Origin of the sequence: Cohnella yongneupensis, assembly GCF_042655785.1 — a bacterium.
Classification (GTDB): Bacteria; Bacillota; Bacilli; order Paenibacillales; family Paenibacillaceae; genus Cohnella; species Cohnella yongneupensis.
In genome coordinates this window covers 1-57671 of sequence record NZ_JBHSNC010000043.1, presented here as the reverse complement: position 1 = coordinate 57671, position 57671 = coordinate 1, and the positions used below count along the sequence as shown (strand labels likewise).

Genomic DNA, 57671 nt, shown 5'->3' with positions numbered 1-57671 from the left:
CGATCATATCGTCCATGATGCCGCGTATCGAGTCGAGACTAAGGTTTATATTTTGACTAATCTGATTCATAACTTGCTGGGAATAGAGCTCGGCCTTGGAATGGATCGCGCCTGACGCTTTCAGGTTGGACGTAATGCCGATCGCCGCGATGGCGCCTACGAGCAACAGGATGAAGATTAACGTTAACCTAGTCTGGATCTTGCCAACCCTGATGAATCGATGGTTTCCTATATCGTGCGCGTTCGTTAGCCATGACCTTCTTCTCATCCGCAAGTCCTCTCCCCGATTCGATTAGCCTGAGCTTACCTACAATAGTAGGGATAATCTTTCGTCCGAAGTAGAGAATTTCCTATTGAATTTCGTCGAAAAAATTACTGAATTATCGAATCCGCGCGAGCATTGCCGTCATTCTCCCACGATTATGAGCGATACGATCGTTCCTTGATCGAATGTATCCGTCAAGTCCGGATCGTTCTCCGCTATCGCTTCCGAGCTTCCGCCGTAGCTGTCCGCGGAATAAACAACGACCTTAATACCTTTCGGCACTTTGATCGAGGCAATGCTGCCGCCCGGAATGCCTGCCGCCTCGAGCTTCTCCTGTGTGTACCCGCCTGGCGACAACAAGGCGCTATCTCCCCCGTATTCCGGGTCGGTGTATACGGTAATCGAAGCCGTGCCCGCTTTGCCGAGCGTTCTAGTGATGGTGCCGCCGTTCGCCGGGAACGACTTCATGCGTTCGTTCGCGCTGCCGGTCAACTCCTTGAACGCATATCCCGCTAAAGGCTTCGCCGTACGCTCGATGACGTAAACTTCGCCTGCCGCCGTATCGAATGAGATACGCTCTCCGGACTCCGTCAGCACGATTTCCCCGTCCGACGACCTCCTAACTTGCGCCTGCTCGTTCGGCCACGGATTCGCTAGGGTAGCCCGGTGACCGTACAGGCTTTTCAACCCGACGTACTTGATCTCTTCCGCTTCCCGCTCGGAGCTGACAACGAATCCGCCGCTGGCGAGCAACGTGAACTTCGCCGTGAACGTCCCGTCGGACGGAAGCGCCGGAAAGACGCGAATAACCCCGTCATAGCTCTGCATAAGCGATTCGTTGATCGCCGTCATAAGCAACCCGTTCGACTCGAATATGCCGTTGCCGTCGTCGGACATCCCGTTCACGTGCGGCTGATTGCGCATTTGCATCTTTTTCATATAATCGAACGCCGAATCCCCGAGTCCGAGTCTCGCCGCGTTTACTGCCTCCTGCGACCAGATCGTGAGTCCGTTCTGCTTGGCGTTGAACGTATTGATCGCCGTCTGCTGATCGGGATACCCGATGCCGGTCAAGCCGTAATACACGTTTTCCAGCTCCGGATTCTCGATGTTATGACTGGTCACTCCCGCGCAATCGCAGGCTACGTACTTCTCTCCCGCTCCGTCCGCCGTCTTCGGCAACGGCGCCAATCGGTCGAGGATGTTCTGCCATTCTCCGCGCAGCGCGGCATCATCGCCCAATAATTCGCTAGCCTCGATCGCCATCGGGAACAGTGCTCTAACGGCGGCAAGGTCCGACAACGCGTTTTTCACGTTCCAGAAATTTTCGCGAGCGTTCGAGGAAACCATCACGTACTGCGTCCCGTCGAAAGTCAGCATCCCTTGGTAAAACTTCGCGACTTCCTTCATGAAGGGGTAAGCGACTTGAGCCAGAAAATCGCGGTCATTCGTATAACGATATCGCGCGTACATGCGGACCGCGACGTCCGCGCCGGCCGTATAAACCTTTTCCGTATAGTCCCCGCCCTTGTTGTTGCCGCTCCCGTCCCACTTCATCGTCTCCGGCACTTTGGCGCCATCGATGCCGTAATAGAGCTTCGTATCCAGCATGATCCGGTCAAGCGCGTTGCGATACATGTTAAAATACGGCTCCAGCAGCCCGACATGGTTCGACGCAAGCGCCGAGTCGTACACCGCGCGCGTATTGAAGTTCCAATAACCCCAGCCCCATTTGCTTTGATCCCCGTTATAACGGTACGCGCCGGACATGAACTGGTAAGGGAATTTCCCTTGGGAAGCTCCCGCGAGCAAATATTGCGACACGTAATACACGTTTTCTAAATAATCGGCGTCCTCCATCTTGTTCGAGTACTGCACGAACGAGCTTGACCAATAAGCGTGCCACCACGCTTTGCTCCGATCGAGAACCGACGCATAGCCGGACTTCTTCGCTTCGGCGATCAGTCCGGAAGCCGCGGCGGCGGAATCGTAGCTCTTAGCGTTTTGCCGTGCCGGATTGGCGATCCAGATCGTATAGCTGTGCGTCGGCTTTATATGGAGCCTCAGCTTGGAGGCGCTCACTTTCTCCGCCTCATACTCCGCGCCGTCGACGGACGCGGCCAGCGTGTAACCGAAATGGTCCGGGTCCGACTGCCCCCGACTGATGGCGATCATCTCCGGACTAACGATCGTGCTTGCTTTTTTCCAGCTGTCCACGTCGGGTAAATCCCGATTCCACCCATCGTTCGCAAGCTCGCTAGTATCCCAAATGCCGATCTCTAGCGCGATGCTCTCGACGTTCGTCCGCTCGTCTTCGACATGTATGCCGAGCAACTCGGAGCTCGCGTCTCCGAATACCGTAACGATCCGATCGCTTCCATATTGCGTAGTGACTATGCCGTCGTATAAGTTCAAGCGTTGCTGGAACGTCTCGTACTCCGAATCTAGCCCAGGCTCCGTGAATAACTGGACGGTGCCCGAGGACAATTGCGTATGTGGCGAACCGTCTACGTTCGTGACTTGCATTTTCAGTCCGCGTTCTTGCCAGATCATCGCGCCAACCTTGCCCGTTCCGACCGGCAGCCCTTCGCTCGGCTCTTGGTTCGGACTGTTGTATACGATGTCGTGCTTGGCCAAGTAGCCGGCGTAATCGACCGATATAACTCCTGTCCGTTCATCGAACGAATGAGACTCGGTCGCGACGACGGGAGGATCTACTACCTTCTTATCGCAACCGATCATGACGACGATTGCGGCGACGAAGATCGTTACGGCGATGAATCTCTTCATCATGAGGGTCTCTCCTTTGCTTTAGCTTCCTGTGCTTTGATATTTGTTAATGCCCCGCTTGAATATCAAGTACGCGACGGAAAACATCGCAAGGCCTAGCACGGGGGTAAGGAGAAGTTGCATCGCTTGAATTCCCTCCCCATCGGCTTCGACGGCGATATTCAGCGCGGGTACGTAATTGACGTAACCGTAGGGGACTACGAACAGCAAAATCGCCTTCACGAACTTACCGAAGATCGGAAGCGGATATTCCGTAATGCGACGCAGCTCGTGGACGAACAAGCCGTAGATCGAATCGGTTTTGACGAACCAGAACGAAAGGCTGCCGCAGACAAGCATGACCGATCCGTAGATCATCGCTCCCCCGAACACGATCGAAAGCAACAACGCGACGCTCCCTATCGTGATCGGCAAATCCAACCTATTCACGCTATAGACCATCATGCCTATCGAGAGAACTAAGCCGAACAGGTGGCCATGCGAGAATTGGCGCATAATCATGTGCGCGAGCGGGCTGATCGGCCGGGTCAAGTAAGCGTCGAAGCCGCCGCTTCGCACGAGATCCGGCAAATCCTTCGTCGGATTCCATATGATCATTGCGCAGATCATGTACGACAAATGGCTTAAATTGTATAGGAACAGGAGCTGGTCGAAGTTCCAGCCGCCTATCGTTTCGAACCGTTCCAACACGAGCCAGAGCATCGCCATATTGACGACCGGCCATATGGAATTGAGCACGAAGTCCATGAAAACGAAGAAATGATCGTACTCGACCTTCGTTTTCATATAAATGCCGACGAAGCGCATGTAGAGTCCGATACCGCGCATGTTATCCCCCCTGGATGACGAGCTTGCGTACGGCCTTCGCCCAAATCCACTTCAATAGCAATCCTAGCAGCACGATCCAAATCAGCTGAAGGCCGAAAATGCCGAGCTGCTCTTCGAACGCTCTTTTACCCAAAAATACCGAGATCGGCCCGTAATAGATGAGCTGGAACGGCAGCAGGCCGAATACTTTCGACACCGCTTCGGGGAAAAACCAAAGCGGCAGCAACGCTCCAGAGCAAAGGGACATGACGAGGCCGAAAATCGACTGCGTATGCCACGAGACGAAGTACCAGAAAGCAAACAAGCCGCAGATGAGGTTCATTAAATAGAAAAGAACGATGCTGTTGCACAAAATGAGCGCGAACATAGGCAGGTCGCCGGCTGCGGGCGGCAGTAAACCGAAGACGGCTATGCCGAACGCGACGATAGGAACGAGCTCGAATAAGAGGCGGAATAGCGTCGATCCCGCGGATTCCGCGGACAGGTACCGCCCAAGACGAATCGGCTTAATCAAGTCCATCGCGATTTCGCCGGAGCCGATCTTTTGGCTTAGCCTGCCGATAATGCCGTTGTTGACGACAATGGAGACGCACGAGCCTAGAATGGAATAAGTCAGCATCTCTTGCAGGCTGATGTTGCCGACGCTCGATGCCATCTCGTTGTTTCCCTGATACAGCGCCCGCCAGATCGTCGTCTGAATCAAAATCGAGAATAAGCTCGACAGCAGATGCATCAACGTGTCCATCCGATAAGTCGTATGGCTTTGGAAAGCGCGAAGCATAATCTCGCGGTACAGCCTCATTGCGCCTCCGCCTCCGACTCCCGTTCCGCGTTCTTGAACGTCCCGTACATGTTCCGGATCACTTCATCGATGTCCGTCTCGCGGATTTTCACGTCCAACACGCGGCTGTTGTGAATGAACCAAGCGATGCAATCCGCCGAGCTTTCCCGCTCTCTATCGACGCGAACGTGGCACAATCGGCCATCCAACGTAACGGCGGAGCCGAACCGTGCGCGTAGCATGCGCTCGGGCAACTCGCTCTCTATCTCGACGGTCACGATCTCGTGACTAGAGTAATTGCGCTTTAAATACGAAAGCTCGCCGTCGTACATCATGGAGCCTCGGTCGATAACCATGACGCGGGAACAAAGTTTATCGAGATCGGCCGTGTCGTGCGTCGTCAGGATGACGGTCGTCTCGCGGGTACGGTTGATTTCTTTGATGAACCCGCGCACGCGTTCCTTTACGTCCACGTCGAGGCCGATAGTCGGCTCGTCCAGGTAGACGATTTCCGGGTTATGAAGCAGAGCGGCGCACAGGTCCGCCCGCATCCGCTGTCCAAGGCTGAGCTGGCGAACCGGCGTGTTCACGAATTCGTCTATGCCGAGAATGTCCGCGAATTGGCGGATGTTCGTCTCGAATTGACGGTCTGGTATGTCGTAAATGTATTGCATCAGCTTAAACGTCTCGATGACGGGTATGTCCCACCATAGCTGCGTCCTCTGACCGAAGACGACGCCGATTTTACGAGAGTTCGCCAGCCGGTTCTCATAGGGCACGATGCCTCCAATCTCCACCGACCCGGAAGTCGGTACGAGAATGCCGACCATCATCTTGATCGTCGTCGATTTGCCGGCGCCGTTAGGTCCGATATAACCGACGATTTCTCCTTTGTCGATCGTGAAGCTGACGTCCTTAACCGCGTCCTTCAGCTCGTGCCTAGGCGCAATGAAATCCTTGAACGCGCTCATCGATCCCGTTCGTCTGATCTGACTCTTGAATTGCTTAGTTAACGAATCCACTTTGATATACGACAAAAGCACACCCCGCCATTATTCGTATCGAATGCATGTAACCGAGCCAATGACTGCAATCTGCCACTATCGTATACCACCTACTTCCAATCCAAAATGAGGCGTTATTGAACTTTGCAGTACATTCCTATCTTTCTGTACCCAAACGAAAGAGACGCCCCGTCAAGGGCGCCTCCTAGCTCTATGCGGCTTGCGGTCATGCCTGCCGGCATGCCGCCTTGCTTACGTAATCTTGAAGGAAGAAATCTGGTTGTCGTTGCCGGTATTCGCGAGATTCGCATTGTCGGACGAGAACGTCCACACCGTGCCATCGAAAGCTCCGTCTCTGTACGCGGTCACCGTGCGGCCAGCCGGAACGCGGATAGAAGATATCGCGTCGTTCGGAATGCCCGCCGCCTGCATTTGCGCGATCGTATAGGTGCCTACGCCCAGCGTGACTCCCGTGCCTCCGTAGTTAGGATCCGGGTAGAACGTTACGCCGGTGGCGCCGGATACCGTTACTTTGATCGACGAGATCGTGTTGTCGTTGCCGGTATTGGCAAGATTGGCGTTGTCCGACGTGAACGTCCACGACGGACCGTCGAACGCTCCGTCTCCGTAGGCGACAACCGTTACGCCCGCCGGAACGCGAATGGACGAGATGTTATCGTTGGCAATGCCCGCCGCCTGCATTTGCGAAATGCTGTAGTTACCCGGGGCGAGCGATACGCCCGTTCCGCCGTAGTTGGCGTTAGGGTAGAACGTCGGCTTAGGTCCGGTGTAAGGCTGAGCGCTTCCAAGCGTCCTCTCCACGCCGCTGATCGTGATCGTCTTCTTCGATTGGTTAGCCGTGCCGGTCAGCGTCTCGGCCGTGTAGCTGCTAAGCGTCTTCGCCGTGCGCTCCACGACGTACACCGTATTGGCGGCTGTGGCGAAGTTGAACTCGGCGCTTGAGGTCGTCAGGACGATCGAGTTGTCGGACGCTTTTCTGACTCTTACCTGCTGCGTACCCCATGGATTGACGACGGTCGCTTGCTTGCCGTACAAGCTTTTCACGCCGACGTACTTGATCTCTCCCGCTTCCTTCTCGGAGCTGACGAGGAAGCCTCCGCTGGCGAGCAGCGTAAACTTGGCGTTCATGCTCGCGTCGCTTGGCAACGCCGGGAAGACGCGGATCTTGTCGTTGTAGCTTTGCAGCAGCGACTCGTTCATCGCGATCAGATGTACGCCGATATACTCGAACTCGCCGTTCGTGTTCGTCGTCCGGCCGTTCGGGTAATCCTGGTAGCGTTGAATCATCTTCTTCATGCCCAAGTACGCTTCGTCGCCGAGACCGAGGCGCGCCGCTTGAATCGGACCCGGATCCCAGACGTTGTTATTGTCGTATTTGTACAGACGGTTATTGTAGTTGTTGACCAGCATTTGCTGATCGGATGCGCCGATGCCGGATACGTTATACGGCCAAACCAGATCGAGAATCGTGTTCTCGTTGTTCCGGTTCTGGGAAATCGGAGGCGTATGCGGCGCATATTGGTTAGGGTTGGCCGAATCGACCGGATACGCAACGAGGTTGTTCAAGATGTTCTGCCACTGGGTACGAAGGGTGGCGTCGACCCCGAGCGTCGTGCTCGTCTGGATTGCGACCGGGAACATCGCGCGGACGGCCGCCAAGTCGGTAATCGCGTTCTGAACGTCCCAATGCTGCTCGTGTACGTTGGAGGAAGCCATATAGTATTTGCCCGTCGTGCTGTTGAAGCTGAGCTTCGCCGCCAAAAATTTCGTAGCTTCACGGATAAACGGATACGCGGTATTGCTCAAGTATGCCGAATCGTTCGTGTATTTGTATTGCGCATACATGTTCATAGCCGCTTCCATGCCCGTGGTCATAATATCCTGCGTATAGTCGCTGCCGATCGTTCCCGCGGCGCTGGCGTTCCAGCCCATCGTCTCGGGCACCCAGATGCCGTCGATGCCGTATCGGGTCATCGTGTACGACTTGAGGGCGTTATAGTTGCGGCTGTATAAGTTGTTGAAAATGTTCACCATGTCCGCGTGGTTCGAAGCGAGGAACGAGTGATAGACGTCGCGTTGATTCCAATACCAGTAAGCGTTGCTCCATTTGCCGCTATCGTTGTCGTTCACGGCGCTGAACGCTCCGTTAATGAAGTGGTTCGGATAGTTGGCGAAGCCGCCTGCCGCGATCATGTACGTGCTGAGATAGTAGAAGCTTTCGAGGTAGTCGGCATCTCCCGAGCCGTTGCTGTATTGCACGAACGATTTGCCCCAGAAGTCGTGCCACCAGTTCTTATAGTTGTTCAATGTCGTGCTGTAACCGGTATTTTTGACGTTCGTCAGCAACGTCTTCGCTTGGTTTACCGAATTGTTGCTTGGCGCATTGAGGCGGCTCGCGGTAGCGATCCAGATCGTATAGCTGGACGACGGCGTAATGTTCAGCCTTACTTTGCGGCCGTCCACCGATTGCGTCGTAAAGCTTGCGCCTTCAACCGTCGCAGCCATCGTGTAGCCGAATTTGTTCGCGTCCGTCTGCCCTCTGCTAAAGCCGACGACGGTCGGATCGACGAACGTGGACACGGTGCGCCACGTGTTAATATCAGGCACGTCCCCTCCGCTGAACGTACTCACGTCCCAGATGCTAAGATCGAGGGTAACGTTGGACAACCCCGTCCGGCTATCGTCCACGTGGATGCCGATTACTTCCGAATTCGGCTGTCCCATGATCGTGATCGTGCGGTTGTTATCGTACTTCGTCGTCACTAGACCGTCGTACAACGATAGCCGCTGCTGATAGGTCGAGTACCCGCTATCGAAGCCTGGGTTCGAATACAGGTTGACGAGTCCTTGCGAAGCGAAGCCCTCCTCCGAAGCGTCGACGCCTTGCACCTGCATCGTCAGGCCGCCCGTTGTGTTCCATACCATGGCGCCTACGCGTCCGTTGCCTACCGTAAGTCCGCTCTTCGTATCGGTGACCGGCCCGTTGTACACGACGTCATGCTTGGACAAATAGTTGGCATAATCCACGTTCAATACACCTGTCGACGAGTTGAACGCCTGGGTGGTCGAGCTTGCCGACACCGTGTCTGTGCCCGTGGAGACGCCCGTCGCGACGAGCAGCGATGCAGCGACTAGCGCGGACAGTCTCTTCTTTCCTTTCCTAAGCAATTCCATTCTTTAATACCCTCCTTGGAATAAGATACCTGCACGCATAGAGCTAGCTTCATCATATATCCGGGATTCGGGCGTTTTAATGTAATAATTTACTTAAATCGTATATTAATTTACTTAGTGAATGATTTAATAGCGCGAGAGGGCATTTGAGTATGCTAAACCGTTCTAAGATGGCGATCAATGGGGCGAGGTACGAGCTGCTGTCATAAGGAAAAGCGAGTGTGCAAAACCGTTCTGGAACGGCGATCAACGGGGCGAGGTACGGGCTGTTGTCATAAGGAAAAGCGAGTGTTTATTGTAAAAGGTGCAACTAATTTCGCCTCAACCTGCTTGATACCGATCCTTTGTTGCATTTCATACAGCTAATCGTGCCATTTCGTCCATATGCTCGTTATTCGGCTGGATTAGTTGTACGCTCTGCAACTAACCCATAGGAATCCAAGATTTGCGCTAAATTAGATGTATGTTTTGCAACTACGCGGCTGGTGGTTATACTCCTCTTCACGCAGAAACGACAGCGACCGCCCGGGAGCATGCTAATCAACTGCCCGAACGGTCGCTATTGCGTCATGCTTTTTAAGGTTGGTGAGGCGTCGGATGCTCTTCCGTCAGCGGAATTTCATCGTGGAATAACCGGTTAATATCGCCCGTGAGCCGCAAGTAGAAGTCCGACGATACCGGTACTTCGTCCGCGTCGAGCGTCAGGAAGTATTGATCGCTCGGGATCATGGAGCTGTCCTCCGCGATTTTGGCGATCGCGGTTCCTTCGTCAAACTCGTCGAACATCGCGATATAACCGGTGTTGATGCCGACGGATTTCATGTTGTACGCCTGCCTCCACATGAAGTCGCCGTGCAGCCGAGGATTCTCGTTCTTCGGCCCGCCGGTCATATTGGACCATGCGGAGCCCGGGAACAGAACCGGCTGATAATCTATTCCGTTTTCCTGCGTAAATTTGAAGTCCGGAGCGTAATTGAACAGCTTCATGCGATCCGCGCCGAGCAGTTGCCCGAATCGACCGACGAACCAAGGCGAGATCATGTCCAGCGACTTGTACACGTCCATGAAGTCCGGCTTGGAATCTTTCGTCCCCGTGCGCCAGTAAGTCGGAACGCCGCCGATGACGTAGACGTTCTGATCGTGGAACCACTTGATCAAGGCGGCGGACTCCGCGGCCGTTCCCGGCCGGTCGCTTAGGCCGATGCCCCAAACGTTGATGACGAGCTTGCCGTCTTGCTTCGCGTACGCGCTCGACTCCGTGAGATGCATGGCGCCGACGACGTTCGTCGTCCAGTCGTGCTCGATCGCTTGTACCCAATTGTCTTTCTTCATGCCCGTAATATCATACATGACGTAGAATTTGCGCTCGAACTTCTCCGCGGCGCTCATTACTTTCACGGCTACGTCGTCTCTGTTCTTCTTCCAATTGTTCGGTGCGTCGCTCTCTTCCGCGCCGAAGCGCTGCAAGCCGACGCCGGTAATGTTGTACTGTTGCATCCATTGAAAATGCAAGTCTACCGTGCTTTGGTCGCGCGACGAGAACAACTGCGCTTCCTCGCCGTTTCCGAGATTCCCAAGTGACGTATAATACAAGTCCTTATACTCTCGCGTGTCCGGATACAACTCGAAGTTCACATCCGCGCCCGCCGAGAGCATGCTCCCTTTTTTGCTCCAGTGAACCCAGCCGTTGTTCGAGCCGTCGCCCGGCGCGTTGAACCAGCCTTGGTAGCCCGCGTATATTTCGCCGACGACGTCACCTTCCCGTTGCGGCGTAGGTGTAGGAGTAGGCTCGGGCGTAGATGGTGGGGTTACCGTGGCGGTAGGGGATGGACTCCCGTTCGAGTCGCCGTTATTCGATTGGCAGCCCGTGATTCCCAGCGCCGCTGAGAGCGCGACGGTCAGCAGCAGCTTTCTCATAGCTCCTCCTTATGCAGAGTAGGATGCGTCTCCGAGAGCGGAATTTCTCCGCGAAACAGCTTGCCGATGTCGCCGGAAAGCCGAAGATAGAAGTCTGAAGAGACAGCCACGCCGTCAGCGTCCAAAGCAAGAAAATAATGATCGGTCGGACACATGGATGCATCCTCCGCCGCCTTGGCGATAGCCGTAGCTTCATCGTATTCGTCGAACATGGCGATATATGCCGTGTCGACGCCGATGCTCTTTAGGTTATAAGCTTGCCGCCACATGAAATCCCCGTGCAGCCTCGGGATTTGATTGATAGGCCCGCCGTGCAAGTTTTTCCAAGCAAATCCCGGCCAGATGACCGGCATGTAGTCGATGCCGAGCGACTCTGTAGCTTCGAAGTCTTGCTTCCATTGCTTCTCCAAATACTCGTCCGCGCCGGATAACCCGCCGAATCTGCCGACGAACCAAGGAGAGATCATATCTAGCGATTGATAAACTTCAAGGAAGCCCGGCTTCGAGTCGATAACGCATTCGCGCCAATGCGTCGGAATGCCCCCGATTACGTAGAAGCCTTGCTCTTTGAACCATGCGATCAATCCGATGCACTCTTCCGCGGCACCCGGACGATCGTCGAAGCCCATGCCCCAGATGCAGACAACACGCTTGCCGTCTTGCTTCGCGTAAGCGCTGGAAGCGATCAAGTCCATCTTGCCGACGATATTAACCGTCCAGTCATGCTTGATCGCCTTGATCCAGTTGTCCGCCCTCATTCCGGATGTGTCGTACATGACGTAAAACTTGCGGCCGTAGGCCTCCGCCGCCTGTTTCACCTTGACCGCGACGCTATCGCGGCTGCCTCGCCATACGTTCGGCTCGTCGCTATCGCTCGCTCCGAATCGCTGCAAGCCCACCCCGTGAATGCCGTAATCCCGCATCCATTCAAAATGCTTATCGACCGTACTCCCGTCGTAGGAAGAGAACAGCCGCGCTTGCTCTCCGTTCCCTAGCTTGCCTAGCTGCGTATCGTACGTTATCGTATATTCCCGCATATCCGGGTACAAATCGAAAGTGAGCGCGTCGCTTCCCGCGGTCGGCACCATTCTGCGTCCGCTCCAATGCACCCAGCCGCTATCCGATCCGTCGCCTTCGGCGTTAAACCAGCCTTGATAACCCGCGAGTACGTGGCCGACGATGTCGCCCTCCCGGACGGACGACGCTTGCTTGTTGCTCATCTTCATAATTTCCCCCAATTAGTGGCCACCTCTTACTGCCGTCTCTGTACTTTCCGGCGTCGCGCTCGGCTCCGCCGCAGGTGACGTTTCACCCGAATCTATCGCAGGCGATGATGTGGATGCACCGCCGACTTCCGTCAATGTCTCGCTCTCGACTTCATCCTTCTTCGGCTGCTCCGTTGCTTCCGCTGGTTGTTCCGCTGGCTTTGGCTCCGGCGTCTCCGTGGCCCCTGTTGTGGCCGGTTGCTCCTCCGGCTTCGGCTCCGACGGCTTCTTCGTCGGTTTCTCCGCTCGTTTCTTCACCGGTTTCTTCTCAGACTTCTCCGCCTTCGCAACATTCTTCTTCGTCTCTTCTGTCGCGACCGGCTCTTCTAGCTCTACCTTAGGTTCGAGAGACAGCGTCTCATCGACGCTCTTCTCGCCGACCGCAGGTCGCCACAACCCGGTAACCGGATCGAATTCCAGGGGATGCTTCGTTTCGCGGATCAGCTTCGCATGCACGACGAACCGACCGTTCTTAAGGCCATGGTAGCAAGTCGACAACGTCAAAATCTGGTCCGAAGCCGATACCTCCACGTCGGATTTGTGAAGCGACATCGCTTTCACCGTATCTAGGTACTGCTGAAAATCCTCGTCCGATTTAAAATCCGTCCGAATATAGTCAAAGCTCGTATCCGTCTTATAGGCGGAGAAAATTTCCCATTTTTCGTCACCGTACAGCGTATCGAACTCGATTATTGGCTTGTTCTCGAAATTCCATCTACTCTCGTACCTTAGCACCGCGCCGAACATCGTTCCGTTCTTCATCGAATGGCTGTATAAAATCGTGTTGCGGTTGTATCCCTTGATGTTATTCCGGTAATCCATGAAAATACTGCCTGTAATGTTCTCTTCCTTCTTCACGTCGTGCGTCAAGTAATACTCGTTGTCGTCCGTCTGTGTCACGGGATAATCGACTTCCGTGTCCGCAATGCGCAACCAACCGACGATTTCATCGTTCACCTCGAGCAGCGGCTTGAACTTCGGACTGACGCTGAACGCATCGGACCCCGCGACGGATGTCGTTGCCGAATCCGATCGGTTCTCCGTCGTTTGCTTATCGCCGGTCGCCGTGTTCCCGTCCGCGGAGACGGCTTTGTCCGCGTTGGGTGCGTAATAGAGCTCCTTAATGCTCGCGTACGTCTTCTTACTCTCGTAATTGTCCGACACGTAGGCGTACACCTTATATGACGAAAAAAGAAACACGCCGGCGGCGATCGCCAGCATTCCCCTTCTTATCCATTGCGCGTAAGCTATTCTCATCCGCAACCCTCTCATCCAAAAAAGGATGTCCCGCGGCCGGATTCGGCCTCGGGACGTCCTCTTTTACTCGGAATGGTTAGCAAGCTGGGCTTGCCGATTCTAAGGAAAGCTTATTGTTGTTTAGCGAATTTTTTGCGGCTCAGAAGCACGAAGCCTGCTGCGGCTACGGCTGCGAACGCAACATACATGGTCACGCCGTTGTCGCCTGTTGCAGGGTTAGCAGCTGGAGCAGCAGCGCCGGAACCAGCGTCGCCTTCGAAGGAAACAGATTTAACGTTGATGTCGCCGTTTACGAATACGAAGACAACGTCATGCGTACCCGTTACACCGGATACGTCAGCGGAAATTTCTTTGTACTTCTGCCAGTCGCCAGTAACGTCGTAGGCGATCGAAGCGATCTTAGTTCCCGTAGGGGAATCAAGGAATACGTCAACCGTACCACCAGCAGCAGCGCCAGAAGCAGCTTCGATTTTAACTTTCGTAGCGCCTGGGTCGCCGAAGTTAAGACCGCTGAACTTAGCCCAGTTGCCGGCAACGATGTAGCCGATATTCTTCGCATCATTAGTTTCGATACGAGGGCCGGAGCCGTCGGAGAACTTGCCGGAGTCGCTGTTCAGTTCGGTAGCTTCTGCTCCCGGGATCGTTCTGTAAGGGTTCGCGTCCGCAGCGAATGCGGAAGTTGCGCCTACAACAAGCAGTACCGTAGTCAGTGCGAGAGCCAATAAAGATTTTTTCATTGTCTAAACACTCCTTTTTTGATTAACTTCTCGTTTTTTTTGTTATCGCTAATCATTGCAAAAACTGGCCGTACCTTGCTGAACTCCCCAACGCATTTCAGAACCGGATACCGCTGCCTCAGGGCGTATGTATTTCCTAAGGCCTTGCCGACCACCCCCTCTAAATGCGCTTAATGGAAGTGCTTACATTATTCGCTTTGCCTTGCTTGTCGCAAGATCAAAGTAATTTTCTACGTAATCTTATCACCCGATGTTGCAGGCGCGACATGAGACGATTTTAAATTTTACAGGTTATACATAGCCTGTTTGACTTAAATTGGCTAAATAAAAAAGATCCCGGGTCGACTAGCCCCCGGGACCTTTCGAACGTTGCTTACTGATGGCTTGTCGGATGATTCGCCGTCGTGGCGATCTGTCCTTTGAACATCTTGGTAATGTCTCCCGCGAGCCTCAAATAGAAGTCCGAGGATACCGCCACGCCGTCCGCGTCGAGCGTCAGGAAGTATTGGTTCGTCGGGATCTTCGAGCTGTTCGGCGCGATCTTCGCGATCGCCGTGCCTTCGTCATACTCGTCGAACATTGCGAAATAGCCCGTATTGATGCCGAGCTGCTTCATGTCGTAAGCTTGTCGCCACATGAAATCTCCGTGCAGACGCGGATTCTCGTTGCGAGGCGCGCCCGGATTCAGGTTGGACCAAGCCGAGCCCGGCCAAATGACCGGCTGGTACGCGATGCCCAGCTGCTGCGTTCTCGCGTAGTCCGGTCCGTATTGGTTCGTAGAGAAGTAGTCCACGTCCGCGATGCCGTTGCGGCCGAAGCGGCCTACGAACCACGGTTGGAGCATGTCGAGGGAAGCGTACACGTTGGCGAAGTCCGTCTTGGAGTCGTTATTGTTAGTTCTCCAATACGTCGGGACGCCGCCGATGACGTATACGTTTTGGTTTTTGAACCAGTTGATGAGCGCTTGGTGCTCGGCCGCCGTGCCCGGACGGTCGGTGAAGCCGATGCCCCAAATGCAGACGACGATTTTGCCGTTCTGCTTCGCGTAAGCGCTGGAGGACGTGAGGTTAAGCGAACCTTTTACGAGCGTGTTCCAGTCGTTCATGACGGCGTCGTCCCACGTGTTCGCGTCCATGCCCGTAATGTCGTACATGACGTAGAACTTCTTGTTGTATTGCTCCGCCGCGTTCTTTACCTTGACGGCGACGCTGTCGCGGTTCGACTTCCAGTTGTTCGGCGCGTTGTTCAGGTCCGCGCCGAACCGTTGCAGCGCGGCGCCGTCGATGCCGTACGTCTGCATCCATTCGAAGTGCTTGTTGACCGTCGATTGGTCGTACGACGAGAAAAGCTTCGCCTGCGTGCCGTCGCCGAAGTTGGCGAGGTTCGTCGCATAGAGCGAAGAATACTCGCTAATGTCCGGATACAGCTCGAAGTTGACGTTCGAGTTGGCCGTTGGCGCGCTGCTGTTTTTGGACCAGTGCACCCATCCGCCGTTCGGCGAGCCGTCGCCCGATGCGTTAAACCAGCCTTGGTAGCCGGCAAAAATTTTGCCGACGACGTCGTTGCCGCCGGTCGGAGGCGTCGTGCCGAACTTGAACCAGTTGATGTTGAACAGGTTGCCCGTTCCGCCCGTAAACTTCAGGAACACGGTATGCGTGCCCGTGATCGTCGTAACCGCGCAGTTAACAGTCGTCCAATTCTGCCAGCCGCCCGTTCCGGGAACGGCGCAAGTGCTCGCGAGCGTCCCGCTCAAGCTGTCGAGGCGAACCTCGACGTTGCCCCCGCTCGCGTTGCTCGCCACGCGCATTTGCACGGACGTCGCGCCGCTGCTGCCGAAGTTGATATTGTTGAACGACAGGTAGTCTCCGTTGTCGATAAAGCCTACGTTCAGGCCGCCGCCCGTATCGGAAGTCGCTTCGGTCTGGATGCCGGACTGGGTGTTGAAGCTCTCCGCTTCGATCTGGTTGAATACGACCGCGCTGGCCGCAAACTTGAACCACAAAATGTTGAACAGATTGCCCGCGCCGCCCGTGAACTTCAAATACATCGTATGCACGCCGGTAATGTTGCTCACGTTGCAGCTTACGGTCGTCCAGTTTTGCCAGCCGCCGGTACCCGGCACCGTACAAGTGCCTGCCAAAGTGCCGGTCAAGCTGTCGATCCGCACTTCGATGCTGCCGCCGCTTGCCGCGCTGGCGACCCGCGCGCTGAACGTGCTCGTTCCTGTGCCGAAGTCCGTGTTCGTAAAGGCAATATAGTCGCCGTTGTCGACGAACGCGACGTTCTGGCCGCCTTCGGTCGACGTTTCCAATTGAATGCCGGATTGGCTCGTATAGCCGGATGCGGCGGTTTGATTAAAAGCCGACGCGGCGTTAGCCACGGGCGGCGAAATCGTGAACAGCGTCACGATCAACGCTACGGCCAGCAGTATGGCGAGCAGCGTTCTCTTTTGCACCATTTTCGCTTGAGTAAGCATTAGTACCCTCCTCGATTTGAGTTACTAAAAAGCGCTCATTGCGTGTGCCTTTGTTCGTGATGTGATGATTCCGTTTTCCCCGACCCGAACTTTACCTCACTCTCCTTCTCTATAGCATCGTCGTACGCGTTGCTTCTGCCGGTCTGGATGCGCCTTTCGCAATCACCCCCTTTGAAAGGGCTTACAAAAAAAGTGCATCTTGCAAGAAAAAATACTATAGGATCGATTATTTTTTGAATAGGAGACGTTCTTAAATTAAACATGGTGTTTCTGTCCGTTTGTCGCGGGAAGGCTCGCCAATCATGCACCTGAAAGTTTGCAATCCTCTCATTGTTCGTCCGGTAGCCGTCCATTACAATTACCGCAGGTTATTTCAACTTCCTATGGAAAAGAGGCAACTACATGAACACGCAACGGCGGGTTATTCACGTCATCTCGCATACGCATTGGGACCGGGAATGGTATATGCCTTACGAAGCCCATCACGTTAAGCTCGTTCAAACGATGGACGCTTTGCTGGATACGTTCGCTACGGATCCCGAATTCAAGAGCTTCTATCTCGACGGGCAGTCGATCGTGCTGGAAGATTACCTGCAAATCTATCCGGAACGCAGAGAACTGCTCCAACAATATGTTAAGGAAGGCAAGCTGTCGGCCGGTCCTTGGTACGTACTTCAGGACGAGTTTCTGACGAGCAGCGAAGCGAACGTGCGCAACATGCAAATCGGCCACCGCGACGCCAAAGGGTTCGGGCCGGTATCCAAAGTCGGCTATTTCCCGGATTCGTTCGGTAACATGGGCCAAGCCGCGCAGCTGCTTCGCCAAGCGGGCATCGACAATGCCGTGTTCGGCCGCGGGGTTAAGGCGACCGGCTTCAACAACTCGGTCGGAGACGGCGCGAGCCTAGAATCGCCTTTCTCCGAGCTCGTATGGGAAGCTCCCGACGGCTCGCAAGTGCTTGGCGTGCTGTTCGCCAACTGGTACAACAACGGCATGGAAATCCCCGTCGATCCTACGGAAGCGAAGGCGTACTGGGATCATCGGATCGCTAGCGCCTCCCGCTACGCCTCGACGCCGCATCTGCTGTTGATGAACGGCTGCGATCACCAACCGGTGCAGACGAACTTGTCCGAGGCGCTGCGCGTGGCGCGCGAGCTGTACCCGGAGCATGAGTTCATTCATTCCAACTTCGACGATTATATGAAGGCGGTACAGGTTTCTTTGCCGCCGAAGCTTAGCTTGACTAGGGGCGAGCTTCGCGGCCAGAAGACCGACGGCTTGTTCACGTTGGCCAACACCGCTTCGGCCCGCGTATCGATCAAGCAGCTGAACCAACAGAATCAGACGCTGCTGGAGAAAGTCGCCGAACCGCTTGCCACGATCGCAAACGGGCAAGGCAAAGCCTATCCGCACGCGCTTTTCGTATACGCTTGGAAAACGCTCATGCAAAACCATCCGCATGACAGCATCTGCGGCTGCAGCGTCGACGAAGTGTACCGCGAGATGGAAATCCGCTTCGCGAAAAGCATGGAAGTGGCTAAAGCGATCGTCATCGAAAGCGCGAAAGCCGTGGGCGACGGCGTCGATACTTCGGCGTTCGAAGCGATCGGGACGGGCGCCGCTCCGTTCGTCGTATTCAATACGAGCGGTTATGAAGGGTCTTCCGTCGTAACCGTCGACGTCGAGCTGTCGAGACGTTATTTCAAGCAAAGCGAGAATCCGGTCGCGGTAGCGGAAGAAGTCCGCTCGCGGACGCATGGCGCGGGATACCTGGTGAATGAACGGGGTGTGCGCGTGGCGTGCTCGTCGGAGGATCTCGGCGTTCGCTTCGGCTATGATCTGCCGGACGATAAGTTCCGTCAGCCTTATTACTGCAGAACCGTGCGGCTGACGTTCGAGACGGACGCGCTGCCGGGCATCGGCTATGCGACGTACGCTTGGGTGCCGGACGCGGGGTCTGAAGCTTCTGCGGAAACCGGATCGCTTCTCACCGGGGATTCGACGCTTGAAAACGAGTTGCTAAAGTTGACAGTTGCTTCGGACGGCGGCATGACGTTGCTCGACAAGCGCAGCGGGCAATCTTTCGCGGGTCTCGGACACTACGAGAACACGGGCGACGTCGGCAACGAGTATATTTTCGTGCAACCGAAAGGCGACGTGCCGATTACGACTCACGGGCGGGCGGCCGACATTCGCGTCGTCGAAAATACGTCCTACCGCGCGACGCTGGAGATCGTACAGACATTGGATATTCCTGTATCGGCGGACGAGCGGCTCGCCGAGGAAATGAATACGATGACGTTCATCTACGATCGAAACGCCGGACGCGCTACGGAAACGGTGCCGCTGCGCATCGTTACGAGAGTATCGCTTGAACGCGGCGGGAAAGGCGTTCGCGTCAACTCAACGTACGACAACAAGTCGACGGACCATCGCCTGCGCGTGCTCTATCCGACCGACGTCAACGCGACGACGCACTTCGCGGATTCGATCTTCGAGGTTGCCGAGCGCGAGACGAAGCCTTCCGCGGAATGGCGCAATCCGTGCAACGCCCAGCATATGTCTAACTTCATCGACGTGCACGAAGCGAAACGCGGTTTGACGATCGCGGGCAAAGGATTAAACGAATACGAAGTTTTGCTGGACGGACGCAATACGATAGCGGTCACCGTGCTTCGCTCTGTCGGCGAGCTCGGCGACTGGGGCGTATTCCCGACGCCGGAAGCGCAATGCCTCGGCGTGAACACCGTCGAGTGGATGATCATCCCGCACGCCGGGCGCGATCGCGTCGATGCTTACCGGGAAGCGCATCGGTTCCCGGTTCCCGTCACCGTCAGCCAGACGGGTATCCATGCGGGTACGTTGCCGCTAAGCTACAGCTTCCTGCAATGGCAGGGCGATGGCGTGCTCTTCTCTAGCTTGAAGACGAACGAGGAGCGCGGCGATTGGATGGCCAGATGGTATAACGTCACCGGCCAAGCCGGCGAAGTACGTCTGTCCTCGCCGCAAGGCGGCGGCTCGTACGTTAGCAACATCATGGAAGACGCCGGCGGAATTGCCGTCGATGGAAGATTGCCGGTAGGCAAGTACGAGATCGTCACGGTGGGGTTGCGTTAACCCTGCTGCATGTAGCCCGCCCGGGACGCTGTCCCGGGCGGGTTTTCTTTGTTCGCAGCCTTGCTGATGCGCCGCGGTACCGACAATGGAGATCTTCACAAACATAATTACTTTGTCCGCGTATCCCGGAGGCGGCGAGGTTACTTCGAACGCACTCGAAGTTTCGCCGCTGTAGCATCGTTTGGCGAGGTTACATCGCACGCACCCTGGGTTTCGCCGCTGTAGCCTCGTGTGGCGAGGTTACATCGCACGCACCCTGGGTTTCACCGTTGTAGCCTCGTTTGGCGAGGTTACAGCGCACGCTCCCTGGGTTTCGCCGCTGTAGCAACGTTTGGCAAGGTTACATCTCACGCATCCGGAGTTTTGCCGCTTTAGCATCGTTTGGCGAGGTTACAGCGACGCGTCTGGAGGGACACCAACCGATTCTCACAAAAGAACAGGCCATGGAGAATGTCTCCATGGCCTGTTCTACACAACCGTTAACCCGCATCAATATCGCGGCTACCCGGGCGATCGTCCGCGTCCGGATCCAGAATCGGATGGCGGATCGTGATCTTCGTCCCCATGCCTTCTCCGGTTTCGACCTTCAGCTTATAGGTGTTGCCGAAGTATAGCTTGAGCCGCTCGTTGACGTTGCGCAAGCCGACGCCTTGGCGTCGCGTGCTCGGTTTGCCTTCCGCGGGCTCTTCTTCGAGCTGGGTCAATACCGATTGCGGTATGCCTTTGCCGTTGTCCGTAATCTCGATGACGATATCCTGGTCCTCGACGTAACCGGACAGGATGACTTTGCCCTTCTCGAAGTTGTCGCGGATACTATGCTGAATCGCGTTCTCGACGAGCGGTTGCAGCAGCAGTCGCATGAACGGCATCTCCAGCGTCTCTTCGTCGAAGAAATACAATACTCTGAGCGGCCTGCCGATGCGAGCTTGCTCGATCTGCACGTACGCCTTCACCTGCTCGACCTCGCGGCCGACCGTAGTGATGTCCTTCCCTTGGTTCAAGCTTAACCGCAGCAAGTTGCCTAGCGCCGACACCATCTCGCCGATATCGCTTCGCCCGTGATTTTCCGCTTTCCAGCGAATCGATTCGAGCGTGTTGTACAAGAAGTGCGGGTTGATCTGGTGGCTGAGCACCTGGAACTCCAGCTCCTTCTTCCTCCGCTCGGAACGCGAAGTCTGCTCGATCAACCCTTCGATCTTCTGCATCATGTTGCCGAACCCGCGGTAGAGCCAGCCGATCTCGTCGTTGCGATTCGACTGCGGCACTTTGTACTCGAACCCGTTCTCTTCCAGCTTCCGCATCAGACGTACGAGCCTCACGACCGGATCCGTAAAATGCAACGTAATGTAGATGACGACGCCAACCGAGCAAATTAAATAAATGACGAGAAATCCGATCAGCAGCCTGTTCATCTCCGCGATCGGATGCGTTAACGTATGCATCGGCGTCATGCTCACGATCGTCCACGGCTCGCTGTCCATCTGCAAGTACGTGATGAGCTTTTCCTCGCCGCTAAACTCGAGCGTTTCCGTCCCTTCCGAGTTCACTTCGCGCAGCTTCAGGAACTTCTTCGACGGAATCGGCTGTCCCGTCCACTCGTTGTCGTTGGAATCGAACAATACTTGTCCGTCCGCACCGACAAGCAGGAACTTCTGTCCGACCATTTGGTCCGAAGGACTGAAAAACCGCCGCAGATGGTCTTCGCCGAAATCCGTTACGATAAGCCCGCGGGGAGTGCGGTCGTACAATCCGGTAAACCGTTTGACATACGACAGCATCGGTTTTCCGTAAATGCCTTGCCCAGGCATCGACAAATGCCAGGTAGGAACGACGGATTTCGAAGCTACGATAAACCATGGCGACTGGGCGATATCGAGGGGCTCCGACAAGGTGGTCATGTAGGTAGGATATAACTCCGGATTCATAGGAAACACGCGCACGCCCGCCGCGTTGATCTGCCGGACTCTCGGATACATGAACGATACTAGATCCGACGAGACCTCGTCCTCGTCTTCCTCGGTCACGAGCGGTTTCTCGAGTAGCCCTTGCAGCTCCTTGTTCCCGATCAGGTCGTTAATCTGATCGTTCACTTGGCCGAGGTACGTTTCGAAGTTCGCTTTTGCCTGCTGCAAATAGCTCATCGAGAATGTCGATGAGCTGTTCGAGATGCCTTCGATCGATTTGTTGTAAGCGTAATAAGCGAACAGAATGAACGGCACGATCGTGATAGCGAAGAAGATGAGAATCATTTTGTTGCGAAAAGAGGATACGAGCCTTAAAGAGGCTTTATTCATCTGCTATGCCCCTCTGCCTCCGGTATTCCTTCGGCGTGAAGCCGGACTGTTTTTTGAACAGCTTCGTGAAGTGAACCGGATCCTTGTACCCTACCTGGTACGAGATTTGGTAGATTTTATATTTGACGTCGCCTAGCATTTCCTTCGCTTTAATAATACGGATATCGGTCAAATATTCCAAGAACGTCTTTTTCTTCTCTTTTTTGAACAGCTTGCTGAGCCATACCGGCGTCACATGAACCTCGTCGGCGACGATCTGAAGCGAGAGGTTGTCGGCGTAGCGTTTGCGGATGATTTTCTCCGCTTCGAGCACGATTTGGCTTGGCGATGCCGTCAGCTTGCGGAAATCCGCGGCGATAGACAGCAAGTAGCTTTCCGTCTGCTCGCGAAGCGATTGCAAGTTATCGAATTGCTCCAGCTGCTCCCAGATCGCGATCGGATTACGCTCCCAGCTCCGGTCCGGCCAGCCTGCCGCGGCCGCGCTTCTGAAAATCCCCATCAACCACTTGAAAATTTGCTGCTGGATATCTTTCAAGTGAGGCAGTCCCCACGCATGCACCATGTCAACGAAGCCGTCCATCGACGCGACGATGTCTTCGTCCGTGCCGTATTTGACGAGGTCGAGCAGCTCGCTCGGCTCCTCGATGGACAACTCGGAGCGCTCCCCGTCCAAGTCGACGCCCGGCTCGGTGAACACCCGATTGCCGCCGTATATGGCTTTTTGCTCCAACAATTCGCCCGACTCTACATATAGCTCATGGAGATACTTCAGGTCGCGCGGCGTGCAGCCGATGCCGACGCTCGCCTTCACCTTCACGAACTCGTTAATTCTCTTTAAGCACACCTGCGCCACCGCCGTGCCGAACGAAACCTGATCTTGGCTTTTGCAACTCAATACGGCAACCCATCGTTGGCTGGAGTCGGTGAATAACACGAACGGATTAGAAAACTCCTCGGTCAGCGTCTGATTGACGACGTTGCCGATACCGAACAGCACGAGATCCTTCTCGTTCGAATAGCCGCGCTGGTTAGAAATCGCCTTCAGATCGTCGGCCTCGACCAGCATGACGAGCAACGGCTGCTGCGTCATCCAATCCAGCTTCAAAGCCTGCAACCGATGCATAATCCTAAGCTCGCGATAGGGATCGTATTCTTGCTCCGCGATTTCCCTTAGCAGCTCTTCCCGCAGCTTCGGAACCGCGTATTGCACTTGATTGTTGAGCTGTGCCTGGTTATGCCGGTCCATCCGTTCCTTCATGATCTGCTCGGTCGCTTTGCGAATAATACTGGCTAGCTCGTCCGTATTGATCGGCTTCAAAATATAATCGAGCGCCCCTAGCTGCATCGCTTGCTTAACCAGCTCGAAATCGTCATAGCCGCTGATTAGCACCGCTTTCCAGGTATAGTCCGCTTCCTTGTTAAGCTCGGCAAGAAAATCCAAACCGGAAACCCGGCTCATTTTAATATCGGTAACGATCAGCTCCGGCATCTTATCGAGTGCGATCTCGAGGGCGGTGTCCCCGTCGTCCGCAACGAACACTTCCTCGATTCCGTAATCCGCCCAAGGAATCCGCTTGCGTAAGCCTTCGCGAATTTCATATTCGTCGTCAACGATCAGCGCGCGCAACATACGATCACCCTCCCGGTCCAAATGTTTATAGGATGCCTAGCGTGTCTTCACATCCATCATAACGGAACGGAATTTAAGATTACACGGGGGTATTCGAAAACTTTATAGGGATTATTTAAACTGTTGCCAAGAATACTTAGGCTCCCAGCCGAGCAAAGCCTTCGCGCGCGCGTTGCTGACGACGGCCGTTCTGCCTTCTAACGCGCCTCGCCGCTCCGTCGTCTCCGGATAATATTGTTCGGCTAACCTCGCACTCTCCCAATCGCTTAACGTGTCGTCGGCCGTAATGTTCAGCGCGTGGAACCCGCCCGCATCCGACTCCAGCGAGGCTAGCGTAGCCGTCGCCGCGTCCCGGATATCGATGTAGCTCCACATCGTCTTCTTGTATCTGCCGGCGTCAGCCAGCGACAGGCCGGCATAATCGTTCGGCGTATAGATCGTCGAATACCGAAGCGCCATCACCTGCATGCCCGTGCGGCGATGGAACATCGCGCCCGTCTGCTCGCCCACGATTTTGGATAACCCGTAGCATTCGTGAGGCAATAACGGGTGGTCTTCGTCGACCGGCAAATAATTCGGCGCGAAAGGTTTCGGAGACCACGCGAAGCCGTAAGCCGACTCGCTCGAACCGATTACCACTTTCTTGATGCCGAGTAACGCCGCCGCTTCCAACACGTTGTAAGTCGCCATGACGTTATTGTCGAAAATATAGTCGTGCGTGTAAATAATAGGCGCGGGTATGGCCGCCAAATGCACGACCCCCTCCGCGCCTTGAATTCCGCTGACTACGTGTCCGAGATTGGACAGCTCCACCTTCACCTGCTTGCAGGACAACCGGTCGGAGCGCTTCTCGTCCAGCGATATTACCGTATACCCTTGGCGTTGCAGCTCCTCTATGACCCACACGCCCAACTTGCCGCTTCCGCCCGTTACCGCGATCGTTTTCATTAATCCGCTCTCCTCCTCAAGCCTAATCTTGTAGGCGCCTCTATCTTAATTTCGGAGGAGGAGTGGAACAAGGAGACAATCTTAAACTATGGCGAGTAATCTTAGCCGATCGGCGCGGGCTCCAAAAAACGTCTAATGCCGCCCGTCAGATTATCGTTCGCCCAACGAATATGGCCTTCGTTCTCGTATTGGCGATACGTGCATTCGATCACGAGAATGAGGTCCAGGTACAAGTCGTACAGCTTCCGCCGCGCAAGCTGCGAGGGTCGTGTCGGGCTCGCAGCGCATGAACTTTACGTTGCCGGGGGGACGCGCTTTTAGCACTACGCGCGTTCCATCCGCGATCGTTATCGCATACGCGCTGTTCGCCCATCCGTCCGTTAGTTCCGTGGATGAGCTTAGCGGTTGTCCGAACGCGCTTAATACGGCCGCGTTCAATTGTTCCTCGGTGATTTTCGATTTGTAGATGCCTTCCATCGCTTATTGCCCTCGATCCGTGCGGAACGGAGCGGCGGGAAGACCGATGCCGTTAGCGAGCGTAGCGATCGGGAAGCTTGCCCAACCGTATCTGACGGCAACGGGCGCCGCTACTTCTCGGCTGCTAAGTTCGACCGTGTCGCCGGCAATCGTCGCGACGGCGTCCGCGTACCGGCCGTCCGATCCGGCGATCTGGAAGCCTAGCACATCGCCCTCGGTCGACTTAAGTCCGCCGTCCGTATGCTCGAAATGCACGATCGCTTTGCCGCCATCGATGACGAGTTCCTTATAAAACGGACCGTAGCAAGCGACGTCTTGACCGTATACCTCTTTAAGCGCGATGCCCGCCAGACGTTCGCCCACCGACTTTTTATCCTTCGGGTGAATATCGAGCTCCTCGCCGCAATCCAAGATGACCGCCATCGCCGTATTTGGCACCTGCTCGGTCACCTTCTGTTGCGCCTCGCGCAGCAACGGCCAGTTATAGGCGTCATGCTCCCGATCGTTGCCGTCCCCATAACCCGTCAATTGAACGAACAAGAAAGGAAGCGTCGAATCTCCCCAATCGCCGCGCCACTTGTCGATCAGAATACCCATGAGCCGATCGTACATGGACGCCCGCCCCGCGTCGGTCTCGCCTTGATAATAGATGAAGCCCTTAATCGCGTAAGGAGCGGTAGGCTTAAGCATCGTGCCGTACAGCCCGTTCGGGCGCAGGAAGCTTCGCTCGTTCATCGGCGGAGGCCATGGGTAGTCTCCAAGCTCCGTCCCCGTATGTCCCGCGGCTTGCCTGCTTATGTACCCGTCGACGGCGGCTTGGTAATCATCCGCTTGCTGCTTAGCCGAATCGGAATTAAGCTTGCCGATCGCGTCCTTATATTCGTCGACGTAGATGCGCAGCTCGGGATCGCTCGCTATCGACTCCTCCGGTACCCAGCAAGTAGCGGACGTTCCACCCCAATTGCAGCCGAGAATGCCGATGGGCACGTCAAGCGAACGCTCTAACCGCTTCGCAAAATAGTACCCGACCGCGGTGAACTGAGCAGCCGTCTCCGGCGAACAAACCGTCCAAGCCCCCGCGTGTTGTTGTCCGTCGTCGAAGGCTACGCGCGGCACTTCGTAGTAACGGATGTTCGGAAGCGATGCGCTCGCGATTTCCGGTTGCGGATCCGCCGAATCGATTAATCGCCATTCCATGTTCGATTGGCCGCCGGCGAGCCACACGTCGCCGACGAGCACGTCGCGAAGAACGATACGATCCGCGCTTGCTTCTATAATCAATTCATAAGGGCCGCCGACTTGAAGGGGTGGCAATTCCGCCTTCCACTCGCCGTTCCGCACGACGGCTTGCGCGGAAGCTTCCCCGCATCGCACCGTTACGGCTGCGCCTTCCGCGCCCGTTCCCCATACGGGAACCCCGCGCTCTCTTTGCAACACCATATGATCCGTAAATAACGCATTCACTCGCAGCTTGTCGGACACGTCTATAACCCACCTTTTTCACGTCATTAACCTCGATGTTGTCATAAAAGGCAACGCGTGTCCACCCTGTAAAGAAGACGATTTCATATGCGAATTTGCCATTACCACGTAAATCGATAATTCCCCGATCCTGCCTGAATCACGACTCCGCGCTCGTCTACTTCCATTGCCGTAATGCCTGCCACCTGCGCTAGACGATCGCCGCCCTCGCGTACGGTATCCGGCGTTGCGCCCGGCAATACGATCGTTGCCGTCGTATTCGGCGGAACTGTTACCTGCTGCTCCATCTCGCCGTTCTCTTCGCGCCGCCAATACGATCGAACTTCCCCGTACATCGTCTCCAGACGCGCATCCGCCCAGTTCAGCCCTTCTCCGGGACGAGGGTAAATAAGTATATGCTTATACCCTGGAAGGCTTTCGTCCGTATCGATGCCGGCCACGCTGCGATACATCCAATCGCCGATCGCCCCGTACGCGTAGTGGTTAAAGGAGTTCATATCGCGGCTCCAGAAGCTGCCGTCCTCCTTGATGCCGTCCCAGTGCTCCCAAATCGTCGTCGCGCCCTTCGTAACCGGGTACAGCCACGACGGATAATCTTGTTGCAGCAGCAGCTTGTAAGCCGCGTCGTTGTGCCCGTTCGCGCTAAGCGCATGATTCAAGTAAGGGGTACCGACGAAGCCCGTCGTCAAATGATGCTTGGTCTCTTGCAGCAGGTCCATCAGCTTGGCGACCGCTCGCTCCTTGGCGGCTCCCTCCAGCAGCCCGAACGTAAGCCCGAGCACTTGCGCCGTCTGGGTCGGCACCGACAGCCTGCCCGACGGGGTTACGAACTCCGCCGTGAAAGCCCCCTTAATGCGCGCGTGCAGCTCCGCGAACGCCGCTGCGTCTTCTTCTTTGCCTAGCACGGCGGCGGTCTTCTGAACGAGTGAGACGGAATAGGCATAGAACGCCGTCGCGATATAGTCTCGGTCAGTTGCGCCGATGTACGTATCCGGTTTCGAATCGAGCCCCAGCCAATCGCCGAAGTGGAAGCCGGTATTCCACAAGTATTCGTTGTCCCCTTGCGCGCGAATGTAGGACACCCACGCTTTCATGCTGTCGTATTGCTGCTCCAAAATCCGTTTGTCCCCGTAAGCCAAGTAGATCGTCCAAGGACAGATGACCGCCGCGTCTCCCCATGCCGCGGAAGAGTGCTCCCCTTCGCTAAGCACATGCGGGATTACGAACGGAACGCCGCCCTCCGCGTTCTGGTCCGCCGCCAAGTCCCGCAACCACTTCGTGAAGAACGGGGCCACGCCCCGTAAGTAAGCCGCCGTGCGGATGAACATCTGGGCATCCCCGGTCCAGCCTAACCGCTCGTCGCGCTGCGGGCAGTCCGTCGGAACGTCGAGGAAGTTTCCTCTCAATCCCCATTCGATATTGCGCTGCAGTTGGTTGACGAGAGGGTCCGAGCATTCGAACGAGCCTGTCGCCTCCATATCGGAGTGGAGCACGATACCCGTAAATTGCGACAGATCGATCGGTTCGGCGAAGCCGACGGCTCGCACGTAGCGGAACCCTTGGAACGTGAACCGCGGCTCGTACGTCTCCGGACGTCCGCCCCCTAGCGTATACCGGATCGTCTGCTTCGCGGAACGAATGTTGTCCGTATAGAAATTGCCGTCCCGGTCGAGCACTTCGGCGTGATGGAGTTCCACTTGCCGTCCCGCTTCCCCTTCGACGGTAAACCGCACCCAGCCGACCATGTTTTGGCCGAAGTCGATGACCGTCTCGCCGAGCGGCGTACGGATGAGCGCGATCGGCTTGATTTCCTCCGTTCGCCGCACCGGCTCGTTCTCTTGGGCGACGAGGATATCGACAGCGCCATCGATGACATCCACGGGCTGCCAGCCGCGATCGTCAAAGCCGGCTTCGCTCCAACCGGCTTGTTCGAGCCTCGCATCGTACGTTTCTCCGTGATAGATTTCCGACATTAAGATTTGACTTCCCGCAGACGTCCATCGTTCGTCCGTCGTTACGATCTCTTCCGAGCCGTCCTCGTACGTTACGTGCAATTGCGCGAACAACGCTTGGCGATCGCCATAGAAGTCGGGCTTGTTATTCCACGTCAAATGACCCGAATACCAGCCCGTGCCCAGGTACGCGCCGATCGCGTTATCGCCGGATCGAAGCCTATCCGTCACGTCGTAGGTTTGCACTTGAAGCCGATGCTTGTAGCTGGTCCAACCCGGCGTAAAGTAGCTGTCGCCGACGCGGCGCCCGTTCAGCTCCAGCTCGTAAAGGCCATGTGCCGTCGCGTAGAGACGAGCCTGGCGAACGGCGCCCTTAACTTCGAATGTTCTACGGAGCATCGGTACCCGCTCGGCATCCGCGTCCGCATTCGCATCTTTCGGCGCCGCGATCCACTTCGCCTTCCAAGCGGACGGCTCCAGCACGCCCATTTCCCAGAACGCCGTTTCGGACCAGCCCGAGCTTTGGTCTGCCTGATCCCATGCCCGGACGCGATAGTAGTAGCGCTTGCGTGCCTCCGGCTGCAAGCCGGATAACTCCACGTGCACGGACTGCGTGGAACGTACTTCCCCGGTACGCCAGACGACGTCATTAAAGTTCGCGTCGCAAGCTACTTCGAGTTCATACGCGGCTTGCGATACGTTGCGCGCGTCGGATTGCAGCTTCCAGCTAATTCTCGGATCGCGAACGCCGATCCCGATCGGATTACGCGCGTACTCGCACCGTAACGATACGACTTTCAACATGAATTATCGCCTCTCTTATCGCTTGAATACCTCCTATGATATAATGAATTCGCTTTCAAATTTACTGGTATTACGGACATTTATGTATGGTAAAATGGACAGCTGAAACGTAAATAATGTCTGAGCGAAGGGGATAACGATCGACATGGAAACCTTATCGCGCACGCAGCCGAAGCTGCATACGGAGACGTACCGGGGCGACTCTTTTTTCCGCGACGATCTGCTGCTCTACGTCAACCGGGTGCCGGAAGGCTTCGCCGCCCCGCAGCACGACCACGACTTTCTCGAATTCACGTATATCGCCGAAGGCACCGGCTACCACTATATCGGAAACGAGACGTACGCCGTCCGCAGAGGACAGCTATTCTTCCTTCCGATCGGCGTATCCCATGTGTTCCGTCCGCATTCCTCGAATACGAAAAAACAACCGCTCATCGTCTGCAATTGCCTTGTCCATCCTAGCTTGCTCGAACGCGTTGCCGGGTTCGTGTCGGACCCGGACATCCTCGGATATATCGCGAATCTCGCCGAAGGCCAAGAACAATACTTCACGCGACCCGATGCCGGGGAGACGATCGAACAACTCTTTCAGGCCCTTCACCGGGAATATACGCTTGGCGGCGAGGGCTCGCATGATTATCTATACGCGCTGTTCGTCCAGCTTCTCCTCTCGGTGTACCGCGTTAAACAGCGTCCTCCGCAGAGGGCCGGCCAAACGCTGGATGCATTCTCCGCCGTACTCGATTACGTGGATCAGCATTTATCCGAGGAGCTGACGCTCTCTCGGCTCTCGCGAATGAGCCGTTGGAGCGAACGCCATCTGCAGCGGCTGTTCCTGCGGCATACCGAGCAATCGTTCCATCGCTACGTCCAATTTCGGCGTATGCAAAAAAGCTGCGCGCTATTAAGCGGCACGCAGCTTACGGTTGCGGCAATTTCCGAACGCGTCGGCTATCGGGATATCGGTTCTTTCCTCTCCGTCTTCAAACGAACGATGGGAATGACGCCGGGACAATACCGGACGACGCGTTAGTTACCGATCGATCGCGTTGTGGACCGCCTCGAGCACGCGCGACGAATGAAACGGCTTCACGATGAAATCTTTGGCGCCGTTCTGGATCGCTTCGATGATCAGATGCTTCTGCCCGACGGCCGAGCACATGACGATGTTCGCTTTGGGATCGAGCCTGCGGATTTCTTTGACCGCTTCCAGGCCTTCCATGACCGGCATCGTAATATCCATCGTCACTACGTCCGGCCTGTAAGTCATGTAGCGTTCGATCGCTTCTTGTCCGTTGCTTGCTTCGGTCACGACCTCGTGACCGGCTTGTACCAATATATCCTTCAACATGGCACGCAGAAACGCGGCATCGTCCACTACCATGATTTTCGCCATTGCTTAAGCCTCCCGAATAGTCAGGTTCGCCCGTCTTAGTCAGATCGGATTACTCCGATAATTCGATCATATCCGACAAGACTGAGCAAATTCTGAACAATCGGGCAGGTGGGTGCTTTCCGTTAACCCTGCTTCCGCTCGTTCCACTGCGCGAACCATTGCATAATAGACTCGCTAGGCTCAACGCCATAATCCTCGCTGAGCATATCCGTAAGCTTGGCATATTGCTGATGCACCTCGGCGTTGTTGCCGAGCTTGCCATAAAGCCGCATCAACCCGAAGTAGCTCTCCTCGTTTTCCGGATAGCGTACCTGCAACTGCTGATAGAGGGAAAGCGCGTCGCTGGACGCTCCCGTCGCTTCCAACCGCGAGGCGTTCTTGAGCGCATGATCAAGCCAAAGCGCCCGAAGCCGCTCCCTCTCTCCGTCCGCCCACATATAATCCTCGGTTTCCAAATAATCCCCGCGATAACTTGACATGAGCAGACGATTCATCGCGCCGTCGTCTCCCGCTTCAGCCGCTTCTCTGACCGCCTTTTCCCATGCAAGCACGTCCACTTGCGTTCCGCATTGATCGATATGATATCGCCCTTCCTTGTATTGCAAGCGGAGCGGGATGCCCATCGCTTTCATCGATTGGCGAATCTGGTACACCGTCGTATGCAAATGGGTGATCGACTTGTCCGGATCGGCATCCGGCCATATGCGGTCGAGCAGCTCTTCCTTGCTCGGCGTTTTGTCGCCCGAGTGGATCAAGTATGCGAGCAATTCGCGCGCCTTGGCCGTACGCCACGCGACCGTGAGCGGATGGCCTTGCGCGTCCTGGAAGCTAAGATGATGGAAGAAGCACACCATCGGAGCCGCCGCTTGTTCCGGTTCGGGCGTCGGGTCGGCGCGCCTTGCCTGAAGCCGCTTGATCGTCAGATCGAGACGTTTGAGCTGAATCGGCTTAAGCAAATAATCGATCGCCGCCAGCTCGAACGCTTCGATCGCATACTGCTCGTAAGCGGTCACGAATACGATCTGAAGTCCCGGCTGCGCCGCTTGCATGCGAGCCGCCAGTTCCAATCCGTTAAGCTCGGGCATTTCGATATCGACGAAGGCTACGTCCGCGTTAAGCGACTGTTGTTGTTTGAGCGCCTCTCGGGGGTCTTGGAACGCTCCCGCGACGTTCACCTCGAACCGCTGCAGCAGCCGGGTCATGCTTTCTAGCGCCAAGTACTCGTCGTCTACGATTATAGCTTTCATGCGTTGTCCTCCTTCACGGCGGCGGGAATCCGAAACCGAATTTCGGTCCCCTCGCCTGCGGTGCCAGTAATCTCAAGACCCGTTCCGAACGCGTTCATCAACCGTTGATGCACGTTCACGAGACCGATTCCTCCGCGATACGTTCCCGACAGGATCGGCTCGATCTTCTCCTTCGGAAAGCCGACGCCGTTGTCGCGTACGACGATCGAATATCCGTCCGCGCCTTCCGATACCCCGATATGGAGATGCCCCCCCTCGAACCTCGTCAAAATGCCGTGCCGAAGCGCGTTCTCCACGATCGGCTGGATCGTCAGCGGAGGCAAGCTGAAGTTCGGATGCTCCGGCAGCGCCGTCGTTACGGTCATTCGCTGGCCGAAGCGCGCCTGCTCGATTTGCAGGTAAGAATGGACGAGCGCCCACTCCTTGGCGAACAGAACGAACCGATCCAAGTTCCGAAGGTCGAAGCTGCTCCGCAAATAGCTGCCGAAGTCGTTAAGCAGCTCGCGCGTCCGTTCGGGATCGAATTCGCTTAAGCTGGCGATCGTATTGAGCGTATTGTACAGAAAATGGGGCTTGATCTGCGCTTGGATAAGCGCCATCTCCATGTGCAGCTGATCCCGGATCGACTGCTTCATGCGGAGCAATGTCCGGGTACGCGCCCTGAATTCGGAGTCGTTGATCGGACGGATGACGTAATCGTTCGCCCCGGCGTTATAGCCGACGAGCAAGTCCGCCGGCTGATTGCGCGACGTGAGGAACAGGACCGGAAGATCGTAGAACGTATGTCTTTCGCGAATTTTGCGGCACAGGTCGTAACCGGACAGCTTCGGAAGCATGACGTTCAATACGATCAAATCCCATTCCGTCTCGCGCTCCCAGCTTTTCAAGCCTTGCAGCCCGTCCGTCGCCGCCGTCACTTCCAAGCCTTCTTGGGTCAAAATATCCTCCATAATCCGAAGCGTAACCGGATCGTCCTCTACGATCAGCACTTTTTGCGAGCCTGCCTTTGCCGCTCTTTGATCTCCGCGTCTAGACGTTCTGCGATCCGTCATCGGCGTCTTCGTCTGGATGGCCGCCGCGACTTCCGCGTTTGGAGTTAAGTGTGCCACTACCGCATCCTCTGAGTCGGCCAATGGCAGCGTGAACGCGAACACCACGTCTTGAGGGGTCGTTCTGTTCGACAGGAACGTCCCGCCGTGCATCTCCGTCAGCTTACGGCTAATGTCCAAGCCGATGTCCGCATCCAACGCCGCATCGGAACCGATCTCCGCTCCGAAGCCGCCTCCGCTTCTAACGGCGCGGACCGTAATGCCGATCGCGTCTTGCTCCGCCAATCGCTCGGCCGTAACCGTTATCGTCCCTTCCGCTCCGGACTTCACGGCATGGTGCAGCAAATTGAATAAAATTTGCATCACCCGCTGATCGTCCGCTTTCGCGTACGGAAGCCCCGCTTCCGTACGGTTGTCGAACCGGATATCGCGACCGTCCGTCGTATAGCGCATCACTTCGAGCGCGCCGTTAATCGCCATTCTCAAGTCAAGGGCATGCAGCCGAAGCTCGATGTTTCCTTCGTTAAGCTTGGACAAGTCCAACATATCGTTAAGCTGCTGCGTAAGCCGCCTTCCCGTCGCCACCAAGAGATGGAGCCGCTCGACTTGCCGTTGGTCCTTGAGCGCATCTTCTTCGATCATCAGCTGAGCCAGATTAATCATCCCTTGAAGCGGCACGCGGATTTCCTGCGACGTGTTTGCCAAGAAATCGTCCTTCAGCCGGTCTTTGACGAGCAATTGCTTCGACAGCACTTCCACTTGGTCCATGTTCGTGAAGAACCGTCTGGCGATCAACATCGCCATAATGAAGATGAATACCAGCCTCTCTACCGGAATCGGATTAGCGATATGAACGACGCCCAAATAGACGAGCGCTTGCATGAGCGACTCCGAGAAAATGCATAAGGCCGCTACGTAAATATAGACCGACCCTAGCGCGCCCCCTTTACCTGCCCGCAGTAAAATATAAAGCGCATAGAAAAATTCCAGCGTGCAATACAGGATCCCCTGCGTCTCATAGCTGGAAAACAGGTGCACGTCCGTAAAGATCACCCATACGGAGACGACTGCCGTTACGGTATAAGCCAGCTTCGTAAGCCGCCGCCTATCGTAGCCCGGGAACATGGCGCTAACGAACGCCAGCATCGACGCATACAACGCGAGCGACGATAACATCTGCAGCTTCGTTTCCCAGTTATAGCTGAGTGAAGGGAATAGCAAGAGCAGCAGCCGCTCGCCGTGCGTCGCCCAAAACAATAGCGAGAACCATAGCACGAAGCTGAAGTATAATAGCTCTCTATTTTTCCTGCGGTATAAAAAAAGCAGCAGAAAATACATCCCGCTGACGATATAAAAGCCCATCATCAGGCTGTTGCCGGCAAATACGAGCTTGTATTCGCGCTCAATCCCCGATTTCGAGCCGAACTGAATATCCTCGAATATACCGCCTAACGTACCGTAATGATAATTCGCCACTTGAACGAGCAACTCTACATGATCGCCTTTGGGAGCGAAGCTCGCCGTATAAGGCTGCACGCGGGGAGACGTCGTGGCGCGATCCGTGCCCGGTACGCCCTGCTGCCCGATCAAGCTGCCGTCCACGAACAGCTTATGGGCCGTTCGGATGCGTTGCACGCGCAGGCCGTACAGTTCGGGCCGCAGCTCCTGCTCCGGCAGCCGAATGAGAAGCCGGTACGTCCCAACGCCAAAAGCGGTTGGATCGCCGTCTCCAACCGCTTTGTCCCACTGTCCAGGGACGCTGACGTATTTCGTATGCGATTGATCCGGCAGCCGCTGTCCCGGTTCGAGCAGAACGCCCGGATAAAAAGTCCACTCGCCGCGAAGCGCAAGGATTTTATCTTGCTTCCCGTTCCACCGCGATAAATCGAGCACGCCCGTATGCGCTTGCGGCGCGCCCTTCTCGGATTCTATCGTCCATACCAGTCGCAGACTAAACAAAACGATGAAAACGGCCGCGATGGCCCAACCTTTATTTTTCATTGCTGCACCTATTCCGATCGACGTTCATGTTCTGAATAGATGTTCGACAAATTGCGAGCATTCTCCTCTAGGACTGTTGGGGCGGAGCGACGGAATCTCTCTCGACCAACCTGCACGCGGGACTTTGTTTCTGTTCGACTTCTTCTCCTCGGATAGAGCGCATGAGCGAGTCCATCGCCCGATACCCCATCTCGTGCAGTGGCAAATCGAACGTCGTGATCCGGGGCGTCAAATAGTCGCTGAATTCGCGGTTATCGAATCCGATGACCGACAACCGCTGAGGGATCGGCACGCCAGCTTCGGACGCGGCGCGAAGCACGCCGACCGCCATTACGTCGTTCATCGCCAGCACGGCCGTCGGAGGTTCCGGCAGCGCGAGCAATTCCTTCGTCAATTCGTAGCCCGACTTCGCTTCCCAGTCCCCCATTTTGATCAATTGTGGATCGAACGGGAGCTCGAACTGGGTTACCGCTTTGTAAAAACCGTTGAAGCGCATCCGGGAAGGGACCGAATCCATCATTCCGCTTATGATCGCGATCCGTCGATGGCCTTTGCTAATAAGGTAGGACATGGCTTCGAAGGCGGCTTGCTCGTCGTCGTATTGGATGGAGATGTCCTGCTGCGTGTAACAGTACGTATATACGATCGGTTTGCCGGACGTATCGACCAAACCCGTCAGATCCCGCGGATGCACGCCGACGTAGATAATGCCTTCCACTTGTTTGCCGAGCAGATCGGAAACCGCGTTCGCCATATATTTGCGGTAGCTGTCCACTTGGTCGAACTTGCGTCCGATTCGCTTATCCAGCCTCAAATTCGTAAGCAAAATATGCAAATCGTGGCGGTCCGCGAAATCGTTGATTCCGTCGATGATCTCGGGAACGTTGAAGACGGTCACGTCCTCCGCGATGACGCCGATCGTATTCGTACGTTGGCTTTTCAAGCTCTTGGCGATATCGTTCGGTTTATAATTCATCTCTTCGATAACGCGCAAAACCCGTTCCTTCGTATTCTGCTTGACGTTGCGCGTACCGTTGAGCACGTAGGACACGGTAGCCGTAGATACGTTTGCTTTGGCGGCGATATCCTTGATTCCGATTCTAGACATCCAGACCCCTACTCTCCTAAATCTAAACGTTTAGAAAACTATTATCTTTTTTATACCACGCTATAAATCACGTTTGCAAGCGCTATTTATCCACGTACAGTAAAGCGACCAAGAAAAGCCGTTACATTACCCTCGAATAGATGCAAAAGGTTGGACAGCGCCCAAGCGCCGCCCAACCCTCCTTGGCCCGTTAACTTCCGAATACTCTCCACGATTCGATGCCCGTCGAAGTCGTCGATTTCGCCGTAATATTCAACCGGATCTGCGTCGTAGTCACCGGCGTGAACGTCGTCGCGTTGTACTGGTTCGCCAGCAAGCCGAGGCCGGACGGACTCGCCACGTTCACCCATGCGCTGCCGTTCCAATACTGAATCGTATACGAAGCCGGCAAGTCGATTCCCCCGTTATCGTCGAACCAATAGACCGAGGTCGAGGAAATCGTGCGGGCCGAGCTCCACGTATACTGCACCCATTGCGTCGTGTTCGGGTTATCCCAGTTGCCGTACACCGGATGCCCGCGGTCGTTCGAGCTCGTCGGCGTATACCCGTCGTTCAAGCCCGCCAAGCTCTCCCACGAGGAGACGAAGGAAGTCGTCGCCGTCGCTTGAGGCGCGATATCCGAAGCCGTGGTTCCGCCGCCTGCCAAAGCGCTGATTTCGGACGCGCTCAGGGCTCTGCTGTAAATGCGGAAGTCGTCGATCTGTCCGTTGAAGTAAGGATCGCCGGAAAATTGCGATCTGCCGAGCCAGCTTTGCGTCGTCGCGCCCAGACTCGACGGATTCAGCGTCATGCTCGCGTTCGTCGCGACTTGCACGCCGTCCACGTATAACGTGCCGGTCGAACCCGAAAGGGTGACCGCCACGTGCTTCCACACGCCCGTCGGGAAAGCGGTCGTCGAGCTGATTCGTTGCTCCGCTCCGTTGCCGCTGTTCGTGATGGCGAAACGGAGTCCCGCGCCGCCGGGCTGCGGAGTCAAGAACATGTAGCTGGACGTGCCGGAGCCGATATCGAATATCCGCGTCCAGTTGCTTAAGCTGTTCGCTTTCACCCACGTGGAAATCGTTACGCTCGTGGCGCCATTGGCGATACCGCTCGGCATGCTCACGTAACCGTTCGTGCCGTTCAACGCGACGGCATTGCCGGATTGCCCCGCCGCGAACGTCGCTCCGCCGTTCAACGTGCCCGTCTTGCCGTTGCCGGACGAATCCGAGGCCGACGTTCCGCTCGTCTCGCTGAACTGATAGCGGACTAGCTGATCGGCCAATGCCGCGTTAACGGTGAGCGTCACCGTATCCGATGACGATAGCGCGGAATCGCTGGCCGTCAGCAGGAAGACGTAGGTACCCGTGGCGGTGACGGTCGCGGTCGTGTTCAAGGCGCCCGCGTTCGCGATCGTTGCCGTTCCCGGACCGCTTTGCAAACTCCAAGTCGTCGTTACCGAGCTTCCGTTTGGCAACCCGTCGTCGCTAACCGTACCGGACAACGAAATCGCGGCAGGCAGGTTAACTACGGCGTTGGAACCGGCGTCTACGACAGGCGCGTTATTCACCGCTGCTCCTTGCTGGAGTTTAATGTCGTAAGTCGCGGCCGTACCGATGCTGAGGTTCACCGTCGTCGTTCCGCCGGCCGTCGCGTTAACGGAGCCGACCGCGGCATTGTTGACGAGAATTTGGTACGTGCCCGCGGCAAGGCCCGTGAACGTCACCTTCGTCGTATGCGCCGTGCCCGCCGTCACGTTTTGCAGCGTGAAGTTGACAAAGTTTTTCGCCGTGGCGACCGTAGCGGCCGTGAATTTATCGCGCTCCAGCGTCATGTTAAGCTTTTGCGTAATCAGGTTCAGCTTTTGGCCTACGCCGTCCTTAGGCGTAACGCTGTAGTTGCCGCCGCTTGCCGTCACGTCGCAGCCGTAGCAGTACAGGCCGAAGATCGGATCGACGGCCACGTCGGAGCTGAGGATCCGGATCGCGCCGAACAAGCCGAGATCCGCTTCCCCGGACATGCCGCGCCAACCGTTCTGAAGCGCGCCGCCCCCCAGGCCGAGCGCCGCATAGTTGCCCTTCTCCGCTTGGTAAGTCCAAGCGACCGCGCCGAGATCGGCCGCGTCCGAGCTGATTTGACCGGAGTTAATCGCGCTTACGTTGGCGATCTTCGCGGCGTAGGACAACCGTTGCTCGACTTCCGGCGACGTGGAGTTATTGCGTACCCAATCGTCCATCGCGTAGCCGGCCAAGGAGACAGTGTACTGGAAGTTCCACCAGTTCTCGCCCGTGATCGTTACCGGATCCGCGTAATAGTACCAGACCGGCATTTGGCCGCGGGTTGCCCGGGTTTTCGTATTGATCTTGCTCTTCATCGTATTGTTGTTGTTCATCTTGGCGAGCGTATAGACCGCTTCCTCGCCGGTATTGTCGTAGTTGTATTCCGAACCGTAAGGGTAAGTCGTGTTCGCGAAGTTGTTGTACTTCGTCGCCATCTTGGCGATGACATCGTTCGCTTGCGTCGTCATGCCTTCGTCCTGCAGCGCTTTGATCAGCTCCGGCGTCGTCTGTTCTCCCATTAGGCCCGTGTTCCAGTTGTAAGCGACGGGTCCGTCGTAGAGCGCTTTGAAAATGTTGTAGGCGCGAGACAAATACGTCGTTCTGGTATTCGTATACGTAATCAAATTCGGGTACAGCTTGGCGATCTTGTACATGCTGAAGTACGTGTTGTAAATGTGCGGATAAGCGTAACCCCGGTAAGTCGGCGTGTCGTTCGGGGCGGGCATCAGGAAATCGTAAATCAAATAATCGCTATGGTGTCCCGCCATCAAGTTGGTCCAAATCGTCGTCTCCAAATATTGGTCGAGCGCCGTGACTTCCGACGCGACCGGCTTCTGCACGTTTTTCTCCGCCAGGAACTGGCCGTGCGTGTAACCCCAGTCGTCGCCCCAGCCCCAGTAGCCGTTGAAGACGTTCCGTTTCGCATTGCTTTGCATCAGCCAGTCGTCGAACGCTTTGTCGCGTATATCGCCCGGCACGTTCCACTGCGTGCTATTAACCATGAACGTCGCGTGCCTCTGCAAGGCGGCGTCGATCGGCTCGATCGCGTAGAACTGAAGCACCGTCTTTTCCCCACTGCCGTAGTTGACCGTGATCAAGTTCGGACCGAGATGGCTCATCGTGAGCGAATACAGCTTATGGTCCGTACCCGTCGTGCCCAAGGAAGTAATCGTCGTCTCTGAAGCATATTGCGCCGTAATCGAAGTGATGGCCTTCGACGTATGAAGATCGAACTTGGCCGTCTGGTTCGTCGGTACGATCATGCCCGGCACGACTGTCACGTCCACGAGGCCTTCGCTGTAAAGCCGGTCTTTGACCGCGGTATCGTTCGCCACTTTAATGAGCTTGAAGGCGTACGTTTTGCTGGCCCCCGGCGCAAGCGTCAAGCTCGTGTTCGGCAAATAGCCGCGATTCGTGCTTTTGATGACGTTGGAATGAATGTAGAAGACGTTAAGACCTTCCGACCATCCGCCTTGGTCGCCCGCCCATTTACTGCCCGCGTGCTCTTCGATTCTCCAGCGGTCCTGGTATTCGAAGCCCGCGCCCGTCGTCGCGTCCGGTATCATCAACAGATAAGGACCGATGCCGCTTGGACGGCCGATCGTAAGATAAGAGCCGTTATTGCCGACGAAGGAGTGGGTCACGACCCGCGTCTCGTAAATTTGCTCGTTGTTGCCGCCCGACCAATATTCGTTGAACGGAAGAGGCAATCCGACGTCGCCGAACTCGATCGTCTGCGTGCTCGTGTTCGTCAGTTGGATTTGCCATTGGATATAGTCGCTTACGAGCGAATAAGTCTCGACGAGCTTGAAGTTTTTGACTCCGCTCGCGTTCGTCGAGTTTTGGTACGTTACCGTCGCGGTCGTGCCGCTCTGGCTTTGCGTTCTGCCGTCCGCCGAGCTCTGCGTCAGGGCGGTTTGCCAAGCGCCCGTGCCTAGGCGGTACTTGAACATCAATTCCCCGACCCACTCATGGTCGGCCGTATTTTGTTGCGGAGCGTTCGTCGCGTTCATGACGTAGTTCGTCGGAAAATTGTCTCCGACCAGCTGGATCGACGTGATTTCGCCGTTCGTCCCGGTTTGAACGTTATACGTGCCGTTCGATAACGTATAAGCGAACACCGATTTAGGCAAAAACACGACGCATGCGATCGCCGCGGCCAACATCGCCGTCAGAAATAACGCTCGCCTCGGAAGCCGCAATTTACCCGTTCCTGCTTGTTCAATCACCTTAATTCCTCCTTTTTAATGTACTGCGGGCAAAGCTTGGTTTTTTCGCACTCCCTCCGTTTCTTTAACTTTTGCGTTTCTCGTTGCCAAGCGATGCGCTTATATCCATCACCTCCTTTCAGAGCAAGAGGCCGCGCAGCCGAAGGTGAACCTTCATGCAAGCACGGAAAAATAAAGCCATAGAATGTATGGCCTTGCGACGGGTCTAGTGCTCGGTGGTTGTCGACAATGGAATGATCATTAGTAGGAAGAGAGTTGAGAGTATAATGGGGAATCCTTACGCGGAGTAGTAGGTTATCGTAACTTCTCGAATCGTTATTTAAACGTTTAGACAAAAACACCCTTAGCACCGATAAAACCTCTTTTAAAGCAGGCTTCCGAGTAAGGGTATTTCGTAAATATTCTAGCTGCGTTAAGTACTCTCCCTGACCCAGACCGACATTTCGCCGACGCCGCGGTTCGCCCACGCAAAGTATGGAATCAGTCTTGCCGTCACGTTCTTGGAACGAGATATCGCGTCGCTTCGGTACAAGTCGGAGCCCCAATCCTCCGCGCCCGTTCGGATCGCTTCCGCTTGAATGACTTGCAAGCCGCCCATCAACCCGGAATCGAAATAGGTCGTCAATTCGTTCCGTTCCGAAAGCTGTAGGGTGTGCAATTCGGGTCCGTTGTCCGCCTCTTCGAGGCAGTACACGAAAGGTCCGCGCTGGATCGCCACTTTGCCGATCGTCTGGCGAATGCTCGGGTGACCCTTCATCCGCAATATCGTCATCGGGAACGAGATATCGATTACGTCGCCGTCCTGCCAGAGCCGGGTAATTTTAACGTAGCCGTCCGTCACTTGATTCGGATCGTAAGTATATTTGTAGCCCCCGATATGGATGACCGCTTCGCCCTTGCACCAGCCCGGAATCCGCAGCGCCAAAGTGAACTTCGCCGGCTTAGCCGCGTTGACGCGGAACATCGCGTTCCCGTTCCAAGCGTAGTCCGACAGCTGCTCCAAATTGACCGTCTGCCCGTCCGTCTCCCATTCGATTCGGCTGCCTACGTAAAGATGGGTATATAGCGTGTCGTCCTTAAACGAATAAATATATTGGCCGAGCGAAGCCAGCAATCTGGCGATGTTCGGTGGGCAGCAGGCGCATCCGAACCAACCTTGTCTAACCGGTTTTACGTGAGCGTACGCTTTATTGATTTTGCAGACGTCCGGCTTTACTTCGAGCGGGTTTACGTAGAAAAAATGCTTGCCGTCCTTGGACATGCCGCTGACGACCGTATTGTACAGCGCCCGTTCCATGACGTCGGCGTATTCGGCGCGAGGATCGAGCTGAAGCATCCTTCGCGCGAAGAAAATCAATCCGATCGAGGCGCAAGTCTCGGCGTACATCGTATCGTTAGGCAAATCGTAATCGAGCGTGAACGACTCCCCGTGCGCCATCGACCCGATGCCGCCGGTAATGTACATGCGCTTGGTTACGATGTTGGTCCACAGCTTGCGGCACGCTTCAAGCAGCGCCGCGTCTCCGGTTTCCGCCGCCAACTCCGCCATGCCCGTGCACATGTACACTAACCGTACCGCATGGCCTTCCGCCGTTTCTTGCTTGCGAACGGGGAGATGCGCTTGGCTGTACGAAAGGTCGTGAGACATCGCAAGATCCTTGAAATGAACCGTGCCGCCTCTTTTTTTGAATTCATCCTCGTAAAAGTGGGGCAGCATGCCGCGCTGATCCACGAAAAACCGGCACAATTGCAGATAGGAATCTTTGCCCGTGACATGGTACAGCTTCATGAGAGCAAGCTCGATTTCCTGATGCCCGTCGTAGCCTTTCAATTTCCCCGGTTCGCTTCCGAACACAGTGCCGATATGATCGGCGAATTTGCACGCGATGTCCAGCAGGCGACGCTTTCCCGTAGCCTTCGCATAAGCGACGGCCGCTTCGATGAGATGGCCCGCACAATAGAGCTCGTGGCATTCGGCCAAATTCGTCCATCTCTTGCCGGGCTCCTTCAACGTGAAATACGTGTTTAAGTAGCCGTCCGGCTGCTGCGCTTTGCCGATAATTTCGATCACTTCGTCCGCCACGCGTTCCAGATCGGGATTAGGTGCCGAATCCAGCAAGTAAGCGACGGCTTCAAGCCACTTCGACACGTCGCTGTCCTGGAAAACCATGCCGTAAAAGTCGCCTTGCTCCTCCCCCGCGGCGATTTTGAGGTTGCGGATCGCATGGCTCGGTTCGGCGCCCGGCACGCGGTCGTTCAGCGCTTCCCATTGATAAGGAACGACGACGTCTCGGACGAGCCGGATATATTCAGACCAAAACTCGTCCTGTATCCGTACCTTTTCCAAAGGTATCGAGCTTGTGGAATTGTGTGCCAATAGGGTCTCCTCCGATAAACGTTCAGATTTCTTCGATAAGAAGGGACGGCCTCGCGAGTTGCCGCTCGAACATTAATTTTTTAATCCGGTCAGCGTAATTCCCTCTACGAAATACTTTTGACCGATCAGGTAGAAAATGACGCCCGGAGCAAACGACAGGCACGTGGCTGCCATCGTCAGCGACCAATCTTGCTTCAATTGACCTCTGAAATTGGTAAGTCCCAACGCTATCGTGTATTTATCGCTCGAGTTAATGTAAATCATCTGCTGGAGCAAATCGTTCCATAGGCCGATGAAGATAAACAACGCGACGACGATCATGGCGGGCTTGATTGCCGGCATTATAATGTTGAACAAGATGCGGAAGTACCCGGCTCCGTCGATCGTAGCCGCTTGGTCGAGCTCTCTAGGGATAGAGAGAATAAACTGTCGGATCAAAAAGATATTAAAAGCGCCGCCGCCGCAAAAATAAGGCAGAATCAATGGCAGATAGCTGTCATGGAGCCCCAAGCCCCGCGTCCACCCTATGTACAGCGGAATGAGGGTAACCATGACAGGCAGAAGCATTGAACCGACGCAAAGGGCCCAGATCAAGTTTTTGCCCCGAAACCGCAACCTTGCAAAGGCATATCCGCACAAGGTCGCCGTAAACGTTCCCGCCAAACAAGATGGAACGATAATCACCATCGTATTCCACAAATACTTCCAAAATTTGAATACCCTCAGCGTTTTTTCATAATTGGAAAACAACCAATTTCCAGGTACTAGAGACGGCGGATATTTGTAAATCTCGGGGTTGGTCATCAGAGACGTACGGAAGATCCACCAGATCGGAAAGAGTACGAGTCCGGCAAAGAATAGAATAAGGATAAACGAAATGATATTCCCCGTTCGAGCTTGGCGTTTCTTGCTCTTAAGCTTGCCGTAAGTTACTGCGCTCATCTGTCGTCGCCCCCTTCGGAGAAGATCCACCGATTTGAAGTCTTGAACAAAACGGCGGTAAAGGCGGCAAGAATGGCGAAAATAATAAAGGTCGTCGCGCAAGCATAACCCAACCTGTAATTGACGAAAGCCTGATCGTACATCAGATAAGTCATGAACCTTGAAGAATTGCCCGGGCCGCCATTGGTCAACGAAAGGGCCGGCGTAATGACCTGGAGATTGGCGATCAGGCTCAGCAACAAGTTGTAAAAGATAATCGGCGTCATACAGGGCAAGGTGATATGCTTGAAGCGTTTCCATCCGCCCGCGCCATCCATTTCGGCTGCTTCATGATAGACGCTCGGGACGCTTTGAAGCCCGGCCAGAAAAATAACGATCAAGTTACCCGCCAGCCACACCGCGATCAAGGAAAGAGAAGGAACTACATAATCGGAATCCGCGAGAAAGAGTACTTTATTTAATCCGACTTTGGCGAGCAAATAGTTGAAGAACCCGAAATTCGCTTCGTAAAGCCAGTTCCATCCTACGTAGATGGCGGCAGCCGGCAAAACGAACGGCACGTAAAATACGGCTCTGAAAAAACCTCTTGCCGGAATTTTACGGTTGAGCAGCATCGCGATGAATAGCGAATAAATCAAGCTGCCGGCTACGGATAGAACGGCAAAGTAGATCGTCGCTTTAATCGAATCTTTAATATAGGGATCGGTGGTAAATAGCTTGACATAATTATCGAAGCCGACGAATTCGGGTTTAGCCAATCCCGTCCAATTCGTCAAGCTGATTCCGAGCACCCCGACAAGCGGCGCGTACGTCAGAAAGATCAGTCCGAGGAAAGCGGGAATCAAACAGATATAAGCAACCCGTTGTTCGCTCGAACGTATGCGGGAACGGCGTTTCAGCGGTTTATTGATGGTTTCCATATGTCGCTCCCCATCTCATGTTTGAAGGATGACCGCCGATTGCGAGACCTTGGCGGTCATCCTTCCTATCCGTTATTTGTCGCCTTTATTGGCCGCTTTCAAAGCATCGAGATTTTTGGCGATCGCGTCCTTGGCGGTCGTCTTACCGGTCCAAACATCCCCCAGAATCGATCCGAGCAAGGTGTTGAAGTCCGTCGTATGGTTCGTAAAGAACCAGGAAGCCGGTCTCGCCGCGGACGATTGCGCATAATCGACTACCGCAGACTTGTATTGGTCATACGGAGGGAAGTTCGGATTATCTACCCATTTATGGGTGAGCGTTTCATCCGTATACCATTTTGCCAGCGTTGGCATCCAAATGCCCGATGAAATGAGTCCCCAGTTGTTTTCTTCGGCCGTGTACCATTTGAGCCATTCCATCGCTTCTTTCGGATGCTTGGTCTGGGAGAATACGACGTTGGCGCCGCCCGTGTTGAGGGTAACCTTCTCTTTCATGTAAGGCAATACGGCTACGCCATAGTTCAGCCCTGCTTCCTTGGCCGCATTCAAGCTAGTTCCCACGTTCCATGCACCGTTCGTCGCCATGGCGACCGTTCCTGCAATGATGGTACGCTGAATGCCATCATCGGTCTGTCCGACGGACAACGGGGCAACATGATCTTTCAAGTACAGATCCGCGACTTTCTGAATCCCTTCGGCACTTGCGTCTTCCCCGATTCTCACCTCTGTACCGTCACTGTTATAGAAACCGCCGCCATTGCTAAGCGCCCAAGTTTCCAACTGCCACGGCAGATTTTCGACGGATGCGCCGAACTGTACGATGCTCTGCGAATCAAATCCATCCTCGTCGGGATGTTTGCCGTTCTTGTCGTTCGTCAGCTTCTTGGCCGCGGCTACGAATTCGTCCCACGTCCATGCTTTATCCAGCACGGATGGCGGATAAGCCACGCCTGCTTTGTCGAACATGTCTTTGTTGTAGTAAAGGAGGAGAATTTCATTGGCAGCGGCATAGGCTACCGTCTTGCCTTGATATTTGTAAGCCAAGCTATCCAGCGGTTTGCTGTCGCTTCCCTCGTACATGGAGCTTACGTCGTTCAGCATGCCATCGGAGGACCATTGGATAACGCCGTCTTCCTTCAAGATCCCGGTATCTGGCAATTGACCTGCCGTTGCCTGCGTATTCAACTTGGTCATGTAGCTTTCCCAAGGGACCGCTTGCACCGTTACTTCGATTCCGTCTTGGGAAGCATTGAATTTGTCGGCCGCTTCCTGGGTTTTGTTGCCTTCTTCTTCGCTTCCCCACATCGAATAAGTAATCTTGACCTTCTCCGTTTTAGAAGGCGTCTTCTCCGGTGCCTTTGAAGCCTCTCCCGATGCTGGAGCTGTGTTGTTGTTGTCGTTGTTCCCACCACAGCCTATGACGCTGAATGCCAATGCAGCCAAGAGAAGACCTACCCCAAGTCTCTTTCCTGCTTTCATTGCCCCGCTCTCCCTTCAACATTAGAAAAATTATTTATGTCCAACCGTCTGACCCATCTCCTTGGAAGTTCCAAGTTATAGAGTTAAACGTTTAGCATCACTTTTCCTGCCGTTATAGGCTCAAAACTGTTTTCTAAACGTTTAGATTATTTCGTACAAGAACCCAAAAGATTACATGGTCATCGAGGGAATTCGGATCCCCGCGTACCGCCGTAAGCGGTTACAACCTTGTAATGTTCAGTTTGACGTGCACGGATCCATTCAATCCTCAGGAATGTTGCATGAAATCTTTAAGTATCGGTTGAATCTGACCGTTATCTAAACGTTTAAAAACTTACAACTTTGTTATATCACACGTTTCCTTTTTTATGCAAGCGCTTTTTTTCTCTTTTATTGGCGATTTATTCGACTGTTGGAATATCTTTAATCTCCAAAAACTGCCTATCAACGTTGAAATGAAGGAAAAGGATACCCTGAACGCCTGTTAATTGGTTAAACGATTTGAATGTTGAGTATGCCGGACTTCTCCGACGCCTTATGTTCTGTTTTAGTCATGAAAAATGCTCCCCTCGCGATAAACAGGTTTTATTATTTCACCTGTCTCTCGTTCGGGGAGCATATCCAGACCCTACACGGTGACTCTGAGAACGCCCCATCGATCCTTACCTGCTCGCGCCCCCGCCGCCGGAGGAACCGCCGCCACCGCGGCCCCCTCCGGAGCGCCCGCCGCCTCCGCCGCCTCTTCGGCCGACCATGCTGAGGATGGCCCAAGTGACCGCTCCGCCGGTGAATTTAAAATCCAGCACGATCAGCAAGACGACGCCGAGACCGAGCAGTGTTTTCATGTACGTCGGCATGCTCGCGAAGAAGCCTTCGCCGTCGCTTTGTTGCGCGGGCGCCAGCGGAGCGATGTCTTCAACGCTTCCGGTCGCATCGATGCCGTATTCCGCCGCGACCTCTACGATTAGCGCGCTTTGCGTTTGCATAAACGCTTCATCCAGCTTGCCCGCGTCCCGGTTCGGCACGAAATATTGGTCCAAAATCGCTCCGGCTTTTCCGTCCGTAATCCTTCCTTCGAGACCGTATCCGACTTCGATCCGCACGTGCTTATCCGCAGCGGAATAGAGCAACAGCACGCCGTCGTTAAGCTTGCTGCTGCCTAGACCAAGCTTGCGGAAGGTGTCCACCGCGAGTTGTTCCAGCGTCGTGCCCTCCAGCGACGGCACGGTTACGACGCCGACTTGCGCGGAGCCGGTCTTTTGATTCAGCCATATCGCGGTATTGTATAATCGCACTTTCGTCTCCGAGGAGATAACGTTCGCTTCGTCGACGACGTAAACGCCGTACCTGGAATCGCCTGACGTAGCCGCGGACGCCCCGTTCGCGGCGACCGGAAGCGCCCATAATACCGCGAATAAAAGCAGTGCGGCGATCTTCCTGCCATAACGACGCGGCCCCGTCATCAGAAGTTCACTTCAGGCACGGTCTCCGCGCCAGGCTTCGCCTTGAAAAGCGCCTTCTTATCGAACCCGAACATCCCCGCGTAGATCGACGAAGGAAACTTCTTGATGCGCGTATTATAGTTCGTCACGGCATCGTTGTAATCTTTGCGGGCGATCGCGATCCGGTTCTCCGTGCCGGCCAACTCGTCCATCAGCTTGGAAAACTGCGTGTCCGCCTTCAAGGTCGGATAGTTTTCCACGACGACAAGCAAGCGGGACAGCGCCCCTTCCAGCTCGGCGTTCGCGTTCGACACGTCTTCGGGCGTGCTCGCCCCGGCCAGCTTGGCTCGCGCTGCCGCGATCGACTCGAACACTTCCTTCTCGTGCGCGGCGTATCCTTTGACCGTATTGACCAAGTTCGGAATAACGTCTTCCCGGCGCTGCAGCTGCGTGTCGATATTAGCGAACGCGTTATCCGCCGCGGTGTCCGCGCTGACGATTTTGTTGTACGAGCTAACCGCCGACAAAATGACGATCAAGACGATCGCCCCGACGACCAGCCACACTTTCGTGGAACCTTTCATTCTCGCTCCTCCTTCTTCCTTACCCGACGAAATCGTTAGACAACCCTACTGTATGCAACTCGATTCGCATCATTCCATACAACACTAGTAATTACCCAAATCTTGCTCCGCCAATCTTGCGACGCATGCAAAAACCCCAGACTCGCTACTAGAGCGGTCTGGGGTCTTACGATTATATAAGTCTAGTGAGAGATGAAGGTTAGGATTCGTTTTTTCTCCAGATGACAGTCGGGCTCGTACGAGATAGCTCATCTATCGTTTTGGCTCTGCGGATTTCGATAGCACGCCTATGCGCCGCGAAGCGTCGTCGTGCCGGTGAAGCTTGTATTTCCTTGAATGTGAAATTTCGGCGGGCTTCGCGGACACAGATGACGTTATTTGTTGAAAATAGCTCCAATATACGATTGTAACGGACTCAGTCGCCTCTATCTCACGGAATATCAAGCTTTATTTATATTATTGATGCGAATAACATCCACCGTGTCCGCTGGATGTCTAACTATCGCAATTTTTGCTAACATAAGGTCTCTACGGTCCACAAACTTGCGAGGAACTCGATCGCAAAAAAGCATCGCCCCCTCCGAACCGAATTCGGACTTGGGAACGATGCTTTTACTGTTTCGCAGATTACTTCCGATGCATCTTAAACTCGAGGAACAGCTCGTTATAATGCGCCAACATCCGCTTGCCGAGGTTGTCGTACACTTCTAGCTTGTCGGTGAGCTCCGGCGACGGATAGAACCGCTCGTCTCCCGAAATATCTTCCGGCAGCAGCTTGAGCGCTTCGGCATTCGGAGTGGAGTAACCTACGTATTCGGCGTTGCGCTCGGCGATTTCCGGATCGAGCATGAAGTTCATGAAGGCGTACGCGCCTTCGATGTTCTTCGCCGTCTTCGGAATGACCATGTTGTCGAACCAGACGTTCGAGCCCTCTTGCGGCACGACGTAATCCAGCTTCTCGTTCTCCGACAAAATTTCCGCCGCGTCGCCGGACCAGACGAGACCGACCGAAGCTTCCTCGTTCGCGAGCAGCATTTTGATTTCGTCGCCGACGATCGCTTTCACGTTGGGCGTCAGCTCGTTCAGCTTCCGCTTCGCCTCTTGCAGGTGATCCTCGTTCGTATCGTTCAGCGAATAGCCCAGGCTATTCAGCCCCATCCCCATCACTTCCCGAGCCCCGTCCACGAGCAAAATATCGTTATGAAGCGCGGGGTCCCACAATTCGTCCCAGCTGGTGAACTTATGATCGCCGACCAGCTCGGGGTTATACACGATGCCTACCGTCCCCCAGAAATACGGAATCGAGTACGCGTTCCCCTTATCGAAAGGAAGGTCCATGAAGCGCGGATCGATGTTGCTCAAATTCGGCAACTTCGAATGATCGAGCGGAATGAGAGACCCGTCTTCTTTCATCTTGCTGATCGCGTAGTCGGACGGAATGCTAATATCGAAAGTCGTGCCGCCCTGTTCGATCTTCGTCATCATCGCCTCGTTGGAATCGAACGTCTGATAGATGACCGTAATACCCGTCTTCTCTTCGAATTCGGAGATCAGGTCGGGATCGATATAATCGCCCCAGTTGTAAATCGTCAGCGTATTCCCCCCCGAATACCCTTCGGAAGCGTTCAACCGGTACGTCACGTACATGAGCGCGAAAGAAATGACGAGCACCGCGGCGAACAGCCTGGCTAACTGCTTCATGGCTGCGGCACCCCCAGTCTGGCGCGACGGCCGCTATTGCGGCGGTTGATCAAGTAATAGCCCACGACGAGTACGATCGTCACGAGGAAGATTAAAGTAGACAACGCATTGATATTCAAGGCGATCCCTTGCCGCGCGCGCGAGTAAATCTCGACGGACAGCGTAGTGAAGCCGTTGCCGGTGACGAAGAACGTGACCGCGAAGTCGTCGAGCGAATACGTCAGCGCCATGAAAAATCCGGCGAAGATGCCCGGCTTAATGAACGGAATAACGACTTTGGACAGCACGTTCCAGCCATTGGCCCCGAGGTCCCGCGCCGCGTCGATGAGCGTCGGGCTCATCTCTTGCAGCTTCGGCAACACCATGAGCACGACGATCGGCACGCTGAACGCGACGTGCGACAGCAGCACCGAGGTGAAGCCGAGCTTCACACCCGCGATCGTGAACAAGATGAGGAACGACGCCCCGATAATTACGTCGGGACTGACGATCAGCACGTTGTTCATCGATAACAGCGTGTTTTTGCGCCTGTGGCGCCGGATCCGATGAATGGCGAGCGCCCCGGCGATACCGAAGATCGTCGAAATCGCAGCAGACAACAGCGCGATGACGAGCGTATTCAGCACGATAATCAGCAATCGCGTGTCCTGGAACACTTCGCGGTACCAATCGAGCGTAAAGCCGTCATAACCATGCATCGTCCCGCCGCTGTTGAACGAGTAGAAGACGAGATAAGCGATCGGCGCATACAGAATGAGGAATACGAACACGAGATAGGCGTTGGCCCACTTATTATTTTTACCCATCGACGAGACCTCTCTTCCGCTTGCCCGTTACGATCATGATGATGGCCATCGCGATAATGAGGACGACCGCGATCGAAGACCCCATCCCCCAATCCTGCGTGACGAGAAAATGCTGCTCGATAGCCGTACCCAGCGTAATGACCCGGTTGCCCGCGATGAGACGCGTAATCATAAACAGCGACAGTGCCGGAATGAACACCGCTTGGCAGCCCGCTTTGACGCCTTCGAGCGTGAGCGGGAAGACGACTTTGCGGAACGTCGCCCATGGCGATGCCCCGAGATCCCTGGACGCGTAAATCAGCGACGGATTGAGTTCATCCAAGGCGTTGTAAATCGGCAAAATCATGAACGGAATGAAAATATAAACCGACACGAACACGAAGCTGAAGTCGGTGAACAGGATTTGCTTAGTACCAATCCCTACGAGCTCTAGCACCTTGTTCGCGAAACCGTACGTTCCGAAGATCCCGATGAACGCGTACGTCTTAAGCAACAAGTTAATCCAGCTCGGTACGATTATGAGCAGCAGCCATAGCGACTTATGCTTCGTCCGGGTAAGGAAATATGCGGTCGGGTACGCGACCAGCAGCGAAAATACGGTGATGAGAAACGCGTACCAGAACGAATTAAGCGTCATCCGCAAGTACACCGGAGACAGAAATTTCGTGTAGTTATCGAACGTAAAATTCCCGTCGACGTCGAACACCGAATAATAGACGACAAGCAAAATCGGCGCTACGACGAATAATACCATCCAAGCCAAATACGGTATAAGGAATAGATTTCTAGACCTCGTCATTGGGCAGCCCCTGCTTCCGCCCCGCCGTAGGCTTCGAGACGTCTGTCGAAATCTTCTTCCGTCTCGTTGAACCGCATGACGTGAATCGCCTCCGGATCGAAGCGCAAGCCGATATTATCGCCTACGGTCGCTTTCCGGGTCGAATGAACGAGCCACTCGTTGCCCGCGTTATCGTTGCAGCTGATCTCGTAGTGTACGCCCCGGAACAGCTGGCTATCGACTTTGACTTGGAGATTGCCAAGCTCGGAAGTCGTGATTTCCAAGTCCTCCGGGCGAATGACGATTTCGACGGATTCGTTCGGCAGGAAGCCATGATCGACGCATTCGAACGTCTTGCCCGCGAATCGGACTAAGCCGTCTTCGATCATCGTGCCGGGAACGATGTTCGATTCCCCGATGAAGTCGGCTACGAACCGGTTGATCGGCTCGTCGTAAATATCTACCGGGGTACCGCTTTGCTGTATGACGCCTTGATTCAGGACGAAGATCTCGTCCGACAAGGCGAGTGCTTCTTCTTGGTCGTGCGTGACGAAAATGAACGTAATGCCGAGACGGCGTTGCAGCTCGCGAAGCTCGTACTGCATCTCGGTGCGCAGCTTCAGATCGAGCGCGGACAACGGTTCGTCGAGCAACAGCACTTCCGGCTCGTTGACGATGGCGCGCGCGATCGCGACGCGTTGGCGCTGACCGCCGGACATGTCGGAAATTTCCCTATTCTCGTAGCCGCTCAAGTTGACGAAGCGAAGCGCTTCCTTCACCTTCGCGTCTATGTCGGATTTTTTCCATTTTTTCACCCGCAAGCCGAACGCTACGTTCTCGAATACATTCAAATGCGGAAACAGCGCATAATCTTGGAACACCGTGTTCACCTTACGTTCATGCGCAGGCACGCCATTGATGACCTTACCCTGGAAAACCACGTTGCCCTGGGAAGGCTCGGTGAAGCCCGCGATGAGCCGAAGAATCGTTGTCTTGCCGCAGCCCGAGGGACCGAGCAGCGTGTAAAATTTACCCCGTTCGATCGAGAAGCTGACATCGTTCAGCACTTTCGTGCCGTCATCGTATTTCTTACTGATCCGATCAAACCGAATGATCGGTTGTTGCTCTTGTTGCGACATCCTGAACGCCTCCGCCTTGTTCGACATCCTACCATTTCCCTACATTGTATCATGATCTCCAACCGTTAGACATTCACTCTAATGATCGCTTTTTGACAGATTTCAATTTATCATATATAGTTACTTACATAAAGTAATTAAATATAAAGCAACGGAGGGTTTATGATGGCCTATTCCTTACCTGCCCATACAGTGCTTGGAGAATTGAAGCTGAGGGTACGCAACCTTGCTCACTTGATCACTTTCTATACAGACGTAATCGGACTGCAAGTGTTGAACCGGGACAGCCACAAAGCAGAGCTTACGGCGGACGGGAAGCGAGCGCTGCTGGTGCTCGAGGAGCTTCCGAACGCGATCACGATGCCGGAGCGGTCGACGACCGGACTGTACCATTTCGCTATTCTCGTGCCGAGCCGGAAGCAGCTTGGCTTATCGCTTCGCAGGCTTGCGGAGTATGGGGTGCGAATCGGGCAGGCCGATCACTTGGTGAGCGAAGCGTTATATTTGTCCGATCCCGAGGGCAACGGCATCGAGATTTATCGCGATCGGCCGAGAGACGAATGGGAGTGGGAAGGCGGCAACGTCAAAATGGCGTCCGATCCGCTAGATATTCCGGGCATTCTGCGCGAGGCGGAGGATTCCCCTTGGCAAGGCTTGCCGCCGGAGACGATCATGGGGCATATTCATCTGCACATCGGCGATTTGGCGAAAGCTCGGGCGTTCTATTGCGACCTCCTCGGCTGGGAGATGGCCGCGGACATGTCGCGCATGATGCGCGCCCTCTTCATCTCGGCTGGCGGCTATCACCACCACATCGGCCTCAACGTCTGGGCCGGCGTAGGCGCGCCTCAGCCTCCGGCCAATGCTACGGGCTTGGATTACTTCAAGGTCGTGCTGCCGTCGGCTGCGGAGTTGGATGAAGTCGTGGCTCGCGTGCGAGAATCGGGTGTGGAGATTGCGCAGCAGAATGGGGATTGGGTCGTGAGCGATCCGTTCGGGAATGAGATTAGGTTGGGGTTGGCAGTTTAAGCTAACAAGAACCGCAAAAGACCATGCAGCATAGTAGTCTGCATGGTCTTTTTTGCGGTTTGCGGTTTGCTGCGTGAATCAACGCGGTTTAAATGTAATTCATACAACTAAATTTCACGCCAACCGCTGAGTTCGCCTATTTAGCTGCATTCGTACAGCTAAATTAACTCAAATTCGATGTTACTCCGATAATCCTGCCAATTAGGTGAATGTTTGGCAACTAAACTGCGTATCTCACATTTTTATTGCAAATTAGTTGTAGGTTTTGCAATTAATTACGTAGCAATGGGCTCGAAGTTCATCGTGAACCAGGTTAAAGCGATATCGGCGTGACTTCGATCGAATACACGAATACTTGACCATCGTATTCCACCCACAGCTGAGCGTTAGTCGGATTCCCATCGTTCAGAGGGAACCAATACATGCCACCGTCTTCTTCGGCTTCGACGCCGTCGTCCCGAACAACCTTTATAATGTGCGCGTCGGCTTTACTCAAGGTAGGGTTAATCCCTACCTCGGTAGCGTCAGGATCCACTTCCGCCGTCCATTTGGACGTTTCACCGACAGGTTGGAAGTCGACGAGCGACTCGAAGCTGTCCTCGGCATAAATTCCGCTAAGCGAGAAATCCGCTGGAGGTTGCTCTCCCACCCATATCCGATAATTGAAAATCGTCGGGTGACCGCTGTTGAGCGAATCGTCGATTCGGATTTCGGCCACGTGCCAGCCAGGGGCCAAATCATTCAAATAATAATAGCCGCCGCTGACCGGAATCGGCGTCGAATCCTCATCGAGATAAACCTCTATGCCGCCGCTCTTTGCCGTCTTGCTGGCATACATGATAAAGCTCGCGGAATCGTTGCTTCTATAACTCGAGAAGTAGGTGTTCTCGCTTATCTCTACCGGATTAGACCCGAAGTCAAGTAAATCTGGGTTACCGGATGCCATTACGTACAAGTAAGCTAAATCTCCCGCTTCGACCGGCGGCCTATTCAGATGCAACGTGTACGTCTTCACGGTTTTACCGGAAGGAGACGCTATCGTGATCTCGACCGATTTTCCCGCTCCTATATTGCTAACATCCCTCGAGTTCCAGCTACCGTACTCGTACCAGTCAAGACTAGTATTTTGGCCGTCAATCGTGACGTGCAAGAACGGATTGACACTCGAGCTGAACGGCTTCAAGGCTACGTCCGTTATATTGTTCGGCAAGGTAATGCTGGCTTCCAGCGATTCCCCCGGAATATCGACGGTAGAATACGTATTATAGTGGAATCCGGTTCTGTCGATCACCTGGACGCTATTGAGCGAAAAGGCTATCATCTCCGGAAGCTCATCGACCTTATAGACTAACTCGTGTCCGCCATACGAGAACGTGAAGTTGATCGTGCCGCCGAACCCTATCCCATCAAATGAATAGTAACCATCGGCATCCGCTTCCAAGCTATTGGGCATTCCCTCTACTATCGCTTGAGCACCTTCAAGTTGTACGCCTGTCGGGAGCACTAGCGGCTTAATACGTTGAACTCCGCTTTCACCTGGGACTTCCAGATACCATTGCGTCGGATTATCGAATGCAGCGCCAAGTCCCGTATTATTATCGGCAATGAACCCGATATCAGCAAACGGCTGCGGCAATTCCATGCCTCTGTAGATATGAAGATTATAGATATGGGATTGCTGCATCGCTCTGTCCCACGCGACGATCTCGAAGTCGTACCACCCCGGGACCATGTTGTATTCATCGTCCAACGGAAGCGTTGCTTCCAAGCCCATCATTCCCCAGTCGCGAAGCTCGACTTTCTTGCCGTGGGCCCACTGGAACACTTGGTAATGCTCATGCGAAGGCACAATCTCCAAGTTGGAGTAGCCATCCGTGTCCGGTCCTGCAAAAGCAAAGAAGCTGTTCTCTCCGTAGGAGGTTGCATCGAAAGATTCGCCCTCCGAATAACCAATCGCTACGCTATTCAGCGAGAGTTCCTCTTCGTACGGGGTGCCCCTAAGAATCGTAAATCTGATGACTGACGGGACTTCGTCTTCCATCTTGTACTCGATCCAATAGGTGGTGTACGCATCCTCCGCATTTAGGTGTAATCCAACCGTGAACTGAATGCCCGTGCCCTCATTCGTGTAAGTCGGATGAACAGGATTTGCGGATTCGTCATAGACCGTAACGCTATCCGGATTAGGTGTTCCGTTAGCCAGTGCCATACTCAATTGAACGTCGCTAGTTAACTCAGGGACGGCGACCGAATACTCGTAACGCGTCCCTCCGATTTCATCGGTTCCTTCACTTACGAACCGTGGCAAAGCCGAATCGAGCGACTCCATTACGGACCAACTGCTCACATGATCAGGCAAAGTGTAGATCGAATACTTCACGTCGACCGTCCAAGCTTGCGATGTACCGTTTTGTGCCTTGACGGTGTAGGTTACTAGTTCTTCGAAGTCGTTAGGCGTTGCGCCGCTCGTCTGACGGACATCGCCAATATAAGCGACCGCATTGGAAGAGAGCTCGAAGTTGGCGATAAGTTCGTATAGACTCGTTCCTCTCTCCATCGTGACCTCTACCGAATGAGAAGCCTTATCGATGAATGTCGTTCCTATCTGTTGCGCGAAGCCGAACGACACGATATCTTTGCCCGACGACAAGCTTGGCGACGAGCCCGGAGTCGTCGATGGCGGCGTCTGTCCGTTCTGTCCCGCAAGCTCCTGCTCGCGCTGCTTCGTATCGTCTGCGAAGCGCTTCTTCTCAGAATCGGACAATTGGCTCTCGTATTCGTCCTTCGCCTTCTTCTTCTTAGCATCCTCGGCCTCTTGATCAGCCTTCTGCTTAGCCTTGCGAGCCTCGTCGAGTAAACGCAGCATTTCCTCGTTCTTCTTACGATCTTCCTCTTCCTTAGCTTTGCGGTCAGAGGCAAGCTTCTCCGCTTCTGCTTCTTTCTTGCGTTGCAGCTCCAACTGCGCTTTCTCTTCATCGGTCAGTTGCAGCTTGTTCTTCGATAGATCTATCTCGAAGCCGGATTGCGCTCGCACCTCTTCGATGATCTGATGCAGCCGCTCTGGATTGATTAAACCGCTATCCAATGCTTGGTTGACGAGCGCCCCCAACAAATTTTCCGTATTCGCTTTGAAGCGCACCAGATCCGCTTCCGTGCCGCCGATCTCATCCGGCACTTCGCCGTTTTCGTATTGGTCGACGTGATGCTCGTTCTCTGCCATAATATCCGCAGCGCCTAGTAGAATAGCTCTCACAATTTCGGCGTTTCCTTGTTGCATGAGCTTTGCCAGATCGACGGGAGCAATCGTGATTTCCGAATCGCCGTCGGTTCCCTCATCCGTAACAAGCGCATTCTGCGTCGGGTAAACGTCACGCGTATCGCCGCTTTCGCCCGTCGCCGTCGTCCTGACGACACCGGCAGCTACCATTACTCTCGTCGCTCCGGTATCCGGATTCACCGTTACGAGAAGATGCGTTCCCCGAACGCCCATGACAGCCGTCGGAGTTTCCAGAGTGAACTGGTCGTCGGCGTTCGTGATCGACTTAACGTCGACCCATGCCGAGCCGCTCCACATGCTGACTTTCGTCGTCGTACCTTTTTTACTAGATAGCTTGGAGAACGTCAGCTTCGTATTCGAAGCGATCGTCATCCGGTCATCCTCGGAAGTGCCGTTGGCGAACTGCAGCACGGCGGAACTAGCCGAACCGACCGAGAGTACGTCCCCTTCGTTCAGACTCATTTTGGCGAATGCCGTAAACTCTTTGGAGCCTCCCGCCTTCTTCACCTTAACGGTGCCTTTAAGCTCCTTAATAACAGCTACCCGCGACGACGCGGCCGCCGCTTCCTTCGAGAACGCCCCTAGCAACGGCACGGCTACGATCAAAATAGCCAACCAAATCATAAATCCCTTGCGCATTATAATTACCCTCCTAATAATGAACAACCTATCTCATCAAGCCGTCTGTCTGGACAGTCCGACCAATATATGAAAATAAGACCATCATTCTACCATTTTACAGGAAAAGTACGATAGATTTCGATAATTATTTTGATTTCGCGACAAATATCGAGAAAGTAATAAAATGCATCCTCATTATGAAAAAAACGCCGCGATCTCCGACGTGAAGTGCACCCCTTATAGTGGACATTGTATAAAACACCCTGGTGTTTTACCGATGAAAACTATA

At 54.8% G+C, this 57671-nt stretch carries 37 protein-coding genes (1 of these 37 running past the window's edge); 4 read left to right on the top strand and 33 right to left on the bottom strand.

The window, feature by feature from the left end:
• From ACFPQ4_RS14095 to ACFPQ4_RS14045, 11 genes are all read right to left on the bottom strand, one after another.
• Positions 1–268: the 5' portion of a methyl-accepting chemotaxis protein gene (locus tag ACFPQ4_RS14095; RefSeq protein WP_378112510.1), read on the bottom strand. The gene continues 1793 nt to the left of window position 1, outside the view; the window shows 268 of its 2061 coding nt (coding positions 1–268); it begins with the start codon at positions 266–268; its stop codon lies beyond the left edge, outside the window.
• Between the two features lie 138 nt (positions 269–406).
• Positions 407–3058 carry a glycosyl hydrolase family 95 catalytic domain-containing protein gene (locus ACFPQ4_RS14090; RefSeq protein WP_378112509.1) on the bottom strand — a complete coding sequence of 884 codons (2652 nt, stop codon included), beginning with the start codon at positions 3056–3058 and terminating at the stop codon, positions 407–409.
• Between the two features lie 18 nt (positions 3059–3076).
• Positions 3077–3883 carry an ABC transporter permease gene (locus tag ACFPQ4_RS14085; protein ID WP_378112508.1) on the bottom strand — a complete coding sequence of 269 codons (807 nt, stop codon included), beginning with the start codon at positions 3881–3883 and terminating at the stop codon, positions 3077–3079.
• A 1-nt stretch (position 3884) separates the two neighbouring features.
• Entirely contained in the window at positions 3885–4685 is an 801-nt protein-coding gene (locus ACFPQ4_RS14080; RefSeq protein ID WP_378112507.1) for an ABC transporter permease, read from the bottom strand.
• Positions 4682–5701 carry an ABC transporter ATP-binding protein gene (locus ACFPQ4_RS14075; RefSeq protein ID WP_378112506.1) on the bottom strand — a complete coding sequence of 340 codons (1020 nt, stop codon included), beginning with the start codon at positions 5699–5701 and terminating at the stop codon, positions 4682–4684. The genes ACFPQ4_RS14080 and ACFPQ4_RS14075 overlap by 4 nt, the downstream gene beginning before the upstream one ends.
• Before the next feature lie 219 nt (positions 5702–5920).
• A complete protein-coding gene (locus tag ACFPQ4_RS14070) occupies positions 5921–8863 on the bottom strand; it encodes a beta/gamma crystallin-related protein (RefSeq protein ID WP_378112505.1) in 2943 nt (980 codons plus the stop codon).
• Positions 8864–9439: 576 nt separating this feature from the next.
• Positions 9440–10780 carry a glycoside hydrolase family 99 protein gene (locus ACFPQ4_RS14065; protein WP_378112504.1) on the bottom strand — a complete coding sequence of 447 codons (1341 nt, stop codon included), beginning with the start codon at positions 10778–10780 and terminating at the stop codon, positions 9440–9442.
• Entirely contained in the window at positions 10777–12000 is a 1224-nt protein-coding gene (locus ACFPQ4_RS14060) for a glycoside hydrolase family 99 protein (RefSeq protein ID WP_378112503.1), read from the bottom strand. The genes ACFPQ4_RS14065 and ACFPQ4_RS14060 overlap by 4 nt, the downstream gene beginning before the upstream one ends.
• 18 nt (positions 12001–12018) lie before the next feature.
• Positions 12019–13302, bottom strand: a complete 1284-nt coding sequence (srtB, locus tag ACFPQ4_RS14055; protein WP_378112502.1) for a class B sortase — start codon at positions 13300–13302, stop codon at positions 12019–12021.
• Positions 13303–13412: 110 nt separating this feature from the next.
• Positions 13413–14039: a carbohydrate-binding protein gene (locus tag ACFPQ4_RS14050; protein ID WP_378112501.1), complete on the bottom strand. Its 627-nt coding sequence runs from the start codon at positions 14037–14039 to the stop codon at positions 13413–13415.
• Between the two features lie 373 nt (positions 14040–14412).
• Positions 14413–16515 carry a carbohydrate-binding protein gene (locus tag ACFPQ4_RS14045; RefSeq protein WP_378112500.1) on the bottom strand — a complete coding sequence of 701 codons (2103 nt, stop codon included), beginning with the start codon at positions 16513–16515 and terminating at the stop codon, positions 14413–14415.
• Between the two features lie 402 nt (positions 16516–16917).
• On the opposite strand from ACFPQ4_RS14045, the gene ACFPQ4_RS14040 reads away from it, so the two are divergent.
• Positions 16918–19632, top strand: coding sequence for an alpha-mannosidase (locus ACFPQ4_RS14040; RefSeq protein ID WP_378112499.1), 2715 nt, complete (start codon positions 16918–16920; stop codon positions 19630–19632).
• Between the two features lie 479 nt (positions 19633–20111).
• Here the strand turns inward: ACFPQ4_RS14040 and ACFPQ4_RS14035 are convergent, their stop codons facing one another.
• The 4 genes from ACFPQ4_RS14035 to ACFPQ4_RS14020 all read right to left on the bottom strand — a co-directional run bounded on the left by ACFPQ4_RS14035 (position 20112) and on the right by ACFPQ4_RS14020 (position 24737).
• Positions 20112–21926 (bottom strand): cache domain-containing sensor histidine kinase, encoded by a 1815-nt coding sequence (locus ACFPQ4_RS14035; protein ID WP_378112498.1) that lies wholly within the window; start codon positions 21924–21926, stop codon positions 20112–20114.
• Complete coding sequence (locus tag ACFPQ4_RS14030) at positions 21919–23556, bottom strand: response regulator (RefSeq protein WP_378112497.1); 1638 nt, start codon at positions 23554–23556, stop codon at positions 21919–21921. Before ACFPQ4_RS14030 ends, ACFPQ4_RS14035 begins: the two co-directional genes overlap by 8 nt.
• Before the next feature lie 111 nt (positions 23557–23667).
• Positions 23668–24504: an NAD-dependent epimerase/dehydratase family protein gene (locus ACFPQ4_RS14025; protein ID WP_378112496.1), complete on the bottom strand. Its 837-nt coding sequence runs from the start codon at positions 24502–24504 to the stop codon at positions 23668–23670.
• 101 nt (positions 24505–24605) lie between these two features.
• Positions 24606–24737, bottom strand: coding sequence for a hypothetical protein (locus tag ACFPQ4_RS14020; protein ID WP_378112495.1), 132 nt, complete (start codon positions 24735–24737; stop codon positions 24606–24608).
• A 53-nt stretch (positions 24738–24790) separates the two neighbouring features.
• Here ACFPQ4_RS14020 and ACFPQ4_RS14015 point away from each other — a divergent pair, with 53 nt between their 5' ends.
• A complete protein-coding gene (locus ACFPQ4_RS14015; protein WP_378112494.1) occupies positions 24791–24970 on the top strand; it encodes a hypothetical protein in 180 nt (59 codons plus the stop codon).
• Between the two features lie 14 nt (positions 24971–24984).
• Here ACFPQ4_RS14015 and ACFPQ4_RS14010 read toward each other — a convergent pair whose 3' ends face one another.
• Together ACFPQ4_RS14010 and ACFPQ4_RS14005 are read right to left on the bottom strand one after the other, a co-directional pair.
• Positions 24985–26463 carry a sialate O-acetylesterase gene (locus ACFPQ4_RS14010; RefSeq protein ID WP_378112493.1) on the bottom strand — a complete coding sequence of 493 codons (1479 nt, stop codon included), beginning with the start codon at positions 26461–26463 and terminating at the stop codon, positions 24985–24987.
• Positions 26464–26564: 101 nt separating this feature from the next.
• Entirely contained in the window at positions 26565–29219 is a 2655-nt protein-coding gene (locus ACFPQ4_RS14005; protein WP_378112492.1) for a family 78 glycoside hydrolase catalytic domain, read from the bottom strand.
• A gap of 145 nt (positions 29220–29364) precedes the next feature.
• Here ACFPQ4_RS14005 and ACFPQ4_RS14000 point away from each other — a divergent pair, with 145 nt between their 5' ends.
• Positions 29365–30252, top strand: a complete 888-nt coding sequence (locus ACFPQ4_RS14000; protein ID WP_378112491.1) for a helix-turn-helix domain-containing protein — start codon at positions 29365–29367, stop codon at positions 30250–30252.
• Here ACFPQ4_RS14000 and ACFPQ4_RS13995 read toward each other — a convergent pair whose 3' ends face one another.
• From ACFPQ4_RS13995 to ACFPQ4_RS13925, 15 genes are all read right to left on the bottom strand, one after another.
• Positions 30253–30615: a response regulator gene (locus ACFPQ4_RS13995; RefSeq protein WP_378112490.1), complete on the bottom strand. Its 363-nt coding sequence runs from the start codon at positions 30613–30615 to the stop codon at positions 30253–30255. It abuts the gene before it with no gap.
• A 122-nt stretch (positions 30616–30737) separates the two neighbouring features.
• Positions 30738–31862 (bottom strand): response regulator, encoded by a 1125-nt coding sequence (locus ACFPQ4_RS13990; RefSeq protein WP_378112489.1) that lies wholly within the window; start codon positions 31860–31862, stop codon positions 30738–30740.
• Complete coding sequence (locus tag ACFPQ4_RS13985) at positions 31859–34912, bottom strand: response regulator (protein WP_378112488.1); 3054 nt, start codon at positions 34910–34912, stop codon at positions 31859–31861. The genes ACFPQ4_RS13990 and ACFPQ4_RS13985 overlap by 4 nt, the downstream gene beginning before the upstream one ends.
• A 67-nt stretch (positions 34913–34979) precedes the next feature.
• Entirely contained in the window at positions 34980–36020 is a 1041-nt protein-coding gene (locus ACFPQ4_RS13980; RefSeq protein WP_378112487.1) for a LacI family DNA-binding transcriptional regulator, read from the bottom strand.
• Positions 36021–36210: 190 nt separating this feature from the next.
• Entirely contained in the window at positions 36211–40224 is a 4014-nt protein-coding gene (locus ACFPQ4_RS13975) for a DUF5695 domain-containing protein (protein ID WP_378112581.1), read from the bottom strand.
• Between the two features lie 475 nt (positions 40225–40699).
• Positions 40700–42664, bottom strand: a complete 1965-nt coding sequence (locus ACFPQ4_RS13970; protein WP_378112486.1) for a glycoside hydrolase family 127 protein — start codon at positions 42662–42664, stop codon at positions 40700–40702.
• A gap of 72 nt (positions 42665–42736) precedes the next feature.
• Positions 42737–43606, bottom strand: a complete 870-nt coding sequence (locus tag ACFPQ4_RS13965) for a carbohydrate ABC transporter permease (RefSeq protein WP_378112485.1) — start codon at positions 43604–43606, stop codon at positions 42737–42739.
• Positions 43603–44526: a carbohydrate ABC transporter permease gene (locus ACFPQ4_RS13960; RefSeq protein ID WP_378112484.1), complete on the bottom strand. Its 924-nt coding sequence runs from the start codon at positions 44524–44526 to the stop codon at positions 43603–43605. The genes ACFPQ4_RS13965 and ACFPQ4_RS13960 overlap by 4 nt, the downstream gene beginning before the upstream one ends.
• Before the next feature lie 72 nt (positions 44527–44598).
• Positions 44599–46005: an ABC transporter substrate-binding protein gene (locus tag ACFPQ4_RS13955; protein WP_378112483.1), complete on the bottom strand. Its 1407-nt coding sequence runs from the start codon at positions 46003–46005 to the stop codon at positions 44599–44601.
• A 662-nt stretch (positions 46006–46667) separates the two neighbouring features.
• Complete coding sequence (locus ACFPQ4_RS13950) at positions 46668–47468, bottom strand: TPM domain-containing protein (RefSeq protein WP_378112482.1); 801 nt, start codon at positions 47466–47468, stop codon at positions 46668–46670.
• Positions 47468–48031 (bottom strand): LemA family protein, encoded by a 564-nt coding sequence (locus ACFPQ4_RS13945; RefSeq protein WP_378112481.1) that lies wholly within the window; start codon positions 48029–48031, stop codon positions 47468–47470. The genes ACFPQ4_RS13950 and ACFPQ4_RS13945 overlap by 1 nt, the downstream gene beginning before the upstream one ends.
• Positions 48032–48658: 627 nt before the next feature.
• Positions 48659–49732, bottom strand: coding sequence for an ABC transporter substrate-binding protein (locus ACFPQ4_RS13940; RefSeq protein WP_378112480.1), 1074 nt, complete (start codon positions 49730–49732; stop codon positions 48659–48661).
• Positions 49729–50538, bottom strand: coding sequence for an ABC transporter permease (locus ACFPQ4_RS13935; protein WP_378112479.1), 810 nt, complete (start codon positions 50536–50538; stop codon positions 49729–49731). The genes ACFPQ4_RS13940 and ACFPQ4_RS13935 overlap by 4 nt, the downstream gene beginning before the upstream one ends.
• Positions 50531–51337 carry an ABC transporter permease gene (locus tag ACFPQ4_RS13930; protein ID WP_378112478.1) on the bottom strand — a complete coding sequence of 269 codons (807 nt, stop codon included), beginning with the start codon at positions 51335–51337 and terminating at the stop codon, positions 50531–50533. Before ACFPQ4_RS13930 ends, ACFPQ4_RS13935 begins: the two co-directional genes overlap by 8 nt.
• On the bottom strand, positions 51334–52455 hold the full coding sequence (locus ACFPQ4_RS13925) for an ABC transporter ATP-binding protein (RefSeq protein WP_378112477.1): 1122 nt from the start codon (positions 52453–52455) through the stop codon (positions 51334–51336). Before ACFPQ4_RS13925 ends, ACFPQ4_RS13930 begins: the two co-directional genes overlap by 4 nt.
• Before the next feature lie 165 nt (positions 52456–52620).
• Between ACFPQ4_RS13925 and ACFPQ4_RS13920 the strand changes: the two genes are divergently transcribed.
• The gene (locus ACFPQ4_RS13920; protein ID WP_378112476.1) at positions 52621–53484 is read left to right on the top strand and encodes a VOC family protein; all 864 of its coding nucleotides are present in this window, start codon (positions 52621–52623) and stop codon (positions 53482–53484) included.
• A 313-nt stretch (positions 53485–53797) separates the two neighbouring features.
• Here the strand turns inward: ACFPQ4_RS13920 and ACFPQ4_RS13915 are convergent, their stop codons facing one another.
• On the bottom strand, positions 53798–57400 hold the full coding sequence (locus ACFPQ4_RS13915; protein ID WP_378112475.1) for a FecR domain-containing protein: 3603 nt from the start codon (positions 57398–57400) through the stop codon (positions 53798–53800).
• Between the last annotated feature and the right edge of the window lie 271 nt (positions 57401–57671).

What these genes read in the sequence shown, in the direction of transcription:
- ACFPQ4_RS14090 (WP_378112509.1), bottom strand. Translation starts at nt 3,058, where the DNA reads ATGATGAAGAGATTCATCGCCGTAACGATCTTCGTCGCCGCAATCGTC.
- ACFPQ4_RS14085 (WP_378112508.1), bottom strand. Translation starts at nt 3,883, where the DNA reads ATGCGCGGTATCGGACTCTACATGCGCTTCGTCGGCATTTATATGAAA.
- ACFPQ4_RS14080 (WP_378112507.1), bottom strand. Translation starts at nt 4,685, where the DNA reads ATGAGGCTGTACCGCGAGATTATGCTTCGCGCTTTCCAAAGCCATACG.
- ACFPQ4_RS14070 (WP_378112505.1), bottom strand. Translation starts at nt 8,863, where the DNA reads ATGGAATTGCTTAGGAAAGGAAAGAAGAGACTGTCCGCGCTAGTCGCT.
- ACFPQ4_RS14065 (WP_378112504.1), bottom strand. Translation starts at nt 10,780, where the DNA reads ATGAGAAAGCTGCTGCTGACCGTCGCGCTCTCAGCGGCGCTGGGAATC.
- ACFPQ4_RS14060 (WP_378112503.1), bottom strand. Translation starts at nt 12,000, where the DNA reads ATGAGCAACAAGCAAGCGTCGTCCGTCCGGGAGGGCGACATCGTCGGC.
- srtB (WP_378112502.1), bottom strand. Translation starts at nt 13,302, where the DNA reads ATGAGAATAGCTTACGCGCAATGGATAAGAAGGGGAATGCTGGCGATC.
- ACFPQ4_RS14050 (WP_378112501.1), bottom strand. Translation starts at nt 14,039, where the DNA reads ATGAAAAAATCTTTATTGGCTCTCGCACTGACTACGGTACTGCTTGTT.
- ACFPQ4_RS14045 (WP_378112500.1), bottom strand. Translation starts at nt 16,515, where the DNA reads ATGCTTACTCAAGCGAAAATGGTGCAAAAGAGAACGCTGCTCGCCATA.
- ACFPQ4_RS14040 (WP_378112499.1), top strand. Translation starts at nt 16,918, where the DNA reads ATGAACACGCAACGGCGGGTTATTCACGTCATCTCGCATACGCATTGG.
- ACFPQ4_RS14035 (WP_378112498.1), bottom strand. Translation starts at nt 21,926, where the DNA reads ATGAATAAAGCCTCTTTAAGGCTCGTATCCTCTTTTCGCAACAAAATG.
- ACFPQ4_RS14030 (WP_378112497.1), bottom strand. Translation starts at nt 23,556, where the DNA reads ATGTTGCGCGCGCTGATCGTTGACGACGAATATGAAATTCGCGAAGGC.
- ACFPQ4_RS14025 (WP_378112496.1), bottom strand. Translation starts at nt 24,504, where the DNA reads ATGAAAACGATCGCGGTAACGGGCGGAAGCGGCAAGTTGGGCGTGTGG.
- ACFPQ4_RS14015 (WP_378112494.1), top strand. Translation starts at nt 24,791, where the DNA reads ATGAACTTTACGTTGCCGGGGGGACGCGCTTTTAGCACTACGCGCGTT.
- ACFPQ4_RS14005 (WP_378112492.1), bottom strand. Translation starts at nt 29,219, where the DNA reads ATGTTGAAAGTCGTATCGTTACGGTGCGAGTACGCGCGTAATCCGATC.
- ACFPQ4_RS14000 (WP_378112491.1), top strand. Translation starts at nt 29,365, where the DNA reads ATGGAAACCTTATCGCGCACGCAGCCGAAGCTGCATACGGAGACGTAC.
- ACFPQ4_RS13995 (WP_378112490.1), bottom strand. Translation starts at nt 30,615, where the DNA reads ATGGCGAAAATCATGGTAGTGGACGATGCCGCGTTTCTGCGTGCCATG.
- ACFPQ4_RS13990 (WP_378112489.1), bottom strand. Translation starts at nt 31,862, where the DNA reads ATGAAAGCTATAATCGTAGACGACGAGTACTTGGCGCTAGAAAGCATG.
- ACFPQ4_RS13985 (WP_378112488.1), bottom strand. Translation starts at nt 34,912, where the DNA reads ATGAAAAATAAAGGTTGGGCCATCGCGGCCGTTTTCATCGTTTTGTTT.
- ACFPQ4_RS13980 (WP_378112487.1), bottom strand. Translation starts at nt 36,020, where the DNA reads ATGTCTAGAATCGGAATCAAGGATATCGCCGCCAAAGCAAACGTATCT.
- ACFPQ4_RS13975 (WP_378112581.1), bottom strand. Translation starts at nt 40,224, where the DNA reads ATGTTGGCCGCGGCGATCGCATGCGTCGTGTTTTTGCCTAAATCGGTG.
- ACFPQ4_RS13965 (WP_378112485.1), bottom strand. Translation starts at nt 43,606, where the DNA reads ATGAGCGCAGTAACTTACGGCAAGCTTAAGAGCAAGAAACGCCAAGCT.
- ACFPQ4_RS13960 (WP_378112484.1), bottom strand. Translation starts at nt 44,526, where the DNA reads ATGGAAACCATCAATAAACCGCTGAAACGCCGTTCCCGCATACGTTCG.
- ACFPQ4_RS13955 (WP_378112483.1), bottom strand. Translation starts at nt 46,005, where the DNA reads ATGAAAGCAGGAAAGAGACTTGGGGTAGGTCTTCTCTTGGCTGCATTG.
- ACFPQ4_RS13950 (WP_378112482.1), bottom strand. Translation starts at nt 47,468, where the DNA reads ATGACGGGGCCGCGTCGTTATGGCAGGAAGATCGCCGCACTGCTTTTA.
- ACFPQ4_RS13945 (WP_378112481.1), bottom strand. Translation starts at nt 48,031, where the DNA reads ATGAAAGGTTCCACGAAAGTGTGGCTGGTCGTCGGGGCGATCGTCTTG.
- ACFPQ4_RS13940 (WP_378112480.1), bottom strand. Translation starts at nt 49,732, where the DNA reads ATGAAGCAGTTAGCCAGGCTGTTCGCCGCGGTGCTCGTCATTTCTTTC.
- ACFPQ4_RS13935 (WP_378112479.1), bottom strand. Translation starts at nt 50,538, where the DNA reads ATGGGTAAAAATAATAAGTGGGCCAACGCCTATCTCGTGTTCGTATTC.
- ACFPQ4_RS13930 (WP_378112478.1), bottom strand. Translation starts at nt 51,337, where the DNA reads ATGACGAGGTCTAGAAATCTATTCCTTATACCGTATTTGGCTTGGATG.
- ACFPQ4_RS13925 (WP_378112477.1), bottom strand. Translation starts at nt 52,455, where the DNA reads ATGTCGCAACAAGAGCAACAACCGATCATTCGGTTTGATCGGATCAGT.
- ACFPQ4_RS13920 (WP_378112476.1), top strand. Translation starts at nt 52,621, where the DNA reads ATGGCCTATTCCTTACCTGCCCATACAGTGCTTGGAGAATTGAAGCTG.
- ACFPQ4_RS13915 (WP_378112475.1), bottom strand. Translation starts at nt 57,400, where the DNA reads ATGCGCAAGGGATTTATGATTTGGTTGGCTATTTTGATCGTAGCCGTG.